Source organism: Methylobacterium amylolyticum (genome assembly GCF_030700245.1).
Lineage (GTDB): Bacteria > Pseudomonadota > Alphaproteobacteria > Rhizobiales > Beijerinckiaceae > Methylobacterium.
Genome location: NZ_JAUYZI010000010.1, coordinates 1 through 54987, shown reverse-complemented (window position 1 = coordinate 54987; position 54987 = coordinate 1). Strand labels below are relative to the sequence as shown.

The window sequence follows — 54987 nt, the reverse complement described above, 5'->3', positions numbered from 1 at the left end:
CCCGGAGCGTCCCGACTGGCGGGCGCGCGCGGCCGAGGCCGGCTTCAGCTTCCACACCTTCCCGGACGGGCCCTACTGGGACGAGAGCGCCTACTACGCCTTCACCCTGGCCGAGATCGAGGACGGGATCGAGGCGCCGACCCGCGAGCTGCACGCCCTCTGCCTCGCCTTCGCCGCGCAGGCGGTGCGCGACGAGGCGATCCTGGCCTCCCTCGCGATCCCCGAGCACGCCTGGGACGCGGTCGCCGCGAGCTTCCGGCGGCGCGACCCCTCCCTCTACGGGCGGCTCGACCTCTGCTACGGCGGGACCGGACCGGCCAAGCTCCTCGAGTACAACGCCGACACGCCGACCGCCCTGTACGAGAGCGCGGTGTTCCAGTGGCTGTGGCTGGAGGACGGCCTCGCCGCCGGGCGGCTGCCGGCGGGGGCCGACCAGTTCAACGCCCTGCACGAGCGGCTGATCGCGCGGCTCGCGGAGCTGGACCTCGGGGACACGCTGGCCTTCGCCTGCTTCCCCGACGCGCCGGAGGACCGGGGGACCGTGGCCTATCTCCAGGACTGTGCCGTGCAGGCCGGCCTCGCGGCGCCGTTCGTGCCGGTGGAGCGCATCGGGCTGGCGCCGGACGGCCGCTTCGTCGACGGGGCGGACGCGCCGCTCGCGGCCCTGTTCAAGCTGTATCCCTGGGAATGGATGTTCGCCGACACGTTCGGCCCGGCGATCGGCCCCTCGCCGACGCGCTTCCTCGAACCGCCGTGGAAGGCGGTGCTGTCCAACAAGGGCCTGCTGCCGCATCTCTGGCGCATGGCACCGGGCCACCCGAACCTGCTGCCGGCCTATTTCGAGGACGACCCGGCCAAGGCGCGGCTCGGCACCTCGTTCGTGAAGAAGCCGCTGTACTCGCGCGAGGGCGCCAACATCCTGCTCGTGCGCGACGGCGTCCTCGTGGAGCGCGACGAGGGCCCCTACGGCGCCGAGGGCCACGTGCGGCAGGCGCTCGCGGAACTGCCCGCCTTCGACGGGCGGCACGCCCTGGTCGGGAGCTGGGTCGTCGGCGACGAGCCCGCCGGCCTCTGCCTGCGCGAGGAGGCGCGCCGCATCACCACCGACCGGGCGCGGTTCGTGCCCCACCTCATCGTGGACTGACGCGGGGGCGCAAGGGGGGGCAGAAACAGGGGCAGAAACGAAGAAGGCCCCGTCTCCGGAGCCTCGATCCCGCCTCCGGGGACAGCGGAATCGTGATGCGCCACGCGGTCCACGACGACAGGGCCGGCGTCTGCGTCAGCCCGACCGTCGGCAGCGTGGCCCGAGAACCTGAGCGACGACCGCAGGCCTTGGCGGCCGGTCTCCCGCGCAAGGGCACGTTCACGCCGAGCGCGTACGCTCACGGCCAAGCCTGAGATGGGTTCTTTATCCGTTCTCGGCGTCGGGGCATAAGGGGCGATGGCGCGTGTCAACCCAGCACTGCTGCTCTGGGCGCGTGAGGCCGCAGGTCTCTCGCTCCGGCAGGCTGCGCCAAAGGTCGGGTTCCGGGATACGGTCAGGGGATCGGCGGAGGATCGCCTCGCCGCGCTGGAACGGGGCGAGGCGGAGCCGAGCCGTCCGACGCTCCTTCGGATGGTGAAGGTCTACCGCCGTCCGCTGCTCACATTCTACCTCGCCGCCCCGCCGCCCCGCGCCGAGCGCGGTGAGGATTTCAGGACGCTGCCGGAGGACCAGAAGGCGGAGAGCGCCGCGACCATCGACGCGCTCCTGCGGGACGTCCGGGCTAGGCAAGCCGGCGTTCGCGCGATCCTAGAGGATGAAGGCGAGCGTCCGCCGTCGTTCATCGCAGCGATCGATGCGGACACATCCCCCGAACGGGCGGCAGCCTTCCTCGTCGAGGCCATCGGCTTCAGCCTCGACCGCTTCCGCGCGGCCCGCGGCGTCGAGGCGGCCTTCTCGTACCTTCGACAGATCGTCGAGGGGGCGGGCGCGTTCGTCCTGCTGATCGGAAATCTGGGCTCGCACCACAGCGCGATCAGCCCCGACGTGTTCCGCGGCATCGCCCTCGCCGACACAGTCGCGCCGTTCATCGTCATCAACGATCAGGATGCGAAGTCGGCGTGGTCGTTCACGCTGCTCCACGAACTCGCTCATCTGGCAGTCGGCGCATCCGGCATCAGCGGCGGCCGAGCCGAGGGGCATCTGGAGCGCTTCTGCAATCAGGTCGCCGGCCTGATCCTGATGCCGGATGCGGACCTGCGGACGTTCGCGGTTCCGTCCAGCGGGGCGGTCGATCTGCCGAGTCTCCAGCGAACGATCACCGAGTTCGCCAGCACACGCAACCTCAGCCGCCCGGCGGTCGCTTATCGCCTCCATCTGATCGGCGTGCTGAGCCACGGGGTCTGGGAAGCGGTCAGCGGTGCGTTTCGAGAGGAATACCTGACGGAGCGCGCGCGCCAGAAGGAGCGGGATAGGGAAGCCGACGGAGCCCCCGACTATTACATCGTTCGGCGTCACCGCATCGGCGCCTCGCTGTTGGAGCTTGTCAGGCGCACGCTCGAAGAAGGCAACATCACGCCGACGCGGGCTGCAAAGATCCTCGGCGTGAAGCCACGCAATGTCGGCACCCTCGTCTCGAGGAGTGCTGCATAGATGCTTTATCTCCTCGACGCGAACACCCTGATCACCGCGCACAACACGTACTACGCCGTCAACCGGGTGCCCGAGTTTTGGACGTGGCTGGCGCATCACGGAGCGCACGGCCGCATCAAGATGCCGATCGAGACCTTCGAGGAGGTCAAAGGTGAGACCGGCAATGCCGACAAGGACAAGCTGTTTGCGCATGTCCAGGACCGAGCGTTCAGGGATGCAATTGTCCTGAAAGAGGACGTCGACATCGCCACTGTGCAGGATGTCTTATCGAAAGGGTATGCAGCCGATCTGGACGACGCGGAGATCGAACGGATCGGGCGTGATCCATTCCTGATCGCTTATGTGCTTGCGGCAGGGGATCGGTGCGTCGTGTCGGGTGAGGTGTCGAGGCCGAAGGCTCAGCGGGCAAACAGGCGCGTGCCGGATGTCTGCGCCACGCTCGGTGCACGATGCTGCAACATCGTCACGCTGATACGCGAACTCGATTTCACAACGGGCTGGGATTCGTGATGTAAACCGTGGGTGCGCTCGAACCGTATGTCGCTGAAGCGCCTTCAGGAGGCCGCGGCGCTCGGCTGATAGACTGGTTGTGGGCCTCGTTCGGCGCCTTTGCCGCAGCGCGCGAGGCCGTCATCTCAGCATCTTGCGACGCCGTGCTGCGATGGCGAGCTTCGCAAAAAACTCACCAATGCATACCAATTCTCATTGATCGGCACCCATGAGCCCAGGCACGCAGTCCGATGGACATGATGTGCCACCGAGGCGATGGGCCTGCATCTCGACGAGATTGCCAGGGCCGTCGCCCCCGGCGCGGACGTCGTCCTGCTGCTCGATCAGGCCGGCTGGCACACGACCAAGAAACTCGCAGTGCCCACCAACATCACCCTGTTGCCGCTGTCGGCCCGCTCCCCCGAACTCGACCCCATCGATACCATCTGGCAGTTCATGCGTGACAACTGGCTCGGCAATCGGATCTTCACATCCTGCTCCGACATCCTGGATCACTGCTGCTACGCCTGGAACACCCTCGTCGAACGACCTTGGCGCATCATGTCCATCGGTCTGCGCGACCGGGCCCATTGGTTCTGATCAATGAGAATTGGTATTGGGCGAATTCTATTGGCGCGACGGCCCAACAACCCCGACTTCGGCCCAGACAGCGAGGCGGCGGCTTTAGGCCACGCGGGGACAGAGGGCGGCGGCGGGGCGCGCGTAAGCCCCTCCCCTCACCGGCATCCGAACAGCACGATGACGGCCGAGAAGGCGACAGCGGCGGCCATGACCGCGAGGCAGGTCGCGTCCATCACGGACACGTGGTGGGCGGCCCGGGGGGCGGCTACCCGGCGTTCGGTCGCTGCGGCATGGTGCCCGCCGCTCCCAGCCGCGGCCGGCCCGGACGGGATCCGACGGAGTCGGGCGCCCCGTTGGATTGGGCCGCCTCTCCAGGGCTGACCTCAGACGAAATGCATCGGCAGGGCGAGGCTGACCAACTGCACGTAGGTGCCGACGAGCAGGGCGGCCGCGGGGCCGACGACGCCGGTGAGCAGGACGATGCGGGATGAGAGAGCCATGGTGATCTCCGACGCGTGAGCAGCGCGGCTGCTGTCGTGGGAGGGGATTTACGCGCAAGCCGTCGCGCCTGATGTGTCGTGCGGCACGCGGGCAGCAGGAACAGTTAACGATGGTCCCCGGCGACCGTCGAGGAGGTCGTGCAGGGGTCGGTCAATTCAGTAGCCGCCTCGTGCCGCACGCGTTAGGGTTGTCCACCTGGAGGATCGGATGCCCAAGACACTTCTCGCCTGCGCGCTGTTGACGCTTCTGGCCGGGCCCGCGATGGCGCAGGCCGACCAGACGGGCACTGGCAGCGGACCGATGTCGACGATCACGGCGCCCAATACGAACAGCTTCGGCGTCACCAAGCCGCCGGCGGGGACGGAGGACTACACCGAGGGAGGCAATCCCGACCGGCTCACCCGCACGGAGCGGAGGGAGAACGAGATGATGTCGGGCATCTGCATCGGTTGCGGCGCGAAATAGGTCCGGCGGCCAGCCGCTGCGACATCCGGGCATGTGCGAGCGGAAGCATCGATCTGTTGCGAGATACGCGATCAGGCTCGGCGGCGTCGATGCCCGCGGCGCCGCCCGCTTCGGCCGGTGATCGGATGTCGCGCGATGGCGGCTCTGGCGGACGCGCGGCGCTCGCCCCGCATCGGTTGGCCCGCGAGAGCCGGACGGATCACGCGGTATCGTCGGCCTTGAAATAGGCGTCGAGGTCCCAGGCCATCACCAGGCCCGCGTCGCGTTCGAGGGCGTCCGCGATCCGCCGCGCGGCGGCCTCGCTCAGGTCCTTCGGCGCGATCTGGAGCATGACCTGCCCGTCGACGACGACGTGGACCCCGAACTCGCCGGACACCGGCTCGACCACGACGAAGCGGTTCTCGCCCGGCCGGCTGATCTTCGTTCCGATGGGCATCGCGTCGCTCCCTTCGCTCCACGCTCCACGAGCGACCGAGCCCTGCCAAAGCGCCGCGCCGTCCTCGGATCGACGGCGCTGCGCGCCGCCTACTTCGCCCGGCCGGCCGCGGTGGCGACGTAGAGCGCGACGGCCTCGACCTGTTCCGGAGTCAGGTCCTCGAACGCCGGCATCACGCCGATGCCGCCGGTCACCGCGGCCGCGACGCGGGCGGCGTCCGGCTTGAGCACATCGAGGACGGGCCCGACCTCACCCGTGGTGCCCGCGTCCGCCAGCGTGTGGCAGGCGCCGCATTGCGGCTCGGCGATCTCCGTGAAGACGCGCTTGCCCAGTGCGAGCTGGGCCGGGTCGGCCGTCGCCGTCCCGGCGGCGAGCAGGCTCGCGAGCAGGACGAGCGGCGTCCGGACGATCGCGCGCGGGACGGCCATCGCGGTTTCCCCGAGCGTCACGCGACCTCCAGGGTGATCGCCGGCCCGCGCCAGCCGTTGTAGCTGTAGCCGCCGCCGTTCGGGGGCGTGTTCTCGGGCTGGACGTTGCCGGCCGCGTCGGTCGCCCGGCTGGCCAGCACGTGCGTGCCGGCGGGCAGGTCGATCGGCAGCGCGAAGACGCGCCACGCGTAAGGCCCCAGGTCCGGGCCGACGAAGGGAGCCCGCGTCCAGGTCTTGCCGCCGTCGGCCGAGACCTCGACCTGCGCGATCGCGTGCAGCCCGCCGAACGCCACCCCCGTGACGAGGGTGCGGCCGGCCGGGCCCCCGGTCAGAGGGACGCTGATCCACGAGCGCACCGGCTGCTCCCAGATCGAGGGCTGGCTCGGTGCGGCCTTCTCGCCCACGCCGTGCATGCGGTAGCTCGCGGCCTGGATCTTGGCGTCCGTCTCGGCCTCCGTGAGCGCCACCGTCTTCACGTACTTGATGTTGTTCACGCCGGAATAGCCCGGCACGATCATCCGGAGCGGCCCGCCATGGGCCAGCGGGATCGGCGCGCCGTTCACCTCCCAGGCGAGGATCACCGTGTCGAGGGTGGTGAGCGGCACGGAGCGCTCGACGACGATGTCCTTGGGCTTGAGGCCGGGGGGCAGCACCTCGCCGCCGGTGCCGGTGACGAAGCGCGCCCCCGGCGCCGGCCCGCCGAGCGACTCGACCACGGCCTTGAGCGGCACGCCGGTCCAGATCACGCAGCCCGCGGCGCCCACCGTCCAGGGGGTGCCGGAGATCTTCTGGCCGGGTTGCAGCATGTCCTGCATGTACCGGCGGCCGTTGCCCGAGCATTGCAGGACGGTGGCCACGCTCGTGAGCCCGAGCCGCTTCAGGTCGGCCAGGGTCAGCGTCGCGGGCTTGGCGACGCCCGCGATCTCGACCCGCCACGCGTCCCGGTCGGCGACGATGGCATCGCCGGGCGGGTTGACGTTGTTGCGGATGAACAGGCGGTCGATGGGGGTGATCACGCCGTCGGCCAGTCCGCGCTTGGTCTCGAGCGTCTGGTTGGAGTGCACGGTGAACGCGTCGGCATCCTTCCAGGCGACGTAGCCCGGCAGCTTCGTCCCCGCCTTGGGCGGTTCCGTCCCGGGCTTGTTCGGCTCCGTTCCCGGCTGGCCGGTCTCGAAGGCCGACGCGGGCGATGCCAGGCCGGCGGCGACCGCGGCGGTGCCGGCGGCGAGGAGGTTGCGGCGATGCAGGGTCGTCGGCTCAGGCACGCAGACCATCCTCCCGGTTCCGAATTCTTGAGAAGATTGTTACTGCTGTGCGGGAGATCGATGGTCAAGCGTTCTACGACGTTCTACCCCCGCGGCGCTTCGGCGAGCGCGGACGGGGCGAGCGCGGACGGGGCGTGCGGGCAGGGAGCGCGGACGGGGAGCGCGGTGACGACGCGGGGGCGCCGCGCGCGGGCAGGATCGACGATCATCCGGTCGCGGGCTGCCCAGGCGGCGGCGGGGCGGCGGGCAACCGCCACGGGACGCGGAAATCGACCCGCGCCACCAACCCCGGACCGTCCGGACGGGCGTCGAGCGTGACGGCCCCGCCGATGCGATCGGAGAGCGCCCTGACGATGGCGAGCCCGAGGCCGCTGCCCTCGGGACCGTCCCGGGACGCGACGCGGTAGAAGCGTTCGAACACCTTCTCCCGCGCCCCGGCGGGAATCCCCGGGCCCTCGTCCAGCACCTCGGCGCAGGCACCGGAGCCCGTCCGCCGGACCCGGACGGTGGTCGTCCCGCCGATCCGGTTGTAGCGGATCGCGTTGTCCACGAGGTTCGTGAGGATCTCGCCCACGATGAACGGGTCGCCGACGACCGGCACCGCGCCGTCCGGACGGTCGAGCACGATCTCGGTGGTCCGCGAGAGGGCGTGGGGCACCTGCTCCGTGACGACGCGGGCCGCGAGGTCGTTCAGGTCGGTGATCGCGGCGGAGGCCGGTGCGCTCCCGGAGCCGTCGTCGGCGCGGGCCAGGGCGATCAGTTGCGCCAGGAGCCGCTCGAGGCGCCGCGCCGCGCCGTCGATGTCGTCGATCGCGGCAGCGTGCGCCGGGTCCCCCGGCGCGGTGCGGCGCAGGAGCTCCACGTGCATCCGCAGGACGGCGAGCGGGGTCCGCAACTGATGGGAGGCGTCGGACGTGAAGGTGCGCTCCCCCGCGATCGACTGCTCCAGGCGGTGGAGCAGGGTGTTGAGGGCGAGCACCGGGGCCATCGCCTCGCGGGGCACCCCGGCCACGTCGAGCGGTTGCAGGCTGATCGCGCCCGGCACCGCCCGGCGGCCGATCGCCTCGCTCAGGCGGGTGAGCGGCCTCAGGCCGCTGTCGATGCTGTACCACGACAGCGTCCCGATCAGCCCGAGCAGCCCGAGTTCGGCGACCGCGAGCCCGGCCAGCAGGCGGCGCTCCAGGGTCTGGCGGGCCTCGCGGGTCTCGGCGACCTGGACGAGGACCGGGTCCGGCTTCCCGTAGACCCGCCGCGCCTGGGCGGCGATCCGCACGCTCGCCCCGCGGACGACGCCGTCGCGATGCGCCGTCGCCCCGGGCACCAGGGCGTCGACGACCGCGGCCGGGAGGTCGCGGTAGCCGGTCACCAGCGCGCCGCGGTAGGTGACGCTGTAGTAGATCCGGTCCTGGGCCTGGCTCTCCAGCATCCCGAGGGCGACGCGGGGCAGGTCGACCGACACCTCACCGTCCTCCACGGTCAGCCGCTCGGCGATGGCGAGCACGGAACCGTCGAGCAGGCGGTCGTGGGTCGTCTCGACGACGTCGCGGATGACCAGCGCGCCCGCGAAGCCGAGGAGCAGGGCGAGCGCCAGCACCGGCAGCAGCATGCGGATCAGGAGGCGCCGCCGGAGCGAGGGCATGCGGGGCGTCGTCACATCGGCATCGGTCGTCACATCGGCATCAGGAGGTAGCCGAGACCCCGGATGGTGCGGATCTCGGGGCCGCCCGGCTGCAGCTTCTTGCGCAGGCGCGCGACGTACAGTTCGAGGGCGTTCGGCGCGACCGGCTCGTCGAAGCCGAAGATCTCCGCGCTCAGCCGCTCCTTCGGGACCGGCTTGCCGGCCCGCGTCATCAGGACCGTCAGGACGGCGAGTTCCCGGCGCCGCAGCGCGACCGGTGTCCCGGCCAGCGTGACGGTCCCCGTCGAGCGGTCGAGTTCCAGCGCGCCGCAGCGCAGGTGCGGGTTCGGGACCGCCTGCCCGCGCCGGACGAGGGCCCGCACCCGCGCCTCGAACTCGGCGAGATCGAACGGCTTCAGCAGGTAGTCGTCCGCTCCGAGATCGAGGCCGCGGACCCGGTCGGTGATGGCGTCCCGGGCGGTCAGCACCATCACCGGGACGGTCGAGCCGGCCGCCCGGACGGCCCTCAGCACCTCGAAGCCCGGCAGGCCCGGCAGTCCGAGATCGAGCACGACGAGGCTGTAGGGCTCGCTCGTCGCGAGCCGCACCGCGTCCGCCCCGTCGGATTCGTGATCGACCGCGTACCCGCCCTGCCGCAGGGCGGAGACCAGTCCGCGGGCGAGGGCGGCATCGTCCTCGACGACCAGAACGCGCATGCGCCTCCCGTCACGGATCGGCTTGACCAGATTGGCTTGGCCGGAGCGGCGCGCCGGGTCTAGCATTTCCGCCCCGTACCTGCACATCGGCGATGCGGGCCATCCGGCGCGGACGCGGGAGGGACATTGTTGAGGTCGCGTTTCGCCGTCGGCATCCTCCTGCCCGCACTCCTGCTCCCGGCCTCCGGCCTCGGCCCGGCCACGGCACAGGTCGATCTGCCTCTGGCGCCCCAGGATGCGCCCCAGGCCGCGCCCCAGGACGCGCCTCGGGCCCCGACGAAGGGCGAGGGTCTCGTGGTCGTCCGCGGGACGACCGACGAGGCCGAGGTCGCCAGCCTCGTAGCCGGTTTCCGCGAGGCCCATCCCGGCATCGCGGTGTCCTACACGAAGATGAACTCCTCCCACCTCTACGACGGCTTCGTGGAGGACGCCGCCGCCGGCACCGGGACGGCCGACATCGTCTGGAGCTCGGCCATGGACCTCCAGATCAAGCTGGTGAACGACGGTTACGCCGCCCGCCACGTCTCGGCCGAGACGGCGTCGCTGCCCGCCTGGGCGGTGTGGCGCAACGAGGCCTTCGGCGTGACGGCCGAGCCGATCGCCATCGCCTACAACAGGACGCTGCTGCCGCCTGAGGACGTGCCGGCGAGCCGCGCCGACCTGATCCGGTCCCTGACCGACCATCCGGAAGCCTGGAAGGGCAAGGTCGCCGCCTACGATCCCGAGCGCAGCGGCGTCGGATCGCTGATCCTCGCCCAGGACGCCGAACTCACGCCCCGCACCTGGGACCTCGTCGCGGCCCTCGGGCAGGCCGGCGTGAAGCTCTACACCCGCACGGAGACGATGCTGGACCGGATCGCCGACGGGGAGACCCTGCTCGCCTACGGCGTGTTCGGCGCCTACGCCCTCGAACGGGCCAAGCACGACCCGAGGATCGGCGTCGTGCTGCCGAGCGACACCACGCTCCTCGTCTCGCGGATCGCCTTCATCGCCAAGGATGCCCGCCATCCGGTCGCGGCCCGCCTGTTCCTCGACTACATGCTCTCCCGCGAGGGCCAGGCGCGGCTCGCCGCACAGTCGCTCACGCCGGCCCGCCCGGACGCCCGCCGGGCGGACGATCCGGTCGCGGCCGCCCCGGCGCTGCGCCCGGTCGCCGTCGGGCCGGAGCTGCTGGCCAACCTCGACCAGATCCGGCGCGCCCGCATGCTGCGGCGCTGGCGGCGGGCGATGGAAGGCCGCTGAGCCCCGCGCGCCGCGACAGCTTCGTGACAGGTTCCCGCGCGTATACGGCCGGCAAGCGCCGCACAGTCGGCGCCCCCACGCGGGAGGATCGGATCACGGGCGCGGCCCGGTCGCCGGGGGCGGCCGCCGGCCGAGCCGGACCGAAGCTCCCCTCGTACGGTCGCGACCGCTCCGGCGCCCGAGGGAGGCAGCAATGAGACAGGACAATCCATCACGTTCCAAAGTCGCCACGGTCCTGCGCGTGACCAGCGGCAACTTCCTTGAGATGTTCGACTTCTTCCTGTTCGGCTTCTACGCCACCTATATCTCCAAGACGTTCTTCCCGGTCGGCAACGAGTTCGCCTCGCTGATGCTGACCTTCATGACCTTCGGGGCCGGGTTCCTGATGCGGCCGCTCGGGGCGATCTTCCTCGGCGCCTACGTGGACAGCATCGGCCGCAGGAAGGGGCTGATCGTGACGCTCGGCATCATGGCGGCGGGCACGATCCTGATCGCCTTCGTGCCCGGCTACGGCACGATCGGCCTGCTCGCCCCGTTCCTCGTCCTCGTCGGGCGCCTGCTCCAGGGCTTCTCGGCCGGCGTCGAGCTCGGCGGCGTGTCCGTCTACCTGTCCGAGATGGCCACTCCCGGCAACAAGGGCTTCTACGTGTCCTGGCAGTCCGGCAGCCAGCAGGTCGCGGTCATGTTCGCGGCGGTGATCGGCTTCGCCCTCAACAGCGTCCTGACGCCCGCCGACATGAACGCCTGGGGCTGGCGCATCCCGTTCTTCATCGGCTGCGCGATCGTGCCGTTCCTGTTCTACATCCGGCGCTCGCTGGAGGAGACGGAGGAGTTCCTGAAGCGCAAGCACCGGCCCTCCATGAACGAGGTGTTCGGCTCGCTCGCGCGCAACTGGCAGATCGTGCTGCTCGGCATGCTGCTCGTCGGCATGACCACGATCTCGTTCTACACGATCACCGTCTACACCCCGACCTTCGGCAAGAGCGTCCTCAAGCTGTCCGACACCGACAGCCTGCTGGTCACCTTCTGCACGGCGCTGTCGAACCTGTTCTGGCTGCCGGTGATGGGGGCGCTGTCCGACCGGGTCGGGCGCAAGCCGATCCTGCTGATCTTCTCCGCCCTGACCCTGCTCACGGCCTATCCGGTGCTGGTCTGGCTCGTGGCCAACGCGAGCTTCGGCAACATGCTGATCGCCCTCCTGTGGCTGTCCTTCCTGTACGGCAGCTACAACGGCGCGATGGTGGTGGCGCTGACCGAGGTCGTCCCGGCGAGCGTGCGCACGGCCGGCTTCTCCCTGGCCTACTCGCTGGCGACCGCCCTGCTCGGGGGCTTCACGCCGCTCGTCTCGACGTGGCTGATCGAGACCACGGGCAACCGGGCCGCGCCCGGGCTGTGGATGGCGTTCGGCGGCGCCTGCGGTCTGGTCGCCACGCTCCTGATCTACCGGCGCGCCGCCCAGCCCGCCGCGCTCGGCACCCCCGCCTGACCCCTCGGGCCGGGGCGGCGATCCCCGGCCCTCTTCCGGGAGCCCACCATGGTCATGCACGTGATCCGGCGGCGCGCGGCGATCCTCGGCGGCCTCGCGCTCTCCACCTTCGCGCTCTCCACCTTCGCGCTCTCCGTCCTGGCCGCCGTCTCCGCGGGGGCGGCGGAGCTGCGCGTCGTCAGCTCGGGCGGGTTCGCGGCGGCCTACCGCGCCCTGGCGCCGCGCTTCGAGGGCCGGACCGGCCTCACCCTGGTGTCGTCCTGGGGCCCGTCGATGGGAAGCACGGCGAACGCGGTGCCCCAGCGCCTGGCCCGCCACGAGCCGATCGACGTGGTGATCATGGTCGGCTCCGCCCTCGACGACCTCGTCCGGCAGGGACAGGTCGTGCCGGACTCCCGGCAGGACCTCGCCCGCTCGCTGATCGGCGCCGCCGTGCGGCGGGGGGCCCCGCGCCCGGACATCGGCACCGCGGACGGCCTGCGCAGCGCCCTCCTCGCCGCGAAGTCGGTCGTGTACTCCGACAGCGCGAGCGGCGTGTACATCCAGTCCGAGCTGTTCGCGCGGCTCGGCATCGCCGACCGGATGGCGGGGAAGGCCCGGATGATCCCGGCCGAACCCGTCGGGGAGGTCGTCGCCCGCGGCGAGGCGGATCTCGGCTTCCAGCAGATCAGCGAACTCAAGCCGGTCCCCGGGATCGACCTGCTGGGACCGATCCCCGACGCGGTCCAGCAGGCGACGGTGTTCTCGGCCGGGATCGTGGCGAGCAGCCCGAACCGGTCCGCCGCCCGCGCGCTGATCGACTATCTCGCGTCGGAGGACGCCGCGACGGCCGTGCGCGAGAGCGGCCTGGAGCCGTTGGGCCGCTGATCGAGAGCGGATAGGCTGGGACCGCTCCGTTTCGTAGAACGGAGAGGGGGCGAGGTCCGTCAGGATCGTCAGTCCGGACGGCGCGTGAGTTCGGAAGGAAACGCATGTTCACCCACGTCATGATCGGCAGCAACGACCTTGAGCGGGCGCGCGCCTTCTACGACGCCACCTTCGCCGCGCTGGGCGGCGGGCCCGGCAAGATGGATGCCCGGGGCCGGCTGATCTACGCCCACGCGGGCGGCCGGCTGATGATCACGACGCCGATCGACGGCCGGCCGGCGACCGCGGCCAACGGCGGGACCATCGGCATCGCCGCCGCGAGCCGCGACCACGTCCTCGCGTGGCACGCCGCCGGCACCGCGCACGGCGGCACGGCGATCGAGAGCCCGCCCGCGGAGCGCCCGAACGGGGCCTTCGTCGCCTACCTGCGCGATCCGGACGGCAACAAGCTCACTGCACGGACCCGGCCGACCGCGTGACGCGTCTCGCCGGCCGGACCGCCCCGCGTGCGAACCTCGCGAACCCGTCCCCGGATCAGGGTCGGTCCGGGATCTCCAGGTCGAGCAGCGCCGAACTCAGGCCCTTGCCGTGGGCGTCGAGCGCGAGCGAGCGCGTCACGCCGCCCAGCGCGCCCGTCAGCACGAAGTTCAGCGCGCCGATCTTCGGCAACGCGTAGCGGGTGACCGCGCCGGTCACGATCCCGCGGAAGTGCTCGCTCACCCGCTCCGGCGTCACGTGCGCCTCGAGGTGGGCGTAGTCCGCCATGTCGTAGGCGATCAGCGAGATGTTCGACGTATCGCCCTTGTCCCCGGTGCGGGAGTGAGCGAGCGCGCGCAACTTCATCCCGGTGCTCCCGAGCCTCACGACGTGAGCAGGTGGACGGCCGGACGCGCGCGTTCGGCCGGGACGAGCACCGACTGCACGGCCACGATCTCCCGGGCCGACTTCCAGGCGCCGCCGCCGCCGGCCGGGCCGTTCGTGTACAGCGTCTCGACCTCGTTGCCGATCCGCACGGCCTCGGCCAGGGTCTCGGTGCGCCCGGCGACGCGCAGGCGGACCTCGTAGGGCTCCCGTCCGCCCGCCAGGGCCTCGCCGTGCAGGGCATCGACCCCGATCAGGTCGCAGCGCAGCTCGCTCGTCCGCACGCCGGTCAGCGCGAGCCGCTCGCGCACGATCTCGCGGGCGAGCCGGCCGCGGGCCAGGGCGCCCGGTCCCGCGTAGGAGATCTGCCCCTCGCCGACATAGGAATCGACGTAGCCGACGGAGACCTTGAGGAGGCCCGTCGGCGGTGAGCCGGTCGCGCCGGTGGCGCGGACGCGGTCGGGGCCGACCTCTTCCATCTCCACGTCCGAGAAGTCCCCGATCACGTCCGGTTGCAGGTAGCGGGCCGGGTCATGCACCTCGTAGAGCATCTGCTCCTTGCAGGTGGCGAGGCTGATCCGGCCGCCCGATCCCGCGACCTTGGTGATCTCCACCGTCCCGTCCTCGGCGACGACGCCGATGGGGAATCCGAGGCGGGCGAGGTCGGGCACGTCCTTGTGGCCGGGGTCGGCGAAGTAGCCGCCGGTGATCTGCCCGGCGCACTCGAGCAGGTGTCCGGCGAGCGTGCCGCGGCCCAGGCGCTCCCAGTCGTCCATCCGCCAGCCGAAGGCGTGGATCAGCGGCGCGAGGAACAGCGCCGGATCGCCGACGCGGCCGGTGATCACCACGTCGGCGCCGTCCTTGAGCGCCGCGACGATCGGGGCCGCCCCGAGATAGGCGTTGGCCGCGACGATGCGGTTGCCGAGGCTCGCCACCCGCTCACCGCTCTCCGCGAGCGTGAAATCGCCGGCCCGCACCGCGTCGAGGAGGTCGTCGCCCGTGACCGCCGCGACCGTCAGCCCGGTGAGGCCGAGGTCCCGCGCGAGGGTGCAGGTGCGCTGCGCGGCGGCGACGGGGTTGGCCGCGCCCATGTTGGTGACGATGCGGATGCCCTTCGCGGCGCAGGCCGGGAGCACCGCGCGCAGGCGCGCGTCGAGCAGCGGATCGTAGCCGGCCCCCGGGTCGCGGAGCCGCGCCTGCTGCGCGAGCGCGATCGTGCGCTCCGCGAGGCACTCGAACACGAGGTAGTCGATATCGCCCTTCTCCACGAGCTCGACGGCGGGTTCGATGCGGTCGCCCGAGTAGCCGGCGCCCGCCCCCATGCGGATCGTGCGCATCATTCGCCCTTGAGGCTCGAGCCCTCGGGAAAGAACAGGTCCTCGACGGATCCGGGCGCCTGCTTGACCGTCCCGATCTTCGCCATGAACGCGGCGGTCTCGAACACCTTCTGCGGCTTGAGGGTGTAGGCGTAATCCTTGTCGCTGATGATGGCCAGGATGTCGTCGACGCTGTTCTTCGTGTCCTTGGCGACCTCCAGATAGAGCTGCGCGGCCGCGCGCTTGTCCGCGTTGATGATCGCGATCGCTTCGCTCAGGCCGTCGAAGAAGGCGCGGTAGGCCTTGGGGTTCGCCTCCCGGAACCGCGTCGAGGCGGTGAGGACGACGGCCGTCGCGGGGCCGCCCAGGATCTCGTAGTTGGTCGTGACGAGGTGGGCCTGGGGCAGCTTCATCTCCTGCTCGTAGAAGGGCGAGGAGGTGAAGTGCGCGTTGACGCCGCCGGTGCCGCTCGTCATCGCCAGCACGGCGTCCGGGTGCGACAGGGAGATGGTCAGGGGATCGAGCTTCGTCGCCTCCTTGTCGCCGAAGGCGGCGGCCGCGGCCATCTGGATCATGATCGCCTGGGTCGAGATCTTGATCGAGGGAACGGCGATCTTGTCGCCCGGCCCGAAGTCCCTGATCGACTTCACCGCGGGGTTCCGGCTGACGAGATAGAGGGGGTAGGTCGTCATCGCGGCGACGCCCTTGATGCCGACGTTGCCCCGCGTCCGGTCCCAGAGCGTGATCATCGACGGCGCGCCCTGGGCGGCGAAGTGCATCGTGCCCGACAGGAGCCCGTCGTTCATCGCGCTCGGCCCCGCCACCTTGACCCAGGAGACCTTCAGCCCCTTCAGCCCGGCGGCCTCGGCGTGCCGCTCGGCCAGGCCGCGGCGCTCCATCACCATGAGCGGCAGGAAGCTCACGCCGTATTGCTGGGCGACCGTGATCTCGGACACCTCGGCCCGGGCCGGCGCGGTCACCGCCGTCAGAACCGCGAACGCCCCGATGAGCGCAGCCGCGCGCCTGCTGATCCGCATCGACCCCCCTCCCGCTCGCTCTGACGGCGATGACGATCGGATGTTAGCCGCCGCGGCGAAGGGGGATCAAGCGTGCTCCCTGCGCCGTGCGGAACCGAAGCGTGACGGGACGGCGCCGGTCTGCCGAAGGCGCGGCTTGCGCGGGCGCGACGGGAGAGCCGGGCCCTGTCCCCCTCAGAGCTTCACGCCTTCCAGGTAGCCGCGGTTCCAGGTCGGACTGATGAGGATCTCGTTGACGCACACGGAGGCCGGCAGCCGGGCCACGAACAGGATCGTCTCGGCGAGATCCTCCGCTTGCAGCATGCGCCCCCGGTCCTGCGCCGTGACGGGGACGGGCCGCTTGTCGAGGAGCGGCGTGGCGACCTCGCCGGGGCAGAGGCAGCAGGACCGGACGCCGTCGCCGCACGCCTCCTGGTTCAGGCTCTCCGAGAGTGCCACCAGCCCGTGCTTGGCCGCGGCGTAGGCCGGCCCGGTCAGCGTCGAGACGTAGCGGCCGGCCCACGAGGAGACCTGGACGATCAGGCCGCCGCGCTGGGCCCGCATCGTCGGCAGCACGGCCCGGGACGCGTAGAACGGCCCGTTGAGATCCGCGCCGACCACGGCGTCGATGCCGGCCGGCGTGATCTCGCTCCAGCTCCGCCCGGGCACGTTGAGGCCCGCCGCGTTCACCAGGATGTCGCAGCGGCCGTAGGCTGCGTCGACCGCGTCCCAGGCGCGCTGCACGTCGTCGGCGACGCTCATGTCGGCCGGCGCCACCAGCGCCTGCCCGCCGCCCGCGCGGACGCGCTCCGCGGTGTCCTCCAGGGCCTCCCGTCCGCGCCCCGTGAGCGCCAGCCGCACCCCGGCCCCCGCCAGGGCCAGCGCGGCCGCCTGTCCGATGCCGGACCCGGCCCCCGTCACCCAGGCGACCTGTCCCGCGATGTCGCGCAGCATCTCGGCCTCCCTCTCAAGCGTCCCCGCCGCGCGGCACGGCTCCCGGCGCGCCCCGGGTCCGGCGGCCGGGGGTGGACTACCCCTTGTTCACGAGCGGGCAGCCGCCCTCGCTGAGGGGGCGGAAGGCCTGGTCGGCGGGGATCGTGTCGAGGAGCTTGTACAGGTCCCACGGGCCCTTCGACTCGGACGGCGCCTTCACCTCGAACAGGTACATCGGGTGGATCTTGCGCCCGTCCGCCCGGACGGTGCCCTTGCCGAACAGCGGGTCGTCCGTCGGGTTGGCCTTCATCCAGGCCATCGTCGCCTGCGGGTCGGTCGACTTCGTCGCGGCCACCGCCTTCAGGTAGTGCAGGAGTCCGGAGTACACGCCCGCCTGGTTCATCGTCGGCATGGCGTTGCCGTGCCGCTTGGCGAACCGCTCGGAGAACGCCCGCGTCCCCGGGTTGAGGTCCCAGTAGAACGCCTCGGTGAGCACCAGCCCCTTCGCGGTCTGGAGGCCGAGCGCGTGGACGTCGATGGCGTAGATCAGCAGCGCGGCGAGCTTCTGGCCGCCGTCGGTCAGGCCGAACTCGTGCGCCTGCTTGATCGCGTTGATCGTGTCGCCGCCCGCGTTGGCGAGCCCCACGACCTTGGCCCCCGAGGCCTGCGCCTGGAGCAGGAACGACGAGACGTCGTTGGCGGGGAACGGCACGCGGGCCGCGCCCAGCACCCGGCCGCCGCCCGTGTCGATCACCGCGGTGGCCTGGCTCTGGAGCGAGAGGCCGAAGGCGTAGTCGGCGGTGAGGAAGTACCACGTGTCGCCGCCGCGCTTGAGCATGGTGCCGGCCGTGCCGTGCGCCAGCGCGTAGGTGTCGTAGGTCCACTGGATCGTGTTGGGCGAGCACTGCTTGCCGGTCAGCTCGGTGGTCCCGGCGCCGGAATCGATGAAGATCTTGTTCTTCTCGCGCGTGACCTGGCTCACCGCCAGCGCGACCGAGGAGGTCGGCACGTCGAGGATCGCGTCGACGTTGTCCCGGTCGTACCATTGCCGGGCGATGGCCGCGCCGACGTCGGGCTTGTTCTGGTGGTCGGCGGAGACGATCTCGACCTGCACGTCCTTGTTCGTCTGCGCGAAGTCCTCGACCGCCATCTGGGCCGCGACCACCGAGCCCTTGCCGCCGGTGTCCGAGTAGACGCCGGACATGTCGTTGAGCACGCCGACCTTGACGCGGACCGGCTGGGCCGCGGCCTGCCCGGTCAGGGCGGTCAAGCTGATCGCGGCCAAGCCGATCGTGGCCGAGTTGATCGTGGCCAGGCCGATCGCGGCCGAGAGGATGCAGCACCGGATCGGCGCCATGACGGACGGTCCTCCAAAGCGATGTTCTCGTTGAGGCCAGGAGGGCATGTCCGGCGGCCCAGCGTCAAGCGTTCAACCGTGGGTGGCATCGTCCGGGCGGGCGGGGACCGGCGGCGGCCGCGCCGGACCCTCCGCTCCGGTCCTCGATCTTCCGCCTTCGATCTCTCCCCTTCGATCTCCTGCCCTCGATCTCCGGTCGGCGCGCCCTCGATAGCGACGGCGTCACGCAGCCGGAGAGCGCGCCTTGGCCCGTCAAGTCCTCGTCACCGGCGCGAGCGTCGCCGGCCTCACCGCGGCGTGGTGGCTCGGCCGCTACGGCTTCGACGTCACCGTGGTCGAGCGCGCGGCCGGGTTCCGCGAGGGCGGCCAGAACATCGACGTCCGCGGCGTCGGCCGCGCGGTGCTGCGGCGGATGGGGCTGGAGCGGGCCGCGCTCGATCGCGGCACCGGCGAGGAGGGCACCGCCTGGGTCGATGCGCGGGGCCGGGTCGCCGCCCAGTTCAAGGCCGGCGATCTCGACGGCGACGGCCCGACGGCCGAGATGGAGATCCTGCGCGGCGACCTCGCCCGCCTGCTCTACGCGCCGGCCAGCGCGCACGCGGCCGTCCGGTTCGGCGACGGCGTGGAGCGGATCGAACAGGACGCGGACGCCGCGACCGTCGCGTTCGCCAGCGGCCGCGTCGCGCGCTACGACGCGGTGATCGTCGCCGAGGGTGTCGGGTCCTCCACCCGCGAGCGCGTCTTCCCCGGCGAGAACGCGCCGCGCTGGATGGACCTCACGATCGCCTACTTCACGATCCCCCGGACCGCGCGCGACGACCGGATGTGGCGGTGGCACAACGCGACGCGGGGGCGGAGCGTGTCGCTGCGTCCCGACCGGCACGGGACGACGCGGGCGATGCTGACGCTCCAGCGGCCGCCGGGCGGCGAGGACGGCTGGGATCCGGCCCGCCAGAAGGCGTTCCTGCGCGCGCAGTTCGCCGATGTCGGCTGGGAGGCGCCGCGCGTGCTGGCGGCGATGGCGGACACCGAAGACTTCTACGTCGACGTGCTGCGCCAGGTGCGGATGCGGCGCTGGTCGAACGGGCGGGTGGTCCTGACCGGCGACGCGGCGTGGTGCGTGACCCCGCTCGGCGGCATCGGAACCACGCTGGCGATCACCGGGGCCTGCGTGCTCGCGGGCGAACTGGCGCGCGCCGCCGCCGTCGAGGACGCCTGCGCCGCCTACGAGCGGGCCATGCGCCCCATGGTCGAGCAGGCCCAGGACCTGCCGAAGATCATCCCGCGCCTGATGAACCCGCACAGCCGGCTCGGGATCCGCCTGCTCCACGGCGCGCTGCGCGTGGCGAGCGCCCCCCGCCTCCGGGGCCTCGCCGGACGGCTGTTCGCCCGGCGGTTCCCGGAGCCCGACCTGTCCCGCTACCCCGACGGACGGGCCGGCCCGTCCGCGTGAGCCCGGACGCGTCCGGCGTCGGAGACGCAACGCCGCCCTGCGCGGGCCCCGGTTCCGGTGCCGCGGCGACCGGCGCATAACGCGCCCCGCGCGGTTGCCGGCACGAGAGGGAAGCGCACGAGATGGACGCGTACAGGGCCGAGGACGGCGTGCCGGCGGAGGGGTCGGTCACGCCGGTCGACGGGGCGGCGGCGCCCGTCACCTCGTCCGCGCCGAACCGCGCCGAGACGACGACCTACGGGATCCTCGCCGCCCTGTGCTTCTCCCACCTCCTGAACGACCTCGTCCAGTCCCTCGTCCCCGCGCTCTACCCGCTGCTGAAGGAGACCTTCGCCCTCGATTTCGGGCAGATCGGCCTCATCACGCTCACCTTCCAGCTCACCTCCTCCCTGCTCCAGCCCGTCGTCGGCCACTTCACCGACAAGCGCCCGAGCCCGTTCTCGCTCACGGTCGGCATGACCTGCTCGCTGATCGGCATCGTGCTGCTGGCCAGCGCGTGGTCCTACGGGATCCTGCTCCTCGCCGCCGGCCTCGTCGGCGTCGGCTCCTCGGTGTTCCACCCGGAATCCTCGCGCATGGCCCGGGCGGCCTCCGGCGGGCGCTACGGGCTCGCGCAATCCGTGTTCCAGGTCGGCGGCAACACCGGCCAGGCGCTCGGGCCGCTGCTCGCCGCGTTCATCGTGGTCCCGAACGGGCAGCGCAGCGTGCTCTGGTTCTCGCTCGCGGCGCTCGCCGGCATCGCCGTCCTGACCTGGGTGGGGCGCTGGTACCGGGCGCGCCTCGCGGCGACCGGGCGGCGCGGCGCGAAGGCGGGCGGCGCCGGCCACGCGCTCCCGCGCGGGCGGGTCGTGGCCACGATCGCGATCCTGATCGTGCTGATCTTCTCCAAATTCTTCTACATGGCGAGTTTCAGCTCGTACTACACGTTCTACCTGATCGACCGCTTCGGCGTGTCGGTGGAGACCTCGCAGCTCTGCCTGTTCGTGTTCCTCGGCTCGGTGGCCACCGGCACCCTGGTCGGCGGCCCGGTCGGCGACAGGATCGGGCGCAAGGCGGTGATCTGGGGCTCGATCCTGGGCGTGCTGCCGTTCACGCTCGCCCTGCCCTACGCGAGCTTCCCGCTCACGATCGCGCTGACCGTGCCGATCGGGATGATCCTCGCCTCGGCCATGCCGGCGATCCTCGTCTACGCCCAGGAGTTGCTGCCCGGGCGCGTCGGGCTCGTCGGCGGCCTGTTCTTCGGCCTGTCGTTCGGGATGGGCGGGCTCGGGGCGGCGCTGCTCGGCGAGGTCGCCGACCACACGAGCATCGCCTTCGTCTACCGTCTCTGCGCGTTCCTGCCGACGATCGGCCTGCTCGCGGCCTTCCTGCCGCGCATCCGGCCCGCCGGCTGAGACGGCGCCGGCCCTCGGCTCGGAGGAGGCGGCGCCGCAGGAACAGCCCGCGCGTGCCGCCGGTTGGCTCGACGACGCGGCGGTCGCGCGGCGGGCCGGGATCCCGGCCCGCGATCCACGGCCTTCCACGGCCGCGATGCCGCGCGGGTTCGAGGAGCGTCCATGGCCGAGTCCGTCGCCGACTTCTTCTGGAAGCGCCTCGCTGCGTGGGGGGTGAAGACGATCTTCGGCTACCCCGGCGACGGCATCAACGGCCTGCTCGGCGCCCTCCAGCGCAGCGACCTGCCGTTCGAGTTCATCCAGGTCCGCCACGAGGAGATGGCGGCGTTCATGGCCACCGCCTACGCCAAGTTCACCGGCGAGGTCGGCGTGTGCCTCGCGACCTCCGGCCCCGGCGCGACGCACCTGCTCACCGGCATGTACGACGCCTACTCGGACCACGTGCCGCTGCTCGCCATCGCCGGCCAGCAGGCGCGCAACGTCAACGGCGCGCACTACCAGCAGGAATTCGACCTCACCAGCGTCTACAAGGACGTGTCCGCCTACGTGCAGCAGGCGGCCTCCCCGGCCGCGGTCCGCCACATCGTCGACCGCGCCATGCGGATCGCCAAGGCCGAGCGGAAGGTCGCGGCGATCATCCTGCCGAACGACCTCCAGGACGTCCCCTACGAGGGCCCCGTGCACAAGCACGGCAACACCTTCTCCGGCGTCGGCTACACCGCCCCGAAGGTCGTGCCCTTCGACGCCGACCTCCGCCGCGCCGCCGACGTGCTGAACGCCGGCGAGAAGGTCGCGATCCTGGTGGGCGCGGGCGCGCTCCACGCCACCGACGCGGTGATCGCGGTCGCCGACAAGCTCCAGGCCGGCGTCGCGAAGGCGCTGCTCGGCAAGGCGGCGCTGCCCGACGACCTGCCCTTCGTCACCGGCACGATCGGGCTGCTGGGCTCCAAGCCCTCCTCCGACATGATGGCCGGGTGCGACACCCTGCTGATGATCGGCTCGGGCTTCCCCTGGGCGGAGTTCCTGCCCGAGGAGGGGCAGGCCCGCGGCGTGCAGATCGACATCGCGCCGGAGATGCTGTCGCTGCGCTATCCGATGGAGGTCCCGCTCTGCGGCGAGTCCGCCGAGACGCTCCGCGCCCTGCTGCCGCTCCTGGAGCAGAAGAAGCCCGGCGGCTCCTGGCGCACCGGCATCGAGAAAGGGGTCGCCGCCTGGTGGCAGGAGGCGGAGGCGCGGGCGATGGCCAAGGCCGACCCGGTCAACCCGCAGCGCGTGACCTGGGAGCTGTCGCCGCGCATGCCGGAGCGGGCGATCATCACCTCGGATTCCGGCTCCTGCGCCAACTGGTTCGCCCGCGACCTGAAGATGCGCCGCGGCCAGATGTGCTCGCTCTCGGGTGGCCTCGCCTCGATGGGCGCGGCGGTGCCCTACGCCATCGCGGCCAAGGTCGCCCATCCCGACCGGCCGGTGATCGCCCTGGTCGGCGACGGCGCCATGCAGATGAGCAACATGGCCGAGCTGATCACGGTGGCCAAGTACAGGCACCGCTGGTCGAACAAGACCTGGATCTGCTGCGTGTTCAACAACGAGGACCTGAACCAGGTCACCTGGGAGCAGCGGGTGATGGAGGGCAACCCGAAGTTCGAGGCGAGCCAGACCATCCCGAACGTGCCCTACCACAAGTTCGCCGAGCTGATCGGCCTGAAGGGCATCTACGTCGACGATCCCGAGCGGATGGGCGCGGCCTGGGACGAGGCGCTGGCGAGCCCGGTGCCGGTGGTGCTGGAGGTCAAGACCGACCCCGAGGTGCCGCCGCTGCCGCCGTTCTTCACCTTCGAGCAGGTGCAGAACTTCATGGCGATGCTCGGCAAGGGCGATCCGAAGCAGCGCCGCCTCCTGGTCGACACCGCCCGGCAGGTGCTCAGCTCCGTCCTGCCCGGCGACCGGACTTGAGGGGGGCGCCCGCCCCGATCGTCCGCAACGCGCGGGACCGGGGCGACGGCACCCGCCACCGCAACCTCACCGCCCGCATGGGCGGCGACCCGCGCGCCTCCGTGAGCGCTCCGAATGCAGTCTCACGGCGAGTTCGGTGGTAAATTTCAACCACAGGCGGCGGAATTTAACCTGTCATTAGCGCCACGCGTTAATCATGGCGCTATTGAGAGGACTTGATAAATGCCGCCTCATTTCAGTGCAAAGGCCGCTGACCGGACCCGGATCATCGATCGTGCCGTCATGGAGGCGCTGGCCGTCCGCGAGGCGGTGTTCGACCTCGACGACCCCAACCTGGTCGATCTCGTCGACGCCCTCCTGCGGGGCCTCGGCCAGGCCGCGACCCGGCCCGCCGCGGCCGTGAAGCGGGCCAAGGCCGCCTGAGCCGCGGGACCGCCGCGGCCACGGTTCGTTAACGCCCGGTCGGGATGATGAGCCCATGCCCGGCCCCTCGCACGCACCCGACACGCTCGCCCGTGCCCGGCAGGCGGCCGCGACCCTCCACCGGACCCTGCGCGGCCTGGACGATCCGGCCCTCGTCGCGATCGCGGAGCGGCTGTCGGCCGCTCTCGCCCGCGGGGCAGCCTCCCTTGTAGCGGCCCCGGGCGAGAGCCGTGCCGCCGGCGCCGTCATCGCGTTCCCGCGCTGCGGGTGTGGCTGCCCAGCCCCGTGCTCGTGCCGCCCCTCTCGGGGGGCGGGCGCCGCCGCGTAGGCGGACGGGCCGGTCGCCGCTGCGCCCGCGGCGAGAGGGTCGCCAACGCGCGGCCTTCCGTGCAAGATGGCGGGTGCTGGGGCAGGCGTCGAGATCGCCGCGACGGCGGGGGCGCATCCCGACGGCGGCGGTCACGCTGCGGCCCCGCCCACGGGGATCGTAGGAATGACGGGACTGGTCTCCACGGTGCCGCCGGGCCTGCTGGCGGCCGGGTTCATCGGCACCTGGGACACGGATGTCGCCGCCGGCCGCTCGGTGCTCGATGCCGGGGCCGCCGCCCTGCTCGCGGGCAACGCGGATCTCGCCGGCCAGCCGATCCCGATGGAGGTGGCGCTGGGGCGGACCCACCCGGACGATCGGGGCTGGGTGTTCGAGCGCATCCGCCGCGCCCGCTCCACCGGCGGCCCGTTCTCGGCCGAGTTCCGGATCCTCACCGAGACCGGCGGGATCCGGTGGATCCTCAACCGCGGCAGCCTCACCCCGGACGCGGACGGCCGGATGCGCGGCCGCGGCGCCTACATCGACACGACCGACAGCCATCCCGACCTGTTCATGCCGGCGGCCGGCATCACGGTGCCGGAGGCGGATCCGCTGATCGCGGCCGCCGACCGCAGCCTCGAAGCCCACGCGGCGATCGCGCGGAGCGGCCGCGAGGATCTGCGCGAGCTCTCCGAACTGCTGCTGGCCGGGATCGGCCGCACCCTCGCGCAGCGCTGGCGCGGCTGACGGCGGGCCGTCCGCCGGCCGCGCGCCTCAGGCCGCCGGGGCCGCCTTCACCGTCGCGCGCAGGCGCGCGGCCTCCTCCGGTCCGAGGGCGAGCACGAGCCTGACCGCCTCCTCGACGAAGGCCGACGGCGTGGTGCCGGCCTGCTTGGCCGCGCGCGACACCGCGAGGCCGAGCGCGCCGTCGATCTGCACCGGCGCGGTGCGTCGCGCCGCCTCCGCGCCGGCCGTCACCGGGGGCTTGGTCTGTGCGGGCGCCCTGTCCGGAGAGGCGGCCTGGGCCGGCGCGGCGGCGGCCTGGGCCGGCTGACCGCGCCCCGCGCGCCGCCCCTGCGCGGCGAGCCGGTCGGCGCGCTCGTTGAGCGGGTCGCCGGCGTGGCCGCGCACCCAGGTCCACTTCACGTCGCGCCGGCTCGCGAGTTCGTCGAGCCGCTGCATCAGGTCGACGTTCTTCACCGCCCCCGTGGTGGTGCGCCAGCCCTTGGCCTTCCAGCCGCGCATCCACTCGGTGACGGATTTCACCACGTACTGGCTGTCGCAGCGCATCTCGATCTGCGCGCCCTCGGGGAAGTGCTCCAGCGCCCGGATCGCCGCGGTCAGCTCCATGCGGTTGTTGGTGGTGCCGGGCTCGCCCCCGCAGAGGTCGACCACGCCGTCCGGCCCCGAGATGACGACGCCCCAGCCGCCGGGGCCGGGATTGGGGTCGCAGCCGCCATCGGCGTAGACAACGGTTCGCATCGGATCACCCTTCGGGAACGCGGGGGGTGTGCCCGCGGTCCGGGCCGGCGGCAAGGGCGAAATCGCGGCGGTGCCCGTCGCGGCGGCTGTGCACGGGTTGCGGCGGCGCGGGTTGCGGCGGCGCGGGTTGCGGCGGCGCGGGTTGCGGCGGCGCGCGGAAAGCCGTAGCCGGAGCGTGGTCCCGCGCGCGGGCGGGCGGCCGGGCTCGGCCCGAGGAAGCCGGCGCGGTTCCCTCGCCGCCGCGCGGATCGGACCTACCTTGACGGGACGGGCGCCATCCGCTCGGCGCGCCGTCCCGCCGGGCGCTTCTCCGGGCCCGGCGTGCCTTCGCAGCCACCCGGCAGCCACCCGGCGACGGTGCGGCCTGCACCCGTCCACCCGTCTTCGCCCCGGTCGATGCCGCCAGACTTGCTCCTCGCCACAGCAGCGATCCTGCCCTTCCTCGGGAGCATCGCGGCGATCTGCCTGCCGGGCCACGCGCGCAACGCCGCCGCGGGGCTCGCGGGCCTCGTCACGCTGGCGAGCCTCGCCTGCATCGCGCTGCTCTACCCCGCGGCCTCCGGTGCCGACCCGGTCGTCTGGGCGGTCGACTGGCTGCCGACGCTCGGCGTCCGCCTCGTCCTCCGGCTCGACGGCCTCGCCTGGATCTTCGCGGTCCTGGTCCTCGGGATCGGCGCGCTGGTGGTGCTCTACGCGCGCTATTACATGGCGCAGGAGGATCCGGTCCCGCGTCTGTTCTGCTACTTCCTCGCCTTCGTCGGCGCGATGCTCGGCATCGTGCTGTCCGGAAACCTGATCCAACTGGTGGTGTTCTGGGAACTGACGAGCATCGTCTCGTTCCTGCTGATCGGCTACTGGTCCGACAACGCCTCGGCCCGCGACGGCGCGCGGATGGCGCTGACGATCACCGCGGCCGGCGGCCTCTGCCTGCTGGTGGGCGCGATCCTGCTCGGGCGCATCGCCGGCAGCTACGACCTCGACGTGGTGCTGGCCTCCGGCGCGGCGATCCGGTCCAGCCCGCTCTACCTGCCGGCCCTGGTCCTCGTGCTCGCCGGGGCGCTGACCAAGTCGGCGCAGTTCCCGTTCCACATCTGGCTGCCGCGGGCGATGGCCGCGCCGACGCCGATCAGCGCCTACCTGCACTCGGCCACCATGGTGAAGGCCGGCATCTTCCTGATGCTCCGGCTCTGGCCGGTGCTGTCGGGCACCGAGAGCTGGTACTGGATCGTCGGCACGATCGGCATGGCGACCATGCTGGTCGGCGCGTGGAGCGCGATCTTCCAGCACGACCTGAAGGGCCTGCTCGCCTACTCGACCATCAGCCATCTCGGGCTGATCACCCTGCTCCTCGGGCTCGACTCGCCGCTCGCCGTCGTGGCGGCGATCTTCCACACGGTGAACCACGCGACGTTCAAGGCGTCGCTGTTCATGGCCGCCGGGATCATCGACCACGAGACCGGCACCCGGGACATGCGCCGCCTCAGCGGCCTGTGGCGGGCGATGCCCTACACGGGGACCCTGGCGATGGTCGCCGCCGCGGCGATGGCGGGCGTGCCCCTGCTCAACGGCTTCCTGTCCAAGGAGATGTTCCTGGCCGAGGCCGCCGACAACGCGGGCGAGCACTGGCTCAACCTCGCCCTGCCGGTGCTGGCCACGCTCGCCTCCGCCTTCACGGTGCTCTACTCCCTGCGCTTCATCCGCCAGACCTTCTTCGGGCCCGCGCCCCACGACCTGCCGCACGCGCCCCACGAGCCGGTGCGCTGGATGCGCATCCCGATCGAGCTGCTCGTCCTCGTCTGCGTCGCCATCGGCCTCGTGCCGAATCTCACGATCGGGCCGGCGCTCGCGGGCGCGGCGCGGGCGGTGCTCGGCGCCCGGACGCCCGACTACGACCTCGCGATCTGGCACGGCTTCAACGCGGCGCTCGCCATGAGCGTCGTCGCGCTCGCCGGGGGCGTGGCGCTCTACGTCGCGTTCGGGCGGCGCATCAACGTCAATCCCCGCGGCGGCCCCTGGCTGATGGACCGGCTCGACGGCGGCTGGCTGTTCGAGCGCGGGATGACCAACCTCGTCCTCGCCGCCCGGGCGCTGGAGGCCCGGCTCGGCGCGGAGCGGTTGCAGCCGCAACTGCGGATCCTGTTCCTGGCGGCCCTCACCGCGGCGGCGGCGGCGGGGGTCGCGCGCGGGCTCGACCTCGCCGCCCCGGGGCGGATGACGGCGTTCGACCCGGCCTTCGCCCTGATGTGGCTGGTGGGCGCCGCCTGCGCGGTCGGCGCGGCGGAGCGGGCGAAGTACCACCGCCTGTCGGCGGCGATCCTCGTCGGCGGCGCCGGGCTCGTGAGCAGCCTGACCTTCCTGTGGCTGTCCGCCCCCGACCTCGCGGTGACGCAGATCCTCGTGGAGATCGTCACCACGGTGATGCTGCTGCTCGGCCTGCGCTGGCTGCCCAAGCGCGACCGGGCGATCCCGGCCCCGGCCGCCGAGGCCGCGCGGGCGGCGCGCCGCCGCCTCGCCGATCTCGGCATCGCGCTGCTGGCCGGCCTGGGACTGGCCGGCCTCGCCTACGCGGTGATGACCCGGCCGGCCCCGGACGGGATCGGCCGCTGGTTCGTCGAGGAATCCTATCCGCTGGCGGGCGGGCGCAACGTCGTCAACGTGCTGCTCGTCGATTTCCGGGCCTTCGACACCCTCGGCGAGATCTGCGTGCTCGGGGTGGTCGGGCTCACGGTGTTCGCCCTGCTGCGCCGGTTCCGCCCCGCCCCCGACAGCCTGGAGCGCCCGGCCCAGCAGGTGCGCCACGACGCCTACGACCGCGCCCGCGCCGGCCGCGAGCCGGGCCACACCGCGGCCGACGCGCTGCTCGTGCCGCGGGTGGTGATGACGTGGCTGTTCCCCTTCATCGTGCTGCTCGCCCTGCACCTGTTCCTGCGCGGGCACGACCTGCCCGGCGGCGGCTTCGCGGCGGGCATCGCCCTCACCGTCGCCTTCATGCTCCAGTACATGGCCTGCGGCGCGCAGTGGGTGGAGGCGCGGCTGCGCATCCAGCCGATCGCCTGGATCGGCGTCGGCCTGCTGGTGGCCGCGCTGGCCGGGGCGGGCTCCTGGCTGTTCGGGCGCCCCTACCTCACCGCCTTCTTCGCGTACTGGGAGCCGCCGCTGCTCGGCAAGGTCCCGGTCGCGAGCGCCCTGGTGTTCGATCTCGGCATCATGATCCTGGTGGTCGGCGCGAGCGCCCTGATGCTCGTGGCGCTGGCCCACCAGTCCCTGCGCCGGACCCGCGCGGCAGAGGCCGAGCGGGCCGCCGAGGAGGAGACCGCCTGATGGAGCTCGTTCTGTCGGCCGGGATCGGGGTCTTCGCCGCCGCGGGCGTGTGGCTGATGCTGCGCCCGCGCACCTTCCAGGTCGCGCTCGGGCTGTCGCTGCTGAGCTACGCCGTCAACCTGTTCATCTTCGCCATGGGCCGGCTGACGGTCGGCGCGCCGCCGGTGCTCGGCGCCGCCCCCGACGTCGTCTCGGTCGACGATCCGGTCACCCAGGCGCTGGTGCTCACCGCGCTGGTGATCGGCTTCGCGCTGACCGCCCTGTTCCTCGTCGTCCTGCTCGCCGCCCGCGGCGTCACCGGCTGCGACCACGTCGACGGGCGCGAGCCGCACCACGCCGAGCCGCATCCCGGGAACCCGCACCCGTGAGTTCGATCCCATGAGCCGACATCCATGAGCCGACATCCATGAGTCGAAAGCGATGAGTCGAAGCCCATGAGTCGAAAGCGATGAGGGAGAACCCATGACCCCGCCGGTGATGGGCCCGACCGCCGCGAGCGCGTGGTCCGATCACGTCGTCGTGCTGCCGATCGTCCTGCCGATCGCGGTGGCGGGGGCGATGTTCCTCCTCGACGAGCGCCGCCACCGGCTGAAGGCGGCGCTCAGCCTCGCCACGGTCCTGGTGATGCTCGGCGTCGCCCTCCTGCTGCTCGGGCGCGCGGGCGACGCGCCGGAGGTCTACCGCCTCGGCAACTGGGCGGCGCCCTACGGCATCGTGCTCGTGGCCGACCGGCTCTCGGCCGCGATGCTGGCGCTCGCCGCCGTGCTGGGCCTCGGCGCCCTGGTCTTCTCCTTCGCCCGCTGGACCCGGGCGGGCCCGCGCTTCCAGGGCCTGTTCCTGCTGCTGCTGATGGGCGTGAACGGCGCCTTCCTCACCGGCGACCTGTTCAACCTGTTCGTGTTCTTCGAGGTGATGCTGGCGGCCTCCTACGGCCTCGTCCTGCACGGCTCGGGCGAGACGCGGATCCGCGCGGGCCTCGGCTACATCGCGGTCAACCTCGTCGCCTCGCTGTTCTTCCTCGTCGGCGTCAGCCTGATCTACGGCACGATGGGCACCCTCAACATGGCCGACCTCGCCCGGCGGCTCGCGGCGCCCGCCGCGGGGGAGCTGGCCCTGTTCGAGAGCGGCTGCGCGATCCTCGGGATCGCCTTCCTGATCAAGTGCAGCGCGTGGCCGCTGGGCTTCTGGCTGCCGACGACCTACGCGGCGGCGAGCGCCCCCGCGGCGGCGATCCTGGCGATCCTCAGCAAGGTCGGCGTCTACGTCGTGGTGCGCCTGAGCCTGCTCCTGTTCGGGACCGGCCTGTCCGAGGGCTTCGGCCAGACCTGGATCCTCGCCGCCGGGCTCGCCACGATCGCCTACGGCACGGTCGGCATCCTCGCCGCCCGCGACCTCGCCCGGGCGGGGGGCTACGCGGTGATGATCTCGTCGGGCACGGTGCTGGCGGCGCTCGGCACCGGCAACGGGGGCGCGCTCGCGGGGGCGCTGTACTACCTTGTCGGCTCGACGCTGGCGGCCGGGGCGCTGTTCCTGCTCGCCGAGGTGCTCCAGCGCGGCCGCGACCCGGTGGAGGCGGCGCAGCCGGTCTTCGCCGACGAGTACCGCGATCCCTTCGACGACGCGGGCGCCACCGAGGTCGGCCGGGCGATCCCCGCCGCGGTCGCGATCCTGGGGCTGGGCTTCCTGCTCTGCACGCTGATGCTCGCGGGCGTCCCGCCGCTGGCGGGCTTCGTCGGCAAGCTCGCGATGTTCACGGGCCTCACCGCGGGCGCGATCACCGCCTCGGGCTGGGGGCTGATGGCGATCCTCACCCTGTCCAGCCTCGGCACCCTGATGCCGCTGGTGCGGCTCGGCATCCTGAACCTCTGGGTGCCGCGCGACGACCCGCCGCCGGTGCTGCGCCCGTCCGAGTTCGCCGCGCTCGCCGGGCTGCTCGCGGCCTGCCTCGCCCTCGCCCTGTGGGGCGGTCCCGGGCTCGCCTACGCCGACGCGACGGTGCGCGCGCTCGCGCAGCCGGGGGATTACGTCCGCGCGGTCCTCGGCGCGCCCGCGGGAGGCGCCCCGTGAGCCGGATCCTGCCCTACCCGCTGCTCTCGGCGGCGCTGGCCCTGACGTGGCTGCTGCTGAACGCGCCGCTCACGCCCGGGGGCGTGCTGCTGGCGCTGCTCGTCGGCCTCGCCGTCCCGCACGTCATGCGCGCGTTGCGCCCGCCCGCGGTGCGGGTGCGGGCGCCGGCCACCCTGGCGCGGCTGGCGGGGATCGTCCTCTACGACATGGTCCGCTCCAACATCGACGTGGCCCGGGTCATCCTCGGCCTGCGCCGGGGCACGCGCCGGACCGGCTTCGTCGCGATCCCCCTCGACCTGCGCGAGCCGTTCGGCCTCGCGGTCCTGTCGATCATCCTCACCGCCACCCCCGGCACGCTCTGGGTGCAGTACGATTCCGACACGGGGCGGCTGCTGATGCACCTGCTCGACGACGCGGACGGGGACGCCTGGATCCGCCGGGTGAAGGACCGCTACGAGCGCCCGCTCATGGAGATCTTCGGATGCCACCCCACGCCGACGAGCCCGTCATGAGCGCGGCGGCTGTGCTCGACTGGGGCCTCGGCCTCGCCCAGGGGATGCTGGTGCTGGCGATGGCGCTCGCCGCGTGGCGGATGCTGCGGGGCCCCCGCGCGCAGGACCGGATCCTCGGGCTCGATACCCTCTACCTCAACGGCATGCTGGCGATCGTGGTCCACGGCATGCGCACCGGCAGCGGGCTGTATTTCGAGGCGGCGCTGATCATCGGCATGATCGGCTTCACCGCCACCGTCGCCCTCGCCAAGTTCCTGATGCAGGGCGAGGTGATCCGGTGACGGGCGCGGACCTGCCGGTCTGGGCCGCGTGGCTCGTGGTCGTCCTGGCGGTGGCCGGCGCCGCCTTCTCGCTGACCGGCGCCCTCGGCCTCGTCCGCCTGAGGACCTTCTACGAGCGGGTCCACGCGCCGACGCTCGGGGCGACCCTCGGCATGGCCCTGATCCTGTGCGGCTCGATGCTGCTGCTCTCGCTGATCGAGGGCCGCCTCGTCCTGCGCGACGCGCTGATCGGCGTGTTCCTCACCGTGACGACGCCCGTCACCCTGCTGCTGCTCGCCCGCGCCGCCGCCCACCGCGACCGCCACGAGGGCGACCCCGACGCGCCGCCGCGGCCGTGACGCCGCCCGGGCCGGGGCCCGCCCCCGCTCAGGCCCCGGCCGGGAAGGCGGCGTCGTAGGCCGCGAGCGTCCGCCGGGCGTTGCGGCGCACGGTCCCGGCGTCGTCGCCCGGCCTGTACAGGCTGGAGCCCAGGCCGAACGTGCGGATGCCGGCCGCCGCGTAGGCCCCGAAGCTCTCGTCGCCCACGCCGCCCACGGCCCCGATCACCGCGTCCGCCGGCAGAACCGCCCGGATCGCGGCGATGCCCGCCGGGCCGAGGACCGAGGCGGGGAAGAACTTCAGCGCCGAGGCGCCGCAGCGCAGGGCGAGCAGGGCCTCGGTCGGGGTGAGCACCCCCGGCATCGTCACCATCCCGTGCGCCCCCGCCCGCGCCAGCACGGCGGGGTCGACGTTGGGGCTGACGAGCAGGCGCCCGCCGGCCTCCGCGAGCCGGTCGACGTCCGGCACCGTCAGCACGGTCCCGGCCCCGATCAGCACCGCGCCCCCGTGCCGTGCCGCCGCGCTGGCGATGGAGCGGAACGGGTCGGGCGAGTTCAGCGGGATCTCGATCAGCTCGAAACCCTCCTCGACCAGGGCGTCGACGATGCCGTCCGCCTCGTCCGGGCGGACGCCGCGCAGGATCGCGACGAGGGGGCGCCGCGGGTTCGGCCAGGGCGCACTTGCGGAAATCGTCGCGGGGGGCGTCGCGGGGATCGTGCCTTGCATCGTCGGCTCCGGCGGTTCGGGGGCGCAGGTCAGGGCCAGAGGTGCCGGGCGGCCGCGAACAGGCCCCGCCGCGTCGCGGCCTCGGCATCGACGGGGATCACGGTGAAGCCGGCCGCGCGCAGCACCGCGTCGTACAGGCCGGCGATCGGGCCGGACGCGACGAGCGTCACCCGGTCGTGTCCGGGATGTCGGCGCCGCGCCGCCGCGACCTCCGCCCCGATCAGCAGGCCGGACAGCTCGGCCGCGCCGGTGGCGGGCTCTGCGAAGCCGAGCAGCCGGGCGGCGCGCAGCGCGAACAGGGCACCCAGGGGATCGGGATCGGCCAGCGCCCGCGCCGCCGCGGCCCGGAAGGCGGGATCGTCCGCGTCCGGCCCCGCCGCGTCGGGCGCCAGCGCGTGCCGGAGCACCGAGTGGCGCCCGAGCACGTCGAACAGCTCGCCGGTCATCGCGGTCCGGAACCGGAGGACGGTGCCGTCCTCGGTCTCGACCCATTTGCAGTGGGTCCCGGGCATGCACAGGAGCGCGGCGCCCGCCGCCGGGTCGAGGCCGAGGAGCTGGGTCTCCTCGCCGCGCATCACGTCCGGCGCCGCGCGGTCGGCCCGGCACAGGCCGGGCAGGATGCGGACGTCGCCGAGTGCGGTGTCGACCCGGGCCGCGCGGTCGGCGAGGCCGGTCAGCCCCGCCGGGACGGCGACGTAGGGGGCCTCGACCCAGCCCTGGCGGGCGCCGGCCATGCCGCAGATCAGGATCGGCAGGCCCGCCGGCGCGCCGACCTCCGCGAGGCGGCCGCGCAGCACCGCCTCGAAGCCGGTCTCGGCCGCCCGGGTCATGCCCTCGGGGCCGCGCGCCTCGGCGAGCACGCCGCCCCCGCGATCGAGCAGCCACAGGCGGAAGCGCGTCGTCCCCCAGTCCACGGCGCCGCAGAACGGAGGGTCGGACCGCGGCTGGACGGAGGACGGGGGATTCGTCTCGGGCACCGGCTCGCAGCCTCAGGACGGGTGACGCACGCGTCCACATCGCGCGCTCCGCCGGCCAAGGCAACCGGTCCAAAGGCAGCGGGTCCAAGGCGACCGGCACCATCGTGCCGAACCGACCATCTCGGCGGCCCCCGCCGGCTTCCCCGGCGCGGGGCTCGATCCGCGTTCCGACGCGCGTCGCCGAACCGGGCTCCGCGTCGGCGGCGCGCGCTCCAGCCCCCGGCCGGGGCGGCGGGATCCGGCCTCCGGCCCCGCCGCGACCGTCAGCGCCTGTTCTTACCGTCAGCGCCTGTTCTTGATGAGGCTGTCGACGTTCTTGTCCGCTTCCTTGTTCTCCTTCTCCTGCGCGGTGACCTGATGCCGGGTGTCCTTCATCGACATCTCGTCGCGCTGACCCTGCGGCATCTCCTTCTGCGCGGCCTGCTCCTTCGGCGCCGCCTGCGCCGGGATCACGGCCATCACGCAGGCCGTGCACATTGCAGCAAATGCAACCTTGTTGAGCATGTGTTTCTCTCCCTGAACTGCGCAAGCGAAGACGTGGGACGCTGTGTTCTAGTTCCACGCACCGATGTCACGAGATTGTTGATCGTCTCAGCTTCGGTGCACTTGCCCGTGAGCGGCCGGCGCGCGGGGGAGGCGCTGCCGCCCGCCGGCATCCCGGTGTCCTGCTGCCCGGTGAAGGTCCACCGGGGCTCGGCGGGCTGGACGCGGGCGGTGGCGATCCTCGGCGGGTGATCGCCCGCGCGCGTTGCGCCGGGCGCCGCGACGGACCAGAACGGGGCGAGCCCGGACCCGGAGACACCCCCGCATGCGTACCGAGACGCCGCCGCTGATCCGCCTGGAGGATTACCGCCCCAGCGACTTCCTGATCGACCGCGTCGACCTCGACATCCGCCTCGACCCGCACGCCACCCGGGTCACCGCGACGCTGGCGCTGCGGCCGAACCCGGCGGGGGAGCCCGGCGCGGCCCTGCACCTCGACGGCGACGACCTCGCCCTGGTCGCCCTCGACCTCGACGGCGAGCCCCTGGCGCCGGAGGCCTACGCGGCGAGCCCCGCCCGCCTGACCCTGCACGCCCCGCCGCGGCGCCCGTTCGTGCTGCGGGTCGCCACGCAGGTGGACCCCACCGCCAACACGAAGCTGATGGGCCTCTACCGGACGGAGGGGGTGTACTGCACCCAGTGCGAGGCCGACGGCTTCCGGCGGATTACCTACTTCCTCGACCGGCCGGACGTGATGGCGGTCTACACCACCCGGATCGAGGCCGCCCGGGACGAGGCGCCGGTGCTGCTCGGCAACGGCAACCCGGTCGAGGCCGGGCCGGTGGGCGCCGACCGGCACTACGCGCTCTGGCACGACCCGCACCCGAAGCCCGCCTACCTGTTCGCGATCGTCGGCGGCCGGCTCGGCAAGGTCGAGACCACCTTCACGACCATGGAGGGGCGCACGGTCGCCTGCGCGGTCTACGTCGAGCCCGGCAAGGAGGCGCGCGCCGCCTACGCGCTCGACGCGGTGGTCCGCTCCATGGCCTGGGACGAGACCGCCTTCGGCCGCGCCTACGACCTCGACGTGTTCAGCGTCGTGGCGGTCTCGGCCTTCAACATGGGCGCGATGGAGAACAAGGGCCTCAACATCTTCAACGACAAGTACGTGCTGGCGTCGCCTGAGACCGCCACCGACGCGGATTACGCCGCGATCGAGGCGATCATCGCCCACGAGTACTTCCACAACTGGTCGGGCAACCGCGTCACCTGCCGGGACTGGTTCCAGCTCTGCCTCAAGGAGGGGCTGACGGTCTTCCGCGACCAGGAGTTCTCCTCCGACATGCGCTCGCGGCCGGTGCACCGGATCGCCGAGGTCCGGGGCCTGCGCGCCCGCCAGTTCCCGGAGGATGCGGGGCCGCTGCGCCACCCCGTGCGCCCGACGGCCTACGCCGAGATCAACAACTTCTACACGGCCACCGTCTACGACAAGGGCGCCGAGATCGTGCGGATGCTGCGCACGCTGATCGGCGCGCCGGCGTTCCGCGTCGGCATGGACCGCTACTTCGCCGACAACGACGGCCGCGCCGCCACCGTCGAGGATTTCCTCGCCGCCTTCGCCGCAGTGACCGGCCGCGACCTCGCCCAGTTCGCCCGCTGGTACGAGCGGCCGGGCACGCCCCGGCTCACGGCCAGGATGACCTACGACGCGGCGGCCGCGCGCTGCACCCTGCGCCTGTCCCAGAGCCTGCCCGGCGCGGGCGGCCCGCTGGTGATCCCCGTGGCGCTCGGCCTCGTCGGCGAGGCCGGGCCGCTGACCGGCGCCGCCTGCCCGGCGCTCAGCGACGGCGTCGCCGTGCTCGACCGGGCGGAGACCGAACTCGTCTTCGAGGGCGTGACGGAGAGACCGGTGCCCTCGCTGCTGCGCGACTTCTCGGCGCCGGTGCGGCTCGACCTCGACCTGACCGACGCCGAGCGCCTGCGGCTGCTCGCCCGCGATGCCGACCCGTTCAACCGCTGGCAGGCCGCCCAGGACGTGGCCCTGCGGCTGATCCTCGACCCCGATGCCGCGCGGGCGACCGCCTTCGGCGCGGCGCTCAAGGCCTTCCTCGACGGGGAGGCGCTCCGGGATCCCGCCTTCGCCGCCCTGGTGCTGGCGCTGCCGAGCGAGGGCGAGGCCGCCGACGCGCTGCCCGCCGAGGTCGACCCGGACGCGATCCACCGGGCGCGCTGGGACCTGCGCGCCGCCCTCGGGCGCCAGCTCCGGGGCCGCCTGGAGCGGATCGACGCCGCGCTCGCGCCGGAGGCCGGCGCCCCCTACAGCCCCGACGCGGCCGCGGCCGGGCGCCGGTCCCTGCGCAACGCCGCCCTCGACCTGATCGCGGCGGGCGACCCCGAGGCCGGGGCGGCCCGGGCCGCGGAGCGGCTCGCGGAGGCGACCAACATGACCGACCGGCTCGCGGCGCTCGGCACGCTGTCCCTGATCCCGGGGGCGGCGCGGGAGGCCGCCCTCGACGCGTTCGCCGCCCGCTACGCCGACGAGCCGCTGGTGCTCGACAAGTGGTTCGCCCTTCAGGCGACCATCCCCGAGCCCGGCACCCTGGAGCGCATCGCCCGCCTCCAGCGCCACCCGGCCTTCGCGATGACCAATCCCAACCGGGTCCGGGCGCTGGTGGGCAGCTTCGCCTTCGGCAACCCGACCCAGTTCGCCCGGGCCGACGGGGCGGGCTTCGCGCTCGTGGGCGACACCGTCGCCGCCCTCGATTCCGCCAACCCGCAGGTCGCCGCGCGGCTGCTCACCGCCTTCGGCTCGTGGCGCCGGCTGGAAAAATCGCGCGCCGCCAAGGCCGCCGAAATCCTCAACCGGATCAAGGCGATCCCGGGCCTGTCGCGCGACGTGGCCGACATCCTCGGGCGCACCCTGGAGGGCGGCTAAGTCTCTGGTACATCACTGAAAAGGATGCCTCCGATCGGGGTACCACACCCGATCGCCGTTAACCGCGCAGGGTAAAAAACCCGTGGACAAGCACCCGCCCGGGGTGGTTGAATTCAATCAGATTCGGAGGGCGGGCGGCGCCTCCCACCGATCGATTCTCCCACGGCGAGGTCCGACATGCCGGAGGCGGGTTCCGCTTCCCTCTCCGCGCGTGCGGATTCGAGTCTGGCCGCCTCGTGGCCGGCGCGGGGCCGGGATCCGCGGCTCGGTCAGGCGGAGCGCTGGCTGCGCTACGCGGTACCGGGCATCCTGTCCGTGTTCCTGGCCTGCCTCGTCGGGCTCGCCACCCTGCACATCCGCGGCCAGCGGGCCGAGATCCTCGGCGGGGCCGCGGCCGAAGTCGAGAGCTTCGCCCGCCTCGCCGCGCGGGCGCTCCCGGCCGAGGCCGACGAGGCCGCCCTGCGGAGGCTGTTGCCCGACAGCACCCACAGTCCCGGCCGCCGCCTGCTGCTCGTCGCGCCGGACGCGCGCGTCGCCGCCGCCCATCCGAGCCTGCCCGCGGGGGCGACCCTGGCGGACGTGCTCGGCGAGAGCGAGGCGCTGTCCGGCCTCGGCGAGCGCGCCGGGGCGATGACCCTCGACCTGCCCGGCGGCGAGCGGGTCCTGGCGGCGATGCACGGCCTGCCCGGCGGCAACGGCCAGGTCGCGGTGCTGCAGCCCCTCGACCCGCTGATGCGGGGCTGGAACGCCCGGACCCGCGACCAGATCGTGCTCGTCGGCGCGGCGGCGCTGGTGATCGTCGGGGTCGGCCTCGCCTACGGGCTCCAGAGCCGTCAGGCGGCCAACGCCGACCGGGCCTGCGAGCAGATCCGCTTGCGCCTGGAGACGGCCCTGCGCCGGGGCGCCTGCGGCCTGTGGGACTGGGACATCGCCCGCGGGCGCATCTACTGGTCGGACTCGATGTACGCCCTGCTTGGCTACCGGCGGCAGAACGCGTACCTCTCCTTCGGGGCGGTGAACGCCCTGGTCCATCCCGACGACGGCGACCTCTACAGCCTCGCCCGGGGCTTGGCCGCCAACCAGACCTGCATCGACCACGCGTTCCGCGTGCGCGGCGCCGACGGATCCTATCTCTGGCTGCGCACCCGCGCCGAGGTGGTGCCGGACGGGCTCGACGGCGGCCGCCATCTCGTCGGGCTCGCCGTCGACATCACCGAGCAGCGCGCCCTGGAGGAGACCAGCGCCGCCGCCGACATGCGCCTGCGCGACGCGGTCGAGGCGATCTCCGAGGCATTCGTGCTCTGGGACCAGGGCAACCGGCTGGTGCTGTGCAACTCGAAGTTCCGCCGCCTCCACGCGCTGAGTTCCGAGGACGCGCAGTCCGGCCGGCGCTACGTCGACGTGATGGGCCGGGGCGTGCTGCCGCAGATCCGGCGCGAGTCGCCGGAGACCGGGGCGGCCACCGCGCGGACCTTCGAGGCGGAACTCGCCGACGGCCGCTGGCTCCAGATCAGCGAGCGGCGCACCAAGGACGGCGGCTACGTCTCGGTCGGCACCGACATCACCAGCCTCAAGCGCCACCAGGAGCAGCTCGTCGCCTCGGAGCGGGAGCTGATCGAGACGGTCAAGGACCTCAAGCGCTCCCGGCGCACCCTGGAATTGCAGACGCAGCAGCTCGCCGACCTCGCCGAGCGCTACCTCGACCAGAAGGCGGCGGCCGAATCCGCCAACCAGTCGAAATCCGAGTTCCTGGCCAACATGAGCCACGAGCTGCGCACCCCGCTCAACGCCATCATCGGCTTCGCCGACGTGATGGAGAACGAGGTGCTGGGGCCGCTCGGCACCCCGCGCTACGCCGAGTATTGCCGCGACATCCGCGAGAGCGGCGCCTACCTGCTCACGATGATCGACGACATCCTCGACATGGCCCGGCTCGAAGCGCGGCGCGTCCGGCTCAGCCCGCGCCCGATCGTCGTCCAGAACGCGGTGGCGGGCGCCCTCAAGCTCGTGTCCGAGGCGGCGCGGGCCAAGGGCATCGCGGTCGCGGTCGATGTCGACCCGGGCGTCGAACTCCTGGCCGACGAGCGCGCGGTGCAGCAGATCCTCGTCAACCTGCTCCAGAACGCGGTGAAGTTCACCCCGGCGCAGGGGCGCATCGCCGTGCGGGCGCGGCGGGCGGGCGAGAGCGTCCACCTGTTCGTCGCCGACAGCGGCATCGGCATCCCGCGCCAGGCCCTGCCCCGCCTCGGCCGGCCGTTCACCCAGGTCGAGACCCAGATGACCCGCAGCCACAAGGGCTCCGGGCTCGGGCTCGCCATCGCCCGCTCCATGGCCGAATTGCACGGCGGCCGCCTGCGCATCCGCTCCGAGGAGAACGCCGGCACGGTGGTGCTGGTGCGCCTGCCCGCGCCGACCGCGGAGGGGCTCCGGCGGATCGCTGCGCGGACCGGGGACGGTAACGGCTGGCGCGGCGAGACCCGCACCGCGGCCTGAGCCGGGCCCGCGCGATCGGCCCGGACCCTCAGGGTTCCCGCAGGGCTGGGGCGCCGCCCGTTCGAGACCCCGTTTTCAGGCGCGCACGCCGAACGTCTCGAAGAAGCCGAGCTGGCCGGTCTCGGTGACCTGCACCGCCCGGCTGTCGGGCACGCGGGCGATCCAGCCGAGATCGAGGCAGCGGGTGCACAGCGCCGCGCCGAGCGCGCCGGCGAGGTGCGGCCGCCGCTCGCTCCAGTCGAGGCAGGGCCGGCAGTACGGCCGGCGGCCCGGCGCCCGCCCGTCGATCCCGAACCCGGCGAGCAGCGCCGCCCCGGACGGAGTGACCGCGCCGCCGTCCTCGCCGAGCCGCACCGCGCCGCGCTCCGCCAGCGCGTCGGCGAGCGCCACCCCCAGACGGCCGGCGAGGTGGTCGTAGCAGGTCCGGGCGGCGCGCAGGTCCGGCCCGAGGCGGGGCCCGGCGCGGCGCGGCGGTGGCGCGTCCGCCACCACCAGCAGGCTCTCCAGCAGGCGGCCCACCTCCGGCCCGGCGAGGCGGAAGTAGCGGTGGCGCCCCTGGCGCGCGAGCCCGAGCAGGCGGCCCTCGACGAGCTTGGCGAGGTGGCCGCTGGCGGTGGCCGGGCTCACCCCCGCGGCGAAGGCGAGTTCCGTGGCGGTGAGCGCCCGCCCGTCGAGGAGGGCGGCGAGCATGTTCGCCCGCGCCGGGTCCCCGACCAGGGCGGCGGTGCGCGCGAGCCCGTGCCCGTGCCGTTCGAAGGTCCGTTCCATGAAGCGAGGGTAACACCGGCCGCCGGGGATCCGCGCACGAACGCTTCGGCCGCGGCCGAAGCGTCCCGCCTCGACGGGAGGTCCGCGCGGCGCCACTCTCCGGGGGCGGGAGGGTCGCGCCATGTTCTCCGTCATCTTCGAAGTCTGCCCCGCGCAGGGGCAGCGGGACGCCTACCTCGGGCACGCGCGGGCGCTGCGGCCCGAACTGGAGGGCATCGACGGCTTCCTCGACAACGAGCGCTTCGCGAGCCGGACCCGGCCGGGCTGGGTCCTGTCCCACTCGACGTGGCGCGACGAGAAGGCGGTGATCCGCTGGCGCACGCATGCCGGCCACCACCTCGTCCAGGGGCGGGGCCGCGCCGAGGTGTTCGCCGATTACCGACTGCGGGTCGGCGAGGTGACGGCGGACGAGAACCTGCCCCCCGGCGCCCTCCCCCAGCAGCGCTTCGACGCCACCGAGGCCGGCGCGGCGAAAGCCTGCACCCTGACCGTGTGGGAGGGCGCGCCCGGGCCGGATCCGGAGGCCCCGGGCCTCATCGCTCAGGATCTCTTCGAGAGCCTGACCACCCCCGGCCGCCTGATGCGGCTGTGCGGCTGGACCGACGCGGAGGCGGCGGGCGCCTGCCGGCCCGAGGGGGCGGCGGGCCACCGCACGGTGCGGGTCATCCGCGACTACGCCCTGCGCGACCGCCGCGAGGCGCCGCAGTATTTTCCCGACGCTCCGCCCGCGCAGGTGCGGCCGTGACCGCGCCCGAGGGAGCCGGCTACAGCCGCTCCCGCTTCAGCCCGTGGCGCAGCCGGTGGCGTTCGAGGGCGAGGTCGATCAGCCGGGACAGCAGCGCCGGATAGGGCACGCCCGAGGCTTCCATCATCTTCGGGTACATGCTGATCGCCGTGAAGCCCGGCAGCGTGTTGATCTCGTTGAAGAAGAACCCGCCGCCCTGCCGGTCGAGGAAGAAGTCGACCCGGGCGAGCCCGCTGCATTCGAGCGCCGCGAAGGCCTCGGCGGCGAGGCCGCGCACCCGGTCCATCTCGGCCGGTTCGAGCCGCGCCGGCAGGTCGACGGTGGCGCCGTCGGGGTCGAGGTACTTCGCCTCGTAGGAGTAGAAATCGTGGTGCGGGCTCGGGTTCAGCTCGCTCGCGAGGCTGACGTGCAGCGGCTCGCCCTCCAGCACCGCGACCTCGATCTCGCGGGCGTCGATCCCCTGCTCGACCAGCACCTTGAGGTCGTACTGGAAGGCGTCGGCGAGCGCCGCCTCCAGCGCGTCCCAGGCCTTGACCTTATGGACGCCGACGCTGGAGCCCATGTTGCAGGGCTTGACGAAGACCGGCAGCGTCAGCCCCTCGCGCGCGCGCGCGGCCGCCGCCGCGGGGTCGCGGGCGAAGGCCTGCCGGGTCAGCGCGTGGTAGGGCGCCACCGGGATGCCGGCGAGCGCGGCCAGCCGCTTGGCGATGTCCTTGTCCATGCTGACCGCCGAGGCCAGCACCCCCGACCCGACATAGGCGACCTCGGCGAGTTCCAGGAGGCCCTGCACGGTGCCGTCCTCGCAGAGCGGGCCGTGCAGGACGGGGAACACCACGTCGACCGCCCCGGGGCCGGACCCGCCGGCGACCGGCAGCAGGCCGCCCTCCCCGCCCGGGCGCGGCGCCAGCCGGATCTCCGGGGCGTCCTCGGCGATCGCCAGCGCCGGGCCGCCCCGCGCCTCGATCAGGCTCAGGTCGTTCCACTGCCAGCGGCCGGCCTTGTCGATGCTGACGGGGATCACCTCGAACCGGGTCCGGTCGAGGTGGCGGATCACCGAGGCCGCCGATTGCAGCGACACCTCGTGCTCGCCGGACCTGCCGCCGTAGAGGACGGCGACGCGAATCTTGTCAGTCATGCGGCCCCTCTAGCACGCGCCCGCCCGCGCGCCCATCGCCGCCAGACCACGCGCCGCGACCTGTGCCCGCGCCGCGCGGACGGCCGAGCGGGCGGAGCGGCCCGCCACGGCCTCCGGCGCGCGGCCGGCGAGCACCGCGCGGCGCAGGGCGACGAGGGCCGGGTCGCCCCAGGCGTCCAGCAGGCGGCCGAAGGCGGCGTGGCGCGCGGGGTCGAACGGCGCCGGCCGCCCGCCCGCGTCCCGGCACGGATGGGGCGGGTGCAGGGCGGCGACGGGCACGAGGCCCGGCGGGATCGGCGCGGTGGCCGCGTGGGTCCGCCCGGACCGCAGCAGCCGGGGCAGGACGTGGGTGTGCGGTCCGTCCGGGGTGCGCCCACCCGGCGACGGGATCGGGGTGAACACCTCGATCCGGCCGACCGGCGCGCGGAACACCCGGTGCGGGCTCAGCGCCGGCAGGTCCGCGGGCAGGGGCCCGGCGAAGAGCGGCCGCCCGCAGGCGGCGCGCAGCCGCGTGAGGACGCCGGGATCGCGGCTGCGCAGGCAGGCGTCGACCGCCCCGAGCCCGAGGCCGAGATCGAACAGGATCGCGTCCCGCTCCTGCGGCCGCGCGGCCTCGGCGTCGGGCCCGAGTTCGGTGACCACGCTCCGCCCCGCCCTCGCGCAGGCCGCCGCCGGCAGGCACAGGGCGACCGCCTGGCTCCAGCCGCCGGTGAAGCCGGTCTCGTAGGCGAAGGGCGTCACGTCCGGTGTGAGCGCGAGGGCGCCGCGGGCGGTGGCGAGCCCGAGGCGGCCGTCTTCGAGGGGCACGCCCGGCTCGTCCGGGCCGCGCGCGAACGCCGCGACCGCCCCGTAGACGCCGAGGCTCCAGGCGCTGGCGGGATCGGCGAGGTGCGCGCGCAGCAGGCCCTCGACGGCGGCGCGGGGCGCGGGTTCCATCCTCGTCACGCCCCTCGAACAGCCCGTCCCGCGGCTTGACACGGGCGGCGATTGACCGGAAGCCCCGGGCCATCCTGTCGGTTCCCGCTCCGCGCGGGACCAACCCGAGGTCGCCCATGGACGTGATCGATACGCGGATCCCGGCGGTCAAGCGCCTCGTGCCGAAGCGCCTGGGCGACGCGCGCGGCTGGTTCTCCGAGACCTACCGGGCCGACGTGCTGGAGCGGGCGGGCATCACCACGAGCTTCGTGCAGGACAACCAGTCCTTCTCCGCCCCGCAGGGCACGATCCGCGGCCTGCACTTCCAGATCGCCCCGCAGGCCCAGGCCAAGCTGATCCGCGTGCTCCAGGGGGCGATCCTCGACGTGGCGGTCGACATCCGGCGGGACTCGCCGACCTACGGGCAGCACGTCGCCGTGCGGCTCGACGCGGAGGGCGGCGAGCAACTGCTGATCCCGCACGGCTTCGCCCACGGCTTCTGCACCCTGACCCCCGACGTGATGGTCGCCTACAAGGTCGACGCCTATTACAGCCCGGCCCACGACCGGGCGATCCGCTGGGACGATCCCGGGATCGGCATCGACTGGCCGGTCGCGGAGGGCGAGGCGATCCTGTCCGACAAGGACCGGCGCGCGCCGCTGCTCTCCGAGATCGGGCCGCAATTCTGACCGGGCCGCATTTTCGTCACGCGAAGCGGTATTGAGCCCGGTGTCACGGCGCGTCGGCGCGCCCGACCGATGGCCGGGGCCCGGCATCGAGGATCTGAGGGGGTTGGCGCGATGCGGATACTGGTGACCGGGGGCTGCGGCTTCATCGGCTCTGCGCTGGTGCTGCACCTCGTGCGCGACCTCGGCCACGAGGTCTGCACCCTCGACGCCCTGACCTACGCGGCCAACCCCGTCTCGCTGGAGCCGCTGAAGGACAGCGGCCGCCACCGCCTCGCCGAGGTCGACATCTGCGACCGCGACGCGGTGCGGGGGACCTTCGCGGAGTTCCGGCCGCAGGCGGTGATGCATCTGGCCGCCGAGAGCCACGTCGACCGCTCGATCACCGATCCGGGCGCCTTCGTGCGCACCAACGTCATCGGCACGCAGGTCATGCTCGACGCCGCGCGCGAGCTCCACGCCGCCCTGCCGGAGGCGGAGAAGAAGGAGTTCCGGTTCCTGCACGTGTCGACCGACGAGGTCTACGGCTCGTTGCCGCCGGACGGCTTCTTCACCGAGGACAGCCGCTACGACCCGCGCTCGCCCTACTCGGCCTCGAAGGCGGCCTCCGACCACCTCGCCCGGGCGTGGCACGAGACCTACGGCCTGCCGGTGCTGGTCACCAACTGCTCGAACAATTACGGCCCGCGCCACTTCCCGGAAAAGCTGATCCCGCTGATGATCCTCAACGCGCTGGAGGGCCGGAACCTGCCGGTCTACGGCGACGGGATGAACGAGCGCGACTGGATCCACGTGGAGGACCACGCCAAGGGCCTCGTCGCCGTGCTGGAGCGCGGGCGGATCGGGCAGACCTACCTGCTCGGCGGCCGCGCGGTGCGCAACAACCTCAGCGTGGTCAAGGCGCTCTGCGCCGCCTTCGACCGGCTGCGGCCGGAGGCCGGCCCGCACGAGCGGCTGATCACCTTCGTCGCCGACCGGCCGGGCCACGACCAGCGCTACGCCATCGACTGCACCAAGGCCGAGCGCGAGCTCGGCTGGCGGCCGCAGAAGGTCTTCGAGGACGCGCTGACCGAGACGGTGCGCTGGTATCTCGGCAACGAGGCGTGGTGGCGCCCGATCCGCGAGGGCCGCTACAAGGGCGAGCGCCTCGGGCTGAAGGCGGCCGGCTGATGGACGTCCTGATCCTCGGCGGCGGCGGCCAGGTCGGCACCGAGCTGCGGGCCCTGTCCTGGCCCGCGGGGGTGAGCGCCCACGCGCCGTCCCGGGGCGATCTCGACATCGCCGACGCCGGGGCGGTCGCCGCCGCGCTCGGCGAGCGCCCCTACGGCGCGGTGATCAACACCGCGGCCTACACGGCGGTCGACAAGGCCGAGAGCGAGGCCGCGGAGGCGTGGCGCCTCAACGCGCTCGCCCCCGCGATCCTCGCCGCCGAGACCAGAGCCAGGAAGATCCCGCTGGTGCACGTCTCGACGGACTACGTGTTCGACGGCGCGAAGCCGGACGGCGCCTACGAGCCGGACGAGCCCATCGACCCGCAGAGCGTCTACGGCGCCAGCAAGGCGGCCGGGGAACTCGCGGTCCGGGTCGGCAACCCGCGCCACGCGATCCTGCGCACCGCCTGGGTGGTGAGCCCGCACCGGGGCAACTTCGTCAAGACGATGCTGCGCCTCTCGCAGGAGCGCGACAGGCTCACCGTGGTCGACGACCAGCACGGCTGCCCGACCTCGGCCGCCGACCTCGCCGCCGCCCTCGCGACGGTGGCGCTCCGGATGGCCGGGGACGAGGCGGCGCCGACCGGCACCTTCCACTGCGTCAATGCCGGCGCGACCACGTGGTGCGGCTTCGCCCGGGCGATCGTGGCGGGCGCCGCCCGCCGCGGCGGCCGCTCCGTGCCCGTGGACGGCATCCCCACCAGCGCCTACCCGACGCCGGCCCGGCGGCCGGCCAACTCGCGCCTCTCGACCGCGAGCCTGACGGACGCCTACGGGCTGACGCCGCGGTCCTGGGAGGCGGCGCTCGACGACATCCTCGACCGGCTGATCGGGCCCGTCGCAGCGGAGACCTCACGATGAAGGGCATCGTCCTGGCCGGCGGCTCCGGCACCCGCCTGCACCCGGCCACGCTGTCGATCAACAAGCAGCTCCTGCCGGTCTACGACAAGCCGATGATCTACTACCCCGTGTCGGTGCTGATGCTCGCCGGCATCCGGGAGATCCTGATCATCTCCAGCCCCGAGCACCTCGACAACTACAAGCGCCTGTTCGGCACCGGCGAGCAGTTCGGCGTGGCGTTCTCCTACGCGGTGCAGCCGCGGCCGGAGGGCCTCGCGCAGGCCTTCGTGATCGGGCGTTCCTTCGTGGGCGAGGACGACGTGGCGCTGATCCTCGGCGACAACCTGTTCTTCGGCGCCGGCATGGGCGACCTGCTGGAGCGCGCCGCGGCCCGCAAGCAGGGGGCGACGGTGTTCGCCTACCACGTCGAGAACCCGCAGGCCTACGGCGTGGTCAGCCTCGACAAGGCCGGCCGCGCGACGAAGATCGTCGAGAAGCCGCAGAAGCCGGAATCCACCTGGGCGGTGACCGGCCTGTACTTCTACGACAATCAGGTGCTCGACATCGCCGCCGCGGTGAAGCCCTCGCCCCGGGGCGAACTGGAGATCACCAGCGTCAACGAGGCCTATCTCGAACGCGGCCAGCTCTACGTCGAGCGCATGGGCCGCGGTTACGCGTGGCTCGACACCGGCACGCACGACAGCCTGCTGGAGGCTTCCGAGTTCGTGCGCACCCTCCAGCACCGGCAGGGGCTCCAGGTCGCCTGCCTGGAGGAGATCGCCTACCTCCAGGGCTTCATCGGCCGCGAGCAGCTCGCGGCGCGCGGCGAGATGTTCGCCAAGACCGCCTACGGGCGGAACCTGCTGCGGCTCGCCCGCGGGGACGAGGGGCCGGGCGGCCCGTTCTGAGGCCGGCTGCCCGGGGATGCAATCGGAAAGCGGTATGAAAAAAGTCCGGTTGCATGCCTATCCGGGGGTGGCCGTTCGCGCGCCGCATCGGTAGCGTGCGGGCAGGTGGGCCGTCGGCCGGCCCCTCGCGGGGCGTCCGGCCACGGTCGGAACGAGAACGGCAAAATGACGTGAGGCGCTCGCAGCTCCGGAGCAGATCCCGCCTCCGGCCGTTCCGGTCGGTCGCGAGGGCCGGAACCGTCGTGGTGTCGCTCGCCCTGCTGGCCCTCGCGGGCTGCGGCGACAAGGTGGTCGATACCGGCGACGACCAGCTCACCGCCCTGTTCGCGGATCGCACGCGGATGTTCGGCGGCGAGGCCGAGGAGGCGCGCATCACCCGGCAGACGCTGGATTGCGTGCGCCTGATCGGCGGCCTCGACGCCGCGATCTACAAGGACGCCCCGGCGGAGATGCTCGGCGCCCTGCGGACCGGTTGCCGCCGCAGCTTGCAGGAGCGGCTGAACGATCCGGTCCGCAACCCGATGGGCTTCACCCTGGCCGATCTGGAATCGTCGAAGGCCGGCGAGCGCGTCGCCGCCCTGCACGCCCGGCTGGAGCAGGCCTACCGGACGGCCGCCGAAGCCCGGCTCGCGGCGCAGCGCGCGGAGCAGGAGCGCAAGGCGCAGGAGGCCCGGGCCAAGACGATCCGCGACTTCGAGGAGCGCCGGCAGGCGGTGCAGCGGAGCGTGGAGCAGGTCGAGGCGGTGATGCGGGACATCGCGCCCGCCTGCGCCGAGAACGACGCCGCCCGGCAGCAGGCCGTCGCCGCCAGCAGCCGGAACCGCTTCCGCTGGTCCCAGCCGTTCCCCTGCGGTGAGGCCAGCCTCCGCTCCATCCGGGATCAGGTGGCGCGGGTGCGCACCGAACTGGACCGGATCGAGCCCGACGCCGCGACGCGGCCGGGGGCGATCTTCGCCCTGCCGCAACTCTACGGGAACAATCCCGATCAGCTTCAGGGCCGGCTGTCGCAGATCAGGGCGCAGACCGCGGAGATGCGCGCGGCGGCCCACTGAGGGGACCGTGTCGCCGCGAGCCTGAGAGACCGGGATCGGCGATCGGTTCGGCGGGCGCCGCGCGTTGCGCGGGGTCGGGGCGCGACCCGGCGCGGGCCGGCAGCCCCCCTCCGTCCGAGCGACCGCCGTCGGACGCGGCCTATTTCGGCGCGCAGCCGATGCAGATGCCCTGCGTGATCTTGTCGGCCTCCTTCTGCTGCGCGGTGCGCGCCTCGCGGTTCGCGCCCGCGGTGGCGGCTCCGGCGGCCCCGGCCGGCGGCATGGTCTGGCCGACCGAGGAGGTGTTCGGCGCGTAGATCGTGGAGGCCGGGCCGCCGCCGGTGCCGGTGACGGCGGCCTGGGCCGAGGCGGCCGAGGGCGCGAGCGGCATCAGGACCGGCAGGGCGAGGATTCCGGCGAGGCGGGTCAGGCTCGGACGGGTCGTGCTCGGGCGGATCATGGCGGCGCGGGCTCCTGTGCCGGGGCGGATTCCTGTATCGACCTAACGCGGACGTGATCGCCGGGTTCGCGCCCCCGCTGCGTGCGGTCGCCTTTGCAGACCGGGCGGGGCGCCGTATCAGTGCGCGGAATCCCCGAACCTGGACGAGAGCCCGGAGCCGCCGCCCCCATGCGGGAAGCCAACGCGATCGACTTCTGGCGCGGCTTCGCCCTGGTGACGATCTTCATCAACCACATCCCGGGCAACACGTTCGAGCGCTACACCTTCTCGCAGTACGGCATCTCGGACGCGGCCGAGCTGTTCGTGTTCCTGGCCGGCTGGTCGATCGGCATCGCCACCCGCGGGCGCGACGGCACCCCCGAGCCCGGCGGCCGCAGCGTGGTGCGGCTGCTCGCCCGCACCGTCGAGGTCTACCGGGCGCAACTCACCGTGATGCTGCTGGCGCTCGCGCTGATCGCCGGGGCGGCGCTCGTGCTCGACAACCCGCTGATCCTCGAATGGCACAACGCGGGCGGCTTCTTCGCCGACCCGATCCAGTCGGTCTGCGGCATGGCGCTGCTGACCTACCAGCTCGGCTTCTTCAACATCCTGCCGCTCTACGTGGTGCTGATCGGCATCGCCCCGGTCTTCGTGCTGGCGGGGCGGATCAGCCGGGTCGGGGCGCTGGCGCTGTCGGGCGGCCTCTACCTCGCGAGCCTCGTGTTCGAGTGGAACCTGCCGTCCTGGCCGGGCGAGGGCGGCTGGTTCTTCGATCCGCTGTGCTGGCAGTTGCTGCTGGTGCTGGGCTTCGTGCTGGAGGACTGGAACCGGCAGACCGGCACCCTGCGCCGCTGGTCGCGACGCCTGACGCCGGTCGGAATCCTCGTCGTCGTCCTCGGGATCGTGCTCGCGGTGAAGGGCATCCGCCCCGATCCCCTGGTCGTGCCCGAGCCGCGCCTGCTGTTCACCTTCGAGAAGACCTACCTGACCCCCGCCCGGCTGGTGCATTTCCTGGGGATGCTGCTCGCCTTCGCGCCGGTCTACGCATTGATCGCCCCCCGGATGGGACGAATCGTTGACTATCTGGCCGGGCTGGGCAGAAATTCCCTGGCCGTGTTCTCCATGGGCTCGATCCTGAGCCTGGTCGGGCAGCTCGTGCGTTTCCAGACCGGTGGCGGCCCGCTGATCGACGTGCTGGTCGCCGGCGCCGGCCTGTTCGGCCTGGGGTTCACCGCATGGTTCGTCGAATGGCGCACCCGCAAGAAGGCTCCGCGGACCTGATGCGGGTCCCGGACGCCCGCCGTCCCGCCGCCCGGACCGGCCCCCCCGCGCGGGCCCTGCGGGCGCTCGCCGCCGCGGCCGCGCTGCTCGCCGCGCCGGCGGCGGCGCAGCAGCCGGCCTCCGGCGAGGCCGCCCTGTCGCCGGAATGCCGGGTGCCGACCGGCCAGCTCTACACCGTGGCGCCGCTGCCGGCGGTCCGGGCGGCGCTCAAGGCCGGCCGGCCGCTGAAGGTGCTGGCGGTGGGCGGCAGCGCGGCGCCCGGCGCCTCGGCCTCCTACCCGGTCAAGCTGGAGGCGGCGCTGGAGGCGAACCTGCCGAAGGCCGACGTGCTGATCGAGCACCGCGGCCTGCCCGGCGAGATCGCCTCGGGCGCGGCCGAGCGCCTCCACAGCCTCGTGGCCGACGTGGAGCCGGACCTCGTCGTCTGGCAGGTCGGCACCCACGACGCCATGGCCCGGGTCGATCCCGACGCCTTCGCCGCCGCCCTCGACGAGGCGGTGGCGTGGCTCAAGTCGCACGGGATCGACGTGGTGCTGGTCGATCCGCTCTACACCGCGAGCGTCGCGGGGGACGCGGACTACAACCGCATCGTCGCGGTCGTGCGCGAGGTCGCCGCCCGCGAGCGGGTGCCGCTGGTGCAGCGCTTCGAGGCCCTGCGCTACCTCGCCGGCCGCAGCGGCGGGGCCGACGGCCACATGCTCGGGCGCCAGTTCCGCCTCAACGACCTCGGCCTGCGCTGCATGGCCGAGCACGTGGCGCTCACGGTCGCCACCGCGCTCCAGGCCGAGCCCGCCGGTCCCGCGAAGGCCGATCCGTCCAGACCCGATCCCGGCAAGGCTGATCCCGGCAAGGCTGATCCCGGCAAGGCCGATCCCGCCTTAACCGCCCCGCAACGCGCCCCGGGCTAGACCGGGCCCTCACCCGCGCGGCGCGGCCGGAGACCCGGCCGTCCCGCGCCTCTGGCGGAGCGCGCGTTGGCGGCGTCGGCCCTCCCGGCAACGGCCCTCGATCGCCTGCTGCGCGCCTCGCGCGCCGGGCCGGGGCGGGCCGCCCTCACGGTGTTCGCGATCCGGGTCGGCGCGGCCGGCTTCGCCTACGGCGGGCAGGTGCTGGCCGCGCGGCTGATGGGCTGGGACGCCTACGGGGTGTTCGCCGCGGTCTGGGTGTGGACGGCGCTGCTCGGCCACAGCCTGACGCTCGGCCTCAGCCAGGGCGCCTGCCGCTTCCTGCCCGGGGACCAGGCCCGCGGCGACCTCGACCACGCCCGCGGCTACCTCCGGGCCGGCGCCCTCGTCACCGGCGGCGCGGCCTGCGCCGTGGCCGGCCTCGGGATCGCCCTGGTGCTGCTGGAGCCGGAGCTGCTGGCGCCGGCCTACCGGGCGCCGGTGCTCGTGGCGGCCTGCGTGCTGCCGCTCTTCGCCCTCCAGGACTACCTGGAGGGGGTGGCGCGCAGCCAGGACTGGGTCGGGCTCGCGATCGCGCCCCCCTACCTCGTGCGCCAGACCGCGATGATGGCCGCGCTCGTCGCGGCCGTGCTGCTCGGGGCGCCGCCGGAGCCCGCGACGGCGATGGCCTGCCTGCTCGCCGCCGCCGGCCTCGCCACCGCGCTCCAGGCCCGGCTGCTCGCCGCGCGGCTGCGCGAGCGGCTGCCGCCCGGGCTGCACCGCTACCGCTGGCGGCGCTGGCTCGGCACCGGCCTGCCGATCGCTGGGATCGACCTCGCCAATGCCGGCTTCGGCTTCATCGACGTGATCGTGCTCGGCGCCCTGGTGAGCCCGGCCGAGCTCGGCCTGTACTTCGCCGCCACGCGGATCGTGCAATTCGTGGTGTTCGTCCACTACGCCGCGAGCGCCGCCACCCTCCAGCGCTACAGCGCCGCCGAGGCCGCGGGCGACCGGCCGGGGCTCGCTGCCCTGGTGCGCCGGCAGGGGCGGCTGACGGCGGCGGCGACCGCGCTGGTCGGCCTCGGCGTGCTGGCTGCCAGCCCGGTGCTGCTGGCGCTGTTCGGGGCCGACTGGGCCGCCGCCGCGCCGGTCCTGTGTCTGCTCGTCGCCGGGGCGGTCGGGGCCAGCCTGTTCGGACCGGGGGAGGATCTCCTGACCATGCTCGGCGGCGAGGGGCACTGCGCCGCCGTCACCGCCGCGATGCTGGTGCTCGCGGGCGCGCTCTGCCTCGTCCTGGTGCCGCCGCTCGGGCCGCCGGGCGCCGCCCTGGGCATCGCGGCGGCGACCGTGGCCCGGGCGGCGCTCCTCGCCCGCCTCGCCGGCCGCCGCCACGGCCTGTCCACCCCCGTCTGGTCCGGAGCCCGATGACCGCCGCCCGCCTCGCCCGGACCGACGCCGCGACGGTCGGCCCCCTCCCGGAGGCCGGGGCGTGGGAGGACCTGTTCGCCCGCGCCCGCGCGCCCCACCCGTTCTACGCCCCCCGCGTGCTGGACGCCCACCGGGCGGCGGGGCTGCTGCCGGCCGACCTGCGCTGCGTGACGGTCCGGCGCGACGGGCGGCTGGCGGCGCTGCTGCCGTTCACCCTGCGGCGGGACGTGACCGCGCTCGGCGGCCGCGTGGCGCGGCCGTGGCTGTCGCCCTTCGTCACCGCCACGGCGCCCCTCGTCGCCGGGGACGATCCCGCCCTCCTGAATGCCCACTTCGACGCTCTCGCCGAGGGCCTGGAGGCGGCCTCGGGCGGGCGGGGGTGGCGCTGGCCGCTCCTGCCGACGCAGGAGGGCGCCGCGCCGGGCCTGCTCGCCGCCCTGCGCGCCCGCGGCTGGGCGCTGGGCGCGGTCGCCGCCTTCGAGCGGCCGGTGCTCGACCGCCGCGCCGACCACGACGCCTTCCTCGCCGGCCACCCGCACCGGGGCCGCCTCAAGGACCTGCGCCGCCGCGCCCGCCGCCTCGGCGAGGCCGGCGCGCTGGAGCACGTCGCCGCGACCGGGGGACCGGCGCTGGCCGCCCTGGTGGAGGCGTTCCTCGTCCTGGAGCAGGCGGGCTGGAAGGGCGCGGCCGGCACCGCCATGGCCTGCCGGCCCGAGACCGCGGCGCTGGCCCGGGCCCTGTTCGGCGACGCCCCCGGCCCGGTCGGCGCCCGCGCCGACGCGCTGACCCTGGACGGCCGGCCGATCGCGGTCAGCCTCGCCCTGGTGGCCGGCGGCACCGCCACGCTCCTGAAGACCGCCTACGACGAGGCCCTGCGCGCCCACGCCCCCGGCCTGCTGCTGGAAGCAGAAATCGTCCGGGCCTGCCACGCCGACGCCTTCGCCGACCGGCTCGACGCGGCGACGCTCGCGGGCTCGGCCCTGGAGAGCCTCTACCGGGAGCGCACGCCCGTCGCCGAGCTGATCGCCCTGCCACCGGGTGCGGGGCGGACGGTCTCGCTGGAGCGGCGCCTGCGCCTCGCCCGGTTCGAGGGGGAGGCCCGGGCCGCGGCCCGCCGGGCGCTGCGCCGTCGCTAGGGGCCGAACGCCTTCGGCCTCGCCGCGAAGGCCCGGTTTCGATTCTCCGCGAGCCCTGGGCATGTCCGCCTGCGGGCTGTCGCTGAGGCGGAGACCTGCGACCGGGTTGGGTGGGATGCGGAAGTGCAGCTACTCTTCCCCATGCTCGCGCAGCAGCGCTTCGAGCAGGGGCACGTCGTCTTCCACATCCTCGTTCCCACGGAACCGAGAGTATTCAACGTGGCCGTCCTCGAACACGTCGATCTCGATCCGCTCGCCAACCAGCGTCGCCGTGAGCATGAGGCTGTCGGGCCGGTGGCGGCTCAACTCGAAGTGGACCTTGTTGGCTTCCAGAAGCCGAATCATGCGGTAGATTTCGTGGCTCATCGCGGCATCGAACCATCGGACTCGTAGGTCCGCAACGGGTCAAACGCTGCACATCCGGTTTTGGCAGCCGCGCCAAAGCCCGTTCCCCACCCGCCGCTGACGTGCCATCGGCCAAGCGGCTTGAGTTCAAACCCTAGATCCGGCGCCGGGACACCCCGTCGAGGAAGCCGGGATCGGTCAGCGCCGCGGCGAGCAGGGCGAACAGCCCGAGATGCAGGCCGAGCGCCGCGACGCCGAACCCGTGCAGCGACCACAGCGCGACCGCCCCCGCGGCCATCAGCGGCGGTCCGGCGACGTAGACGGCCGTGCGCCACGCCGCCGCCGGGCGCGCCAGCCGCCACCACGCCCCGGCGAGGGCGACCAGGGCGAAGCCGCCCTTGATCAGCGCCATGGCCCGGATCACCCGGGCGAGGTCCGGATCGACGGCGACGGCCGGCGCCCGCACCGCGACGGCCCCGGCGGCGAGGAGCGCCAGGGCGGTGAGGCCGGTGAGCCAGGAGCGCGCTGGGTTGGCGCGCGCGAGGTTGGGACGCGCGAGGCCGGGCCGGGCCGCACCGGCCGCCGGCGCCTCCGTGATCGACAGGCTCCGCATCCGCGCCTCCCCCGGTCCGCGCACCCCGCAAGCGGCTATCCTAGCGCGCTCCCGCCCCGGGCGCCACGACGCCGGCAACCCGTGCCCGACCCGCGCGGCGTCCCTCCCCCCTCTGCGGGGGAGCGACTGTCTGGGGTGTCAAGCGGGTTGGGGCAGAGCGGCACGGAGATCTCGGGCTTTTGCGTTGAGGCGCACGAGCAGCTTGTGGGCGAGGGCGACGCGGATGACCTTCTTGGGCTTGCCGGCTTGGCTCAACCGCTGATGGAAGGCTTGGAAGTCCGGTTCATGGCGGCGGACGATCTCGGCCACCACGAACAGGATGCCGCGCACGCTCGCGCGCCCGGCCCGGATCGGCCGCGGGCCGGTGCGGCGTCCGCTGTCGTTGGCCAGGGGGGCGAGGCCGGCGAGCTTGGCCGCCGCCTTGCCCGAGAGCGTGCCGATCTCGGGCATCTCGGCCATGAGCAGCGCCACCGTGCGGCCCGCCACGCCCTTGATCGTGCGGAACTCGGCCTCCAGCGCCGCCCAGAGCGGGTCGGCGGCGAGCGCTTCGGCGATCAGCGCCTCCAGGCGCCGGGTCTGCGCCGCGACCGCGGCCAGGATGGGCGCGAACGAGGCCAGGGCGTCCGGATCGGTGACGAGACGGGCTTGGTTGCTCTGGCTGACCTTGAGCGCGGTGAGCTGGCGCAGGCGGGTCACCAGGGCGGTCAGCCGGGCCTGCGCCGCCGAGGCGAGCGGGGTGGGCCGGACAGCCTTGACCTGCGCGTACCAAGCGATCAGCCCAGCATCGATCCGGTCGGTCTTCTCCAGCACGCCCATACCCTCGGCGAACCGGCGCACGGCGCGCGGGTTGAGCAGCGCGCAGGCGAGGCCCTCGCCCCAGAGCAGGCCGAACGCCAAGCGCTCGTAGCCGCCGGTGGCTTCCATGGCCACCACGTCGACCCGATGCGTCCGGCAGAAGGCGACGAGGTCGGCCAGACCCTCCGGCGTGTTGCGGCAGGTGTGTTCGGGCCCGTCCCGGCCCAGGCGGGCGACCAGGGTGTCGGCGCCGATGTCGACGCCACAGAGGATGCGTGTCACGGTGACCTGCCTTGTCCATGCGAGCGGCAATCGAGCGACTGTCCGGTCGTGCGTGACGAGGCGGCGTTCGGTCCCAAAGCTCTCCCACGGTTGTGGCCGGAGGGTGGGCGGGCGCCAAACGCCGCGCGCCGGGTGGGGTGGCCACCCCACCCGGCGCAGCCCCAATCTCAGCACATCACAGGGCCGCCTCCTAGATACAAGGGTGGC

52 protein-coding genes and 2 pseudogenes (1 of these 54 only partly in view) are annotated in these 54987 nt (G+C 73.3%); 33 read left to right on the top strand and 21 right to left on the bottom strand.

The window, feature by feature from the left end; translation table 11 throughout:
- The 5 genes and pseudogenes from Q8W71_RS09575 to Q8W71_RS09555 form a co-directional block, all read left to right on the top strand.
- On the top strand, positions 1-1144 hold the 3' portion of the coding sequence (locus Q8W71_RS09575) for a glutathionylspermidine synthase family protein (protein WP_305525124.1). Its footprint begins 17 nt before the window's first position; the window shows 1144 of its 1161 coding nt (coding positions 18-1161); its start codon lies off the left edge, out of view; the stop codon is at positions 1142-1144.
- Positions 1145-1441: 297 nt separating this feature from the next.
- Positions 1442-2635, top strand: coding sequence for an ImmA/IrrE family metallo-endopeptidase (locus Q8W71_RS09570; protein ID WP_305525123.1), 1194 nt, complete (start codon positions 1442-1444; stop codon positions 2633-2635).
- Positions 2636-3145 carry a DUF4411 family protein gene (locus Q8W71_RS09565; protein WP_305525122.1) on the top strand — a complete coding sequence of 170 codons (510 nt, stop codon included), beginning with the start codon at positions 2636-2638 and terminating at the stop codon, positions 3143-3145.
- A 240-nt stretch (positions 3146-3385) separates the two neighbouring features.
- Positions 3386-3724, top strand: a pseudogene (locus Q8W71_RS09560) (transposase); the annotation flags it as partial.
- A 690-nt stretch (positions 3725-4414) separates the two neighbouring features.
- On the top strand, positions 4415-4672 hold the full coding sequence (locus Q8W71_RS09555) for a hypothetical protein (protein WP_305525121.1): 258 nt from the start codon (positions 4415-4417) through the stop codon (positions 4670-4672).
- A gap of 199 nt (positions 4673-4871) precedes the next feature.
- Here the strand turns inward: Q8W71_RS09555 and Q8W71_RS09550 are convergent, their stop codons facing one another.
- The 5 genes from Q8W71_RS09550 to Q8W71_RS09530 form a co-directional block, all read right to left on the bottom strand.
- Positions 4872-5108 (bottom strand): hypothetical protein, encoded by a 237-nt coding sequence (locus Q8W71_RS09550; RefSeq protein ID WP_305525120.1) that lies wholly within the window; start codon positions 5106-5108, stop codon positions 4872-4874.
- 89 nt (positions 5109-5197) lie between these two features.
- On the bottom strand, positions 5198-5536 hold the full coding sequence (gene sorU, locus Q8W71_RS09545; RefSeq protein ID WP_305525119.1) for a SorU family sulfite dehydrogenase c-type cytochrome subunit: 339 nt from the start codon (positions 5534-5536) through the stop codon (positions 5198-5200).
- A 17-nt stretch (positions 5537-5553) separates the two neighbouring features.
- Positions 5554-6801 (bottom strand): SorT family sulfite dehydrogenase catalytic subunit, encoded by a 1248-nt coding sequence (gene sorT / locus Q8W71_RS09540; RefSeq protein ID WP_305525118.1) that lies wholly within the window; start codon positions 6799-6801, stop codon positions 5554-5556.
- Positions 6802-7006: 205 nt separating this feature from the next.
- The gene (locus Q8W71_RS09535; RefSeq protein WP_305525117.1) at positions 7007-8440 is read right to left on the bottom strand and encodes a sensor histidine kinase; all 1434 of its coding nucleotides are present in this window, start codon (positions 8438-8440) and stop codon (positions 7007-7009) included.
- Between the two features lie 29 nt (positions 8441-8469).
- Positions 8470-9135, bottom strand: coding sequence for a response regulator (locus tag Q8W71_RS09530; protein WP_305525116.1), 666 nt, complete (start codon positions 9133-9135; stop codon positions 8470-8472).
- Between the two features lie 129 nt (positions 9136-9264).
- Between Q8W71_RS09530 and Q8W71_RS09525 the strand changes: the two genes are divergently transcribed.
- The 4 genes from Q8W71_RS09525 (at position 9265) to Q8W71_RS09510 (ending at position 13209) form a co-directional block, all read left to right on the top strand.
- Positions 9265-10377: an ABC transporter substrate-binding protein gene (locus Q8W71_RS09525; RefSeq protein ID WP_305525115.1), complete on the top strand. Its 1113-nt coding sequence runs from the start codon at positions 9265-9267 to the stop codon at positions 10375-10377.
- 193 nt (positions 10378-10570) lie between these two features.
- Positions 10571-11863: an MFS transporter gene (gene tcuC, locus Q8W71_RS09520; RefSeq protein ID WP_305525114.1), complete on the top strand. Its 1293-nt coding sequence runs from the start codon at positions 10571-10573 to the stop codon at positions 11861-11863.
- 54 nt (positions 11864-11917) lie between these two features.
- On the top strand, positions 11918-12730 hold the full coding sequence (locus Q8W71_RS09515; RefSeq protein ID WP_305525199.1) for a substrate-binding domain-containing protein: 813 nt from the start codon (positions 11918-11920) through the stop codon (positions 12728-12730).
- Between the two features lie 104 nt (positions 12731-12834).
- Positions 12835-13209, top strand: coding sequence for a VOC family protein (locus tag Q8W71_RS09510; protein ID WP_305525113.1), 375 nt, complete (start codon positions 12835-12837; stop codon positions 13207-13209).
- A 55-nt stretch (positions 13210-13264) separates the two neighbouring features.
- Here Q8W71_RS09510 and Q8W71_RS09505 read toward each other — a convergent pair whose 3' ends face one another.
- From Q8W71_RS09505 to Q8W71_RS09485, 5 genes are all read right to left on the bottom strand, one after another.
- Positions 13265-13573 (bottom strand): AtuA-related protein, encoded by a 309-nt coding sequence (locus Q8W71_RS09505; protein ID WP_305525112.1) that lies wholly within the window; start codon positions 13571-13573, stop codon positions 13265-13267.
- A gap of 17 nt (positions 13574-13590) precedes the next feature.
- Positions 13591-14928, bottom strand: coding sequence for an acyclic terpene utilization AtuA family protein (locus tag Q8W71_RS09500; RefSeq protein WP_305525198.1), 1338 nt, complete (start codon positions 14926-14928; stop codon positions 13591-13593).
- On the bottom strand, positions 14928-15944 hold the full coding sequence (locus Q8W71_RS09495; RefSeq protein WP_305525111.1) for an ABC transporter substrate-binding protein: 1017 nt from the start codon (positions 15942-15944) through the stop codon (positions 14928-14930). Before Q8W71_RS09495 ends, Q8W71_RS09500 begins: the two co-directional genes overlap by 1 nt.
- 174 nt (positions 15945-16118) lie before the next feature.
- Positions 16119-16877, bottom strand: coding sequence for an SDR family oxidoreductase (locus tag Q8W71_RS09490; RefSeq protein WP_305525110.1), 759 nt, complete (start codon positions 16875-16877; stop codon positions 16119-16121).
- Positions 16878-16953: 76 nt separating this feature from the next.
- On the bottom strand, positions 16954-18213 hold the full coding sequence (locus tag Q8W71_RS09485; protein ID WP_305525109.1) for an ABC transporter substrate-binding protein: 1260 nt from the start codon (positions 18211-18213) through the stop codon (positions 16954-16956).
- 244 nt (positions 18214-18457) lie between these two features.
- Between Q8W71_RS09485 and Q8W71_RS09480 the strand changes: the two genes are divergently transcribed.
- The 5 genes from Q8W71_RS09480 to Q8W71_RS09460 all read left to right on the top strand — a co-directional run bounded on the left by Q8W71_RS09480 (position 18458) and on the right by Q8W71_RS09460 (position 24490).
- Positions 18458-19666, top strand: coding sequence for an FAD-dependent monooxygenase (locus tag Q8W71_RS09480; protein WP_305525108.1), 1209 nt, complete (start codon positions 18458-18460; stop codon positions 19664-19666).
- A gap of 122 nt (positions 19667-19788) precedes the next feature.
- The gene (locus tag Q8W71_RS09475; protein WP_305525107.1) at positions 19789-21060 is read left to right on the top strand and encodes an MFS transporter; all 1272 of its coding nucleotides are present in this window, start codon (positions 19789-19791) and stop codon (positions 21058-21060) included.
- 162 nt (positions 21061-21222) lie between these two features.
- Positions 21223-23013 (top strand): thiamine pyrophosphate-requiring protein, encoded by a 1791-nt coding sequence (locus tag Q8W71_RS09470; RefSeq protein ID WP_305525106.1) that lies wholly within the window; start codon positions 21223-21225, stop codon positions 23011-23013.
- A 282-nt stretch (positions 23014-23295) separates the two neighbouring features.
- Positions 23296-23436 (top strand): hypothetical protein, encoded by a 141-nt coding sequence (locus Q8W71_RS09465; RefSeq protein WP_305525105.1) that lies wholly within the window; start codon positions 23296-23298, stop codon positions 23434-23436.
- A 493-nt stretch (positions 23437-23929) separates the two neighbouring features.
- Positions 23930-24490, top strand: a complete 561-nt coding sequence (locus tag Q8W71_RS09460; RefSeq protein WP_305525104.1) for a PAS domain-containing protein — start codon at positions 23930-23932, stop codon at positions 24488-24490.
- A 27-nt stretch (positions 24491-24517) separates the two neighbouring features.
- On the opposite strand, the gene rnhA is transcribed toward Q8W71_RS09460, so the two are convergent.
- On the bottom strand, positions 24518-25225 hold the full coding sequence (gene rnhA, locus Q8W71_RS09455) for a ribonuclease HI (protein WP_305525103.1): 708 nt from the start codon (positions 25223-25225) through the stop codon (positions 24518-24520).
- A 396-nt stretch (positions 25226-25621) separates the two neighbouring features.
- Between rnhA and Q8W71_RS09450 the strand changes: the two genes are divergently transcribed.
- From Q8W71_RS09450 to mnhG, 6 genes are all read left to right on the top strand, one after another.
- A complete protein-coding gene (locus tag Q8W71_RS09450) occupies positions 25622-28546 on the top strand; it encodes a monovalent cation/H+ antiporter subunit A (RefSeq protein WP_305525102.1) in 2925 nt (974 codons plus the stop codon).
- The gene (locus Q8W71_RS09445; protein WP_305525101.1) at positions 28546-28914 is read left to right on the top strand and encodes a Na+/H+ antiporter subunit C; all 369 of its coding nucleotides are present in this window, start codon (positions 28546-28548) and stop codon (positions 28912-28914) included. Before Q8W71_RS09450 ends, Q8W71_RS09445 begins: the two co-directional genes overlap by 1 nt.
- A gap of 94 nt (positions 28915-29008) precedes the next feature.
- The gene (locus Q8W71_RS09440; protein WP_305525100.1) at positions 29009-30613 is read left to right on the top strand and encodes a monovalent cation/H+ antiporter subunit D; all 1605 of its coding nucleotides are present in this window, start codon (positions 29009-29011) and stop codon (positions 30611-30613) included.
- A complete protein-coding gene (locus Q8W71_RS09435) occupies positions 30610-31125 on the top strand; it encodes a Na+/H+ antiporter subunit E (RefSeq protein ID WP_305525099.1) in 516 nt (171 codons plus the stop codon). Before Q8W71_RS09440 ends, Q8W71_RS09435 begins: the two co-directional genes overlap by 4 nt.
- Positions 31122-31406 carry a K+/H+ antiporter subunit F gene (locus Q8W71_RS09430; RefSeq protein WP_305525098.1) on the top strand — a complete coding sequence of 95 codons (285 nt, stop codon included), beginning with the start codon at positions 31122-31124 and terminating at the stop codon, positions 31404-31406. The genes Q8W71_RS09435 and Q8W71_RS09430 overlap by 4 nt, the downstream gene beginning before the upstream one ends.
- Positions 31403-31744 carry a monovalent cation/H(+) antiporter subunit G gene (gene mnhG / locus Q8W71_RS09425; RefSeq protein WP_305525097.1) on the top strand — a complete coding sequence of 114 codons (342 nt, stop codon included), beginning with the start codon at positions 31403-31405 and terminating at the stop codon, positions 31742-31744. The genes Q8W71_RS09430 and mnhG overlap by 4 nt, the downstream gene beginning before the upstream one ends.
- A 28-nt stretch (positions 31745-31772) precedes the next feature.
- Here mnhG and Q8W71_RS09420 read toward each other — a convergent pair whose 3' ends face one another.
- The 3 genes from Q8W71_RS09420 to Q8W71_RS09410 all read right to left on the bottom strand — a co-directional run bounded on the left by Q8W71_RS09420 (position 31773) and on the right by Q8W71_RS09410 (position 33931).
- Entirely contained in the window at positions 31773-32450 is a 678-nt protein-coding gene (locus Q8W71_RS09420; protein ID WP_305525096.1) for a 2-dehydro-3-deoxy-6-phosphogalactonate aldolase, read from the bottom strand.
- Positions 32451-32479: 29 nt separating this feature from the next.
- Positions 32480-33427, bottom strand: coding sequence for a 2-dehydro-3-deoxygalactonokinase (locus Q8W71_RS09415; protein ID WP_305525095.1), 948 nt, complete (start codon positions 33425-33427; stop codon positions 32480-32482).
- 282 nt (positions 33428-33709) lie between these two features.
- A complete protein-coding gene (locus Q8W71_RS09410; RefSeq protein WP_305525094.1) occupies positions 33710-33931 on the bottom strand; it encodes a hypothetical protein in 222 nt (73 codons plus the stop codon).
- 129 nt (positions 33932-34060) lie between these two features.
- Between Q8W71_RS09410 and Q8W71_RS09405 the strand changes: the two are divergent.
- From Q8W71_RS09405 to Q8W71_RS09395, 3 genes and pseudogenes are all read left to right on the top strand, one after another.
- Positions 34061-34162, top strand: a pseudogene (locus Q8W71_RS09405) (cyclase family protein); the annotation flags it as partial.
- A gap of 73 nt (positions 34163-34235) precedes the next feature.
- Positions 34236-36845, top strand: coding sequence for an aminopeptidase N (pepN, locus tag Q8W71_RS09400; protein ID WP_305525092.1), 2610 nt, complete (start codon positions 34236-34238; stop codon positions 36843-36845).
- A gap of 177 nt (positions 36846-37022) precedes the next feature.
- Positions 37023-39338, top strand: a complete 2316-nt coding sequence (locus Q8W71_RS09395; RefSeq protein ID WP_305525091.1) for a sensor histidine kinase — start codon at positions 37023-37025, stop codon at positions 39336-39338.
- Between the two features lie 75 nt (positions 39339-39413).
- On the opposite strand, the gene Q8W71_RS09390 is transcribed toward Q8W71_RS09395, so the two are convergent.
- Positions 39414-40106 (bottom strand): ArsR/SmtB family transcription factor, encoded by a 693-nt coding sequence (locus tag Q8W71_RS09390; protein ID WP_305525090.1) that lies wholly within the window; start codon positions 40104-40106, stop codon positions 39414-39416.
- A gap of 121 nt (positions 40107-40227) precedes the next feature.
- Between Q8W71_RS09390 and Q8W71_RS09385 the strand changes: the two genes are divergently transcribed.
- Positions 40228-40851 (top strand): antibiotic biosynthesis monooxygenase family protein, encoded by a 624-nt coding sequence (locus Q8W71_RS09385; RefSeq protein ID WP_305525089.1) that lies wholly within the window; start codon positions 40228-40230, stop codon positions 40849-40851.
- Positions 40852-40870: 19 nt separating this feature from the next.
- Here the strand turns inward: Q8W71_RS09385 and Q8W71_RS09380 are convergent, their stop codons facing one another.
- Both Q8W71_RS09380 and Q8W71_RS09375 read right to left on the bottom strand, forming a co-directional pair.
- Positions 40871-41986: a D-alanine--D-alanine ligase family protein gene (locus Q8W71_RS09380; RefSeq protein WP_305525088.1), complete on the bottom strand. Its 1116-nt coding sequence runs from the start codon at positions 41984-41986 to the stop codon at positions 40871-40873.
- A gap of 9 nt (positions 41987-41995) precedes the next feature.
- Positions 41996-42922 (bottom strand): DUF6925 family protein, encoded by a 927-nt coding sequence (locus Q8W71_RS09375; RefSeq protein WP_305525087.1) that lies wholly within the window; start codon positions 42920-42922, stop codon positions 41996-41998.
- Positions 42923-43038: 116 nt separating this feature from the next.
- Here Q8W71_RS09375 and rfbC point away from each other — a divergent pair, with 116 nt between their 5' ends.
- The 5 genes from rfbC (at position 43039) to Q8W71_RS09350 (ending at position 47598) form a co-directional block, all read left to right on the top strand.
- A complete protein-coding gene (gene rfbC, locus Q8W71_RS09370) occupies positions 43039-43590 on the top strand; it encodes a dTDP-4-dehydrorhamnose 3,5-epimerase (RefSeq protein WP_305525086.1) in 552 nt (183 codons plus the stop codon).
- A gap of 111 nt (positions 43591-43701) precedes the next feature.
- Positions 43702-44757 carry a dTDP-glucose 4,6-dehydratase gene (rfbB, locus tag Q8W71_RS09365; protein ID WP_305525085.1) on the top strand — a complete coding sequence of 352 codons (1056 nt, stop codon included), beginning with the start codon at positions 43702-43704 and terminating at the stop codon, positions 44755-44757.
- The gene (rfbD, locus tag Q8W71_RS09360; protein ID WP_305525084.1) at positions 44757-45659 is read left to right on the top strand and encodes a dTDP-4-dehydrorhamnose reductase; all 903 of its coding nucleotides are present in this window, start codon (positions 44757-44759) and stop codon (positions 45657-45659) included. Before rfbB ends, rfbD begins: the two co-directional genes overlap by 1 nt.
- Positions 45656-46546: a glucose-1-phosphate thymidylyltransferase RfbA gene (gene rfbA, locus Q8W71_RS09355; protein WP_305525083.1), complete on the top strand. Its 891-nt coding sequence runs from the start codon at positions 45656-45658 to the stop codon at positions 46544-46546. The genes rfbD and rfbA overlap by 4 nt, the downstream gene beginning before the upstream one ends.
- 245 nt (positions 46547-46791) lie before the next feature.
- Positions 46792-47598, top strand: a complete 807-nt coding sequence (locus Q8W71_RS09350; protein WP_305525082.1) for a hypothetical protein — start codon at positions 46792-46794, stop codon at positions 47596-47598.
- Positions 47599-47737: 139 nt separating this feature from the next.
- Here the strand turns inward: Q8W71_RS09350 and Q8W71_RS09345 are convergent, their stop codons facing one another.
- A complete protein-coding gene (locus tag Q8W71_RS09345) occupies positions 47738-48037 on the bottom strand; it encodes a hypothetical protein (RefSeq protein ID WP_305525081.1) in 300 nt (99 codons plus the stop codon).
- Between the two features lie 168 nt (positions 48038-48205).
- Between Q8W71_RS09345 and Q8W71_RS09340 the strand changes: the two genes are divergently transcribed.
- The 4 genes from Q8W71_RS09340 (at position 48206) to Q8W71_RS09325 (ending at position 52745) form a co-directional block, all read left to right on the top strand.
- Positions 48206-49297 carry an OpgC family protein gene (locus Q8W71_RS09340; RefSeq protein ID WP_305525080.1) on the top strand — a complete coding sequence of 364 codons (1092 nt, stop codon included), beginning with the start codon at positions 48206-48208 and terminating at the stop codon, positions 49295-49297.
- A complete protein-coding gene (locus tag Q8W71_RS09335; protein ID WP_305525079.1) occupies positions 49297-50205 on the top strand; it encodes an SGNH/GDSL hydrolase family protein in 909 nt (302 codons plus the stop codon). The genes Q8W71_RS09340 and Q8W71_RS09335 overlap by 1 nt, the downstream gene beginning before the upstream one ends.
- A 66-nt stretch (positions 50206-50271) precedes the next feature.
- Positions 50272-51609, top strand: coding sequence for a lipopolysaccharide biosynthesis protein (locus tag Q8W71_RS09330; RefSeq protein ID WP_305525078.1), 1338 nt, complete (start codon positions 50272-50274; stop codon positions 51607-51609).
- Entirely contained in the window at positions 51606-52745 is a 1140-nt protein-coding gene (locus Q8W71_RS09325; RefSeq protein ID WP_305525077.1) for a GNAT family N-acetyltransferase, read from the top strand. Before Q8W71_RS09330 ends, Q8W71_RS09325 begins: the two co-directional genes overlap by 4 nt.
- 129 nt (positions 52746-52874) lie before the next feature.
- Here the strand turns inward: Q8W71_RS09325 and Q8W71_RS09320 are convergent, their stop codons facing one another.
- The 3 genes from Q8W71_RS09320 to Q8W71_RS09310 form a co-directional block, all read right to left on the bottom strand.
- Positions 52875-53111 (bottom strand): hypothetical protein, encoded by a 237-nt coding sequence (locus tag Q8W71_RS09320; protein ID WP_305525076.1) that lies wholly within the window; start codon positions 53109-53111, stop codon positions 52875-52877.
- A gap of 133 nt (positions 53112-53244) precedes the next feature.
- Positions 53245-53703 carry a hypothetical protein gene (locus Q8W71_RS09315; RefSeq protein WP_305525075.1) on the bottom strand — a complete coding sequence of 153 codons (459 nt, stop codon included), beginning with the start codon at positions 53701-53703 and terminating at the stop codon, positions 53245-53247.
- Positions 53704-53841: 138 nt separating this feature from the next.
- Positions 53842-54780 (bottom strand): IS110 family RNA-guided transposase, encoded by a 939-nt coding sequence (locus Q8W71_RS09310; protein WP_305524427.1) that lies wholly within the window; start codon positions 54778-54780, stop codon positions 53842-53844.
- Positions 54781-54987 lie beyond the last annotated feature (207 nt).

What these genes read in the sequence shown, in the direction of transcription:
- Q8W71_RS09570 (WP_305525123.1), top strand. Translation starts at nt 1,442, where the DNA reads ATGGCGCGTGTCAACCCAGCACTGCTGCTCTGGGCGCGTGAGGCCGCA.
- Q8W71_RS09565 (WP_305525122.1), top strand. Translation starts at nt 2,636, where the DNA reads ATGCTTTATCTCCTCGACGCGAACACCCTGATCACCGCGCACAACACG.
- Q8W71_RS09555 (WP_305525121.1), top strand. Translation starts at nt 4,415, where the DNA reads ATGCCCAAGACACTTCTCGCCTGCGCGCTGTTGACGCTTCTGGCCGGG.
- Q8W71_RS09550 (WP_305525120.1), bottom strand. Translation starts at nt 5,108, where the DNA reads ATGCCCATCGGAACGAAGATCAGCCGGCCGGGCGAGAACCGCTTCGTC.
- sorU (WP_305525119.1), bottom strand. Translation starts at nt 5,536, where the DNA reads ATGGCCGTCCCGCGCGCGATCGTCCGGACGCCGCTCGTCCTGCTCGCG.
- Q8W71_RS09535 (WP_305525117.1), bottom strand. Translation starts at nt 8,440, where the DNA reads ATGCCCTCGCTCCGGCGGCGCCTCCTGATCCGCATGCTGCTGCCGGTG.
- Q8W71_RS09530 (WP_305525116.1), bottom strand. Translation starts at nt 9,135, where the DNA reads ATGCGCGTTCTGGTCGTCGAGGACGATGCCGCCCTCGCCCGCGGACTG.
- tcuC (WP_305525114.1), top strand. Translation starts at nt 10,571, where the DNA reads ATGAGACAGGACAATCCATCACGTTCCAAAGTCGCCACGGTCCTGCGC.
- Q8W71_RS09515 (WP_305525199.1), top strand. Translation starts at nt 11,918, where the DNA reads ATGCACGTGATCCGGCGGCGCGCGGCGATCCTCGGCGGCCTCGCGCTC.
- Q8W71_RS09510 (WP_305525113.1), top strand. Translation starts at nt 12,835, where the DNA reads ATGTTCACCCACGTCATGATCGGCAGCAACGACCTTGAGCGGGCGCGC.
- Q8W71_RS09505 (WP_305525112.1), bottom strand. Translation starts at nt 13,573, where the DNA reads ATGAAGTTGCGCGCGCTCGCTCACTCCCGCACCGGGGACAAGGGCGAT.
- Q8W71_RS09500 (WP_305525198.1), bottom strand. Translation starts at nt 14,928, where the DNA reads ATGCGCACGATCCGCATGGGGGCGGGCGCCGGCTACTCGGGCGACCGC.
- Q8W71_RS09495 (WP_305525111.1), bottom strand. Translation starts at nt 15,944, where the DNA reads ATGCGGATCAGCAGGCGCGCGGCTGCGCTCATCGGGGCGTTCGCGGTT.
- Q8W71_RS09490 (WP_305525110.1), bottom strand. Translation starts at nt 16,877, where the DNA reads ATGCTGCGCGACATCGCGGGACAGGTCGCCTGGGTGACGGGGGCCGGG.
- Q8W71_RS09485 (WP_305525109.1), bottom strand. Translation starts at nt 18,213, where the DNA reads ATGGCGCCGATCCGGTGCTGCATCCTCTCGGCCGCGATCGGCCTGGCC.
- Q8W71_RS09475 (WP_305525107.1), top strand. Translation starts at nt 19,789, where the DNA reads ATGGACGCGTACAGGGCCGAGGACGGCGTGCCGGCGGAGGGGTCGGTC.
- Q8W71_RS09470 (WP_305525106.1), top strand. Translation starts at nt 21,223, where the DNA reads ATGGCCGAGTCCGTCGCCGACTTCTTCTGGAAGCGCCTCGCTGCGTGG.
- Q8W71_RS09465 (WP_305525105.1), top strand. Translation starts at nt 23,296, where the DNA reads ATGGAGGCGCTGGCCGTCCGCGAGGCGGTGTTCGACCTCGACGACCCC.
- Q8W71_RS09460 (WP_305525104.1), top strand. Translation starts at nt 23,930, where the DNA reads ATGACGGGACTGGTCTCCACGGTGCCGCCGGGCCTGCTGGCGGCCGGG.
- rnhA (WP_305525103.1), bottom strand. Translation starts at nt 25,225, where the DNA reads ATGCGAACCGTTGTCTACGCCGATGGCGGCTGCGACCCCAATCCCGGC.
- Q8W71_RS09450 (WP_305525102.1), top strand. Translation starts at nt 25,622, where the DNA reads ATGCCGCCAGACTTGCTCCTCGCCACAGCAGCGATCCTGCCCTTCCTC.
- Q8W71_RS09445 (WP_305525101.1), top strand. Translation starts at nt 28,546, where the DNA reads ATGGAGCTCGTTCTGTCGGCCGGGATCGGGGTCTTCGCCGCCGCGGGC.
- Q8W71_RS09440 (WP_305525100.1), top strand. Translation starts at nt 29,009, where the DNA reads ATGACCCCGCCGGTGATGGGCCCGACCGCCGCGAGCGCGTGGTCCGAT.
- Q8W71_RS09430 (WP_305525098.1), top strand. Translation starts at nt 31,122, where the DNA reads ATGAGCGCGGCGGCTGTGCTCGACTGGGGCCTCGGCCTCGCCCAGGGG.
- Q8W71_RS09420 (WP_305525096.1), bottom strand. Translation starts at nt 32,450, where the DNA reads ATGCAAGGCACGATCCCCGCGACGCCCCCCGCGACGATTTCCGCAAGT.
- Q8W71_RS09410 (WP_305525094.1), bottom strand. Translation starts at nt 33,931, where the DNA reads ATGCTCAACAAGGTTGCATTTGCTGCAATGTGCACGGCCTGCGTGATG.
- pepN (WP_305525092.1), top strand. Translation starts at nt 34,236, where the DNA reads ATGCGTACCGAGACGCCGCCGCTGATCCGCCTGGAGGATTACCGCCCC.
- Q8W71_RS09395 (WP_305525091.1), top strand. Translation starts at nt 37,023, where the DNA reads ATGCCGGAGGCGGGTTCCGCTTCCCTCTCCGCGCGTGCGGATTCGAGT.
- Q8W71_RS09390 (WP_305525090.1), bottom strand. Translation starts at nt 40,106, where the DNA reads ATGGAACGGACCTTCGAACGGCACGGGCACGGGCTCGCGCGCACCGCC.
- Q8W71_RS09385 (WP_305525089.1), top strand. Translation starts at nt 40,228, where the DNA reads ATGTTCTCCGTCATCTTCGAAGTCTGCCCCGCGCAGGGGCAGCGGGAC.
- Q8W71_RS09380 (WP_305525088.1), bottom strand. Translation starts at nt 41,986, where the DNA reads ATGACTGACAAGATTCGCGTCGCCGTCCTCTACGGCGGCAGGTCCGGC.
- Q8W71_RS09375 (WP_305525087.1), bottom strand. Translation starts at nt 42,922, where the DNA reads ATGGAACCCGCGCCCCGCGCCGCCGTCGAGGGCCTGCTGCGCGCGCAC.
- rfbC (WP_305525086.1), top strand. Translation starts at nt 43,039, where the DNA reads ATGGACGTGATCGATACGCGGATCCCGGCGGTCAAGCGCCTCGTGCCG.
- rfbB (WP_305525085.1), top strand. Translation starts at nt 43,702, where the DNA reads ATGCGGATACTGGTGACCGGGGGCTGCGGCTTCATCGGCTCTGCGCTG.
- rfbD (WP_305525084.1), top strand. Translation starts at nt 44,757, where the DNA reads ATGGACGTCCTGATCCTCGGCGGCGGCGGCCAGGTCGGCACCGAGCTG.
- rfbA (WP_305525083.1), top strand. Translation starts at nt 45,656, where the DNA reads ATGAAGGGCATCGTCCTGGCCGGCGGCTCCGGCACCCGCCTGCACCCG.
- Q8W71_RS09345 (WP_305525081.1), bottom strand. Translation starts at nt 48,037, where the DNA reads ATGATCCGCCCGAGCACGACCCGTCCGAGCCTGACCCGCCTCGCCGGA.
- Q8W71_RS09340 (WP_305525080.1), top strand. Translation starts at nt 48,206, where the DNA reads ATGCGGGAAGCCAACGCGATCGACTTCTGGCGCGGCTTCGCCCTGGTG.
- Q8W71_RS09335 (WP_305525079.1), top strand. Translation starts at nt 49,297, where the DNA reads ATGCGGGTCCCGGACGCCCGCCGTCCCGCCGCCCGGACCGGCCCCCCC.
- Q8W71_RS09325 (WP_305525077.1), top strand. Translation starts at nt 51,606, where the DNA reads ATGACCGCCGCCCGCCTCGCCCGGACCGACGCCGCGACGGTCGGCCCC.
- Q8W71_RS09320 (WP_305525076.1), bottom strand. Translation starts at nt 53,111, where the DNA reads ATGAGCCACGAAATCTACCGCATGATTCGGCTTCTGGAAGCCAACAAG.
- Q8W71_RS09315 (WP_305525075.1), bottom strand. Translation starts at nt 53,703, where the DNA reads ATGCGGAGCCTGTCGATCACGGAGGCGCCGGCGGCCGGTGCGGCCCGG.